The organism is Rhodoblastus sphagnicola, from assembly GCF_002937075.1.
Lineage (GTDB): Bacteria > Pseudomonadota > Alphaproteobacteria > Rhizobiales > Beijerinckiaceae > Rhodoblastus > Rhodoblastus sphagnicola.
In genome coordinates this window covers 1-40775 of record NZ_NHSJ01000114.1, presented here as the reverse complement: position 1 = coordinate 40775, position 40775 = coordinate 1, and the positions used below count along the sequence as shown (strand labels likewise).

At 63.4% G+C, this 40775-nt stretch carries 37 protein-coding genes and 4 pseudogenes; 22 read left to right on the top strand and 19 right to left on the bottom strand.

Annotation, left to right across the window (positions count from 1 at the left end; all coding sequences use genetic code 11):
* The 7 genes and pseudogenes from CCR94_RS18635 to CCR94_RS18610 form a co-directional block, all read left to right on the top strand.
* Positions 1-102, top strand: a pseudogene (locus tag CCR94_RS18635) (IS110 family transposase); the annotation flags it as partial.
* A 240-nt stretch (positions 103-342) separates the two neighbouring features.
* Positions 343-1311, top strand: a pseudogene (locus CCR94_RS18630) (IS630 family transposase).
* Positions 1312-1416: 105 nt separating this feature from the next.
* Complete coding sequence (locus tag CCR94_RS18625; protein WP_104509329.1) at positions 1417-2034, top strand: TetR/AcrR family transcriptional regulator; 618 nt, start codon at positions 1417-1419, stop codon at positions 2032-2034.
* A 103-nt stretch (positions 2035-2137) separates the two neighbouring features.
* Positions 2138-2782: a DUF3313 domain-containing protein gene (locus CCR94_RS18620; protein WP_244594133.1), complete on the top strand. Its 645-nt coding sequence runs from the start codon at positions 2138-2140 to the stop codon at positions 2780-2782.
* A 65-nt stretch (positions 2783-2847) separates the two neighbouring features.
* Positions 2848-3627, top strand: coding sequence for a hypothetical protein (locus CCR94_RS18615; RefSeq protein WP_104509328.1), 780 nt, complete (start codon positions 2848-2850; stop codon positions 3625-3627).
* Positions 3628-3815: 188 nt separating this feature from the next.
* A complete protein-coding gene (locus tag CCR94_RS25210) occupies positions 3816-3974 on the top strand; it encodes a hypothetical protein (RefSeq protein ID WP_158254828.1) in 159 nt (52 codons plus the stop codon).
* A 168-nt stretch (positions 3975-4142) separates the two neighbouring features.
* Positions 4143-4448 carry a WGR domain-containing protein gene (locus CCR94_RS18610; protein ID WP_338053008.1) on the top strand — a complete coding sequence of 102 codons (306 nt, stop codon included), beginning with the start codon at positions 4143-4145 and terminating at the stop codon, positions 4446-4448.
* 598 nt (positions 4449-5046) lie between these two features.
* Here the strand turns inward: CCR94_RS18610 and CCR94_RS18605 are convergent.
* From CCR94_RS18605 to CCR94_RS26480, 4 genes and pseudogenes are all read right to left on the bottom strand, one after another.
* On the bottom strand, positions 5047-6072 hold the full coding sequence (locus CCR94_RS18605) for a transposase (protein WP_206605862.1): 1026 nt from the start codon (positions 6070-6072) through the stop codon (positions 5047-5049).
* A gap of 88 nt (positions 6073-6160) precedes the next feature.
* Positions 6161-6307 (bottom strand): hypothetical protein, encoded by a 147-nt coding sequence (locus CCR94_RS25205; RefSeq protein WP_158254827.1) that lies wholly within the window; start codon positions 6305-6307, stop codon positions 6161-6163.
* A 224-nt stretch (positions 6308-6531) separates the two neighbouring features.
* A complete protein-coding gene (locus tag CCR94_RS18600; RefSeq protein WP_146090098.1) occupies positions 6532-7428 on the bottom strand; it encodes a transporter family protein in 897 nt (298 codons plus the stop codon).
* A gap of 464 nt (positions 7429-7892) precedes the next feature.
* Positions 7893-7985 (bottom strand): annotated as a pseudogene (locus CCR94_RS26480) (transposase); the annotation flags it as partial.
* Between the two features lie 297 nt (positions 7986-8282).
* Between CCR94_RS26480 and CCR94_RS26475 the strand changes: the two are divergent.
* The 3 genes and pseudogenes from CCR94_RS26475 to CCR94_RS18590 form a co-directional block, all read left to right on the top strand.
* Positions 8283-8417 (top strand): annotated as a pseudogene (locus tag CCR94_RS26475) (winged helix-turn-helix transcriptional regulator); the annotation flags it as partial.
* Between the two features lie 139 nt (positions 8418-8556).
* A complete protein-coding gene (locus tag CCR94_RS26145; protein ID WP_244594134.1) occupies positions 8557-8724 on the top strand; it encodes a hypothetical protein in 168 nt (55 codons plus the stop codon).
* A gap of 11 nt (positions 8725-8735) precedes the next feature.
* Positions 8736-9608 (top strand): DUF1638 domain-containing protein, encoded by an 873-nt coding sequence (locus tag CCR94_RS18590; RefSeq protein ID WP_104509325.1) that lies wholly within the window; start codon positions 8736-8738, stop codon positions 9606-9608.
* 293 nt (positions 9609-9901) lie between these two features.
* On the opposite strand, the gene CCR94_RS18585 is transcribed toward CCR94_RS18590, so the two are convergent.
* Both CCR94_RS18585 and CCR94_RS18580 read right to left on the bottom strand, forming a co-directional pair.
* Positions 9902-13027 carry an efflux RND transporter permease subunit gene (locus CCR94_RS18585; protein WP_104509324.1) on the bottom strand — a complete coding sequence of 1042 codons (3126 nt, stop codon included), beginning with the start codon at positions 13025-13027 and terminating at the stop codon, positions 9902-9904.
* Positions 13028-13029: 2 nt separating this feature from the next.
* Positions 13030-14133, bottom strand: coding sequence for an efflux RND transporter periplasmic adaptor subunit (locus CCR94_RS18580; protein WP_104509323.1), 1104 nt, complete (start codon positions 14131-14133; stop codon positions 13030-13032).
* Between the two features lie 111 nt (positions 14134-14244).
* On the opposite strand from CCR94_RS18580, the gene CCR94_RS18575 reads away from it, so the two are divergent.
* A complete protein-coding gene (locus CCR94_RS18575) occupies positions 14245-14820 on the top strand; it encodes a TetR/AcrR family transcriptional regulator (RefSeq protein ID WP_104509322.1) in 576 nt (191 codons plus the stop codon).
* Positions 14821-14841: 21 nt separating this feature from the next.
* Here CCR94_RS18575 and CCR94_RS18570 read toward each other — a convergent pair whose 3' ends face one another.
* Positions 14842-15798 (bottom strand): GlxA family transcriptional regulator, encoded by a 957-nt coding sequence (locus tag CCR94_RS18570; RefSeq protein WP_104509321.1) that lies wholly within the window; start codon positions 15796-15798, stop codon positions 14842-14844.
* 152 nt (positions 15799-15950) lie between these two features.
* Here CCR94_RS18570 and CCR94_RS18565 point away from each other — a divergent pair, with 152 nt between their 5' ends.
* Positions 15951-16226 carry a hypothetical protein gene (locus CCR94_RS18565; RefSeq protein ID WP_146090097.1) on the top strand — a complete coding sequence of 92 codons (276 nt, stop codon included), beginning with the start codon at positions 15951-15953 and terminating at the stop codon, positions 16224-16226.
* A gap of 139 nt (positions 16227-16365) precedes the next feature.
* Here the strand turns inward: CCR94_RS18565 and CCR94_RS18560 are convergent, their stop codons facing one another.
* The 10 genes from CCR94_RS18560 to CCR94_RS18515 form a co-directional block, all read right to left on the bottom strand.
* A complete protein-coding gene (locus CCR94_RS18560) occupies positions 16366-17355 on the bottom strand; it encodes an aldo/keto reductase (protein ID WP_104509319.1) in 990 nt (329 codons plus the stop codon).
* 24 nt (positions 17356-17379) lie between these two features.
* Entirely contained in the window at positions 17380-18207 is an 828-nt protein-coding gene (locus CCR94_RS18555; protein ID WP_104509318.1) for an SDR family oxidoreductase, read from the bottom strand.
* A 284-nt stretch (positions 18208-18491) separates the two neighbouring features.
* Positions 18492-19214, bottom strand: coding sequence for a RibD family protein (locus CCR94_RS18550; protein WP_104509331.1), 723 nt, complete (start codon positions 19212-19214; stop codon positions 18492-18494).
* 163 nt (positions 19215-19377) lie between these two features.
* Positions 19378-20043, bottom strand: a complete 666-nt coding sequence (locus tag CCR94_RS18545) for a carboxymuconolactone decarboxylase family protein (RefSeq protein WP_206605861.1) — start codon at positions 20041-20043, stop codon at positions 19378-19380.
* A 44-nt stretch (positions 20044-20087) separates the two neighbouring features.
* Positions 20088-20918, bottom strand: coding sequence for an oxidoreductase (locus tag CCR94_RS18540; RefSeq protein ID WP_104509317.1), 831 nt, complete (start codon positions 20916-20918; stop codon positions 20088-20090).
* A 95-nt stretch (positions 20919-21013) separates the two neighbouring features.
* On the bottom strand, positions 21014-22450 hold the full coding sequence (locus CCR94_RS18535) for an NAD-dependent succinate-semialdehyde dehydrogenase (protein WP_483414391.1): 1437 nt from the start codon (positions 22448-22450) through the stop codon (positions 21014-21016).
* 58 nt (positions 22451-22508) lie between these two features.
* The gene (locus CCR94_RS18530; protein WP_104509315.1) at positions 22509-23504 is read right to left on the bottom strand and encodes an aldo/keto reductase; all 996 of its coding nucleotides are present in this window, start codon (positions 23502-23504) and stop codon (positions 22509-22511) included.
* Between the two features lie 137 nt (positions 23505-23641).
* A complete protein-coding gene (locus tag CCR94_RS18525; RefSeq protein ID WP_206605860.1) occupies positions 23642-24751 on the bottom strand; it encodes an alcohol dehydrogenase catalytic domain-containing protein in 1110 nt (369 codons plus the stop codon).
* A 207-nt stretch (positions 24752-24958) separates the two neighbouring features.
* Positions 24959-26023 carry an SDR family oxidoreductase gene (locus CCR94_RS18520; protein WP_104509313.1) on the bottom strand — a complete coding sequence of 355 codons (1065 nt, stop codon included), beginning with the start codon at positions 26021-26023 and terminating at the stop codon, positions 24959-24961.
* Positions 26024-26153: 130 nt separating this feature from the next.
* Positions 26154-26549 carry a (R)-mandelonitrile lyase gene (locus CCR94_RS18515; RefSeq protein ID WP_104509330.1) on the bottom strand — a complete coding sequence of 132 codons (396 nt, stop codon included), beginning with the start codon at positions 26547-26549 and terminating at the stop codon, positions 26154-26156.
* A gap of 675 nt (positions 26550-27224) precedes the next feature.
* Between CCR94_RS18515 and CCR94_RS18510 the strand changes: the two genes are divergently transcribed.
* Together CCR94_RS18510 and CCR94_RS18505 are read left to right on the top strand one after the other, a co-directional pair.
* Entirely contained in the window at positions 27225-28037 is an 813-nt protein-coding gene (locus tag CCR94_RS18510) for an oxidoreductase (protein ID WP_104509312.1), read from the top strand.
* 55 nt (positions 28038-28092) lie between these two features.
* On the top strand, positions 28093-28851 hold the full coding sequence (locus CCR94_RS18505; protein ID WP_104509311.1) for an SDR family oxidoreductase: 759 nt from the start codon (positions 28093-28095) through the stop codon (positions 28849-28851).
* A 34-nt stretch (positions 28852-28885) separates the two neighbouring features.
* Here the strand turns inward: CCR94_RS18505 and CCR94_RS18500 are convergent, their stop codons facing one another.
* Positions 28886-30406, bottom strand: a complete 1521-nt coding sequence (locus CCR94_RS18500; RefSeq protein ID WP_104509310.1) for a cation:proton antiporter — start codon at positions 30404-30406, stop codon at positions 28886-28888.
* 139 nt (positions 30407-30545) lie between these two features.
* On the bottom strand, positions 30546-31439 hold the full coding sequence (locus tag CCR94_RS18495) for a LysR family transcriptional regulator (protein ID WP_104509309.1): 894 nt from the start codon (positions 31437-31439) through the stop codon (positions 30546-30548).
* Positions 31440-31574: 135 nt separating this feature from the next.
* Here CCR94_RS18495 and CCR94_RS18490 point away from each other — a divergent pair, with 135 nt between their 5' ends.
* The 8 genes from CCR94_RS18490 to CCR94_RS18455 all read left to right on the top strand — a co-directional run.
* On the top strand, positions 31575-32624 hold the full coding sequence (locus CCR94_RS18490; RefSeq protein ID WP_104509308.1) for an NAD(P)-dependent alcohol dehydrogenase: 1050 nt from the start codon (positions 31575-31577) through the stop codon (positions 32622-32624).
* A 45-nt stretch (positions 32625-32669) separates the two neighbouring features.
* A complete protein-coding gene (locus tag CCR94_RS18485) occupies positions 32670-33470 on the top strand; it encodes an SDR family oxidoreductase (protein ID WP_104509307.1) in 801 nt (266 codons plus the stop codon).
* A gap of 54 nt (positions 33471-33524) precedes the next feature.
* Positions 33525-34352, top strand: a complete 828-nt coding sequence (locus CCR94_RS18480; RefSeq protein WP_104509306.1) for an SDR family oxidoreductase — start codon at positions 33525-33527, stop codon at positions 34350-34352.
* A 244-nt stretch (positions 34353-34596) separates the two neighbouring features.
* Complete coding sequence (locus CCR94_RS18475) at positions 34597-35586, top strand: aldo/keto reductase (RefSeq protein ID WP_104509305.1); 990 nt, start codon at positions 34597-34599, stop codon at positions 35584-35586.
* Positions 35587-35611: 25 nt separating this feature from the next.
* The gene (locus CCR94_RS18470) at positions 35612-36352 is read left to right on the top strand and encodes an SDR family oxidoreductase (RefSeq protein WP_104509304.1); all 741 of its coding nucleotides are present in this window, start codon (positions 35612-35614) and stop codon (positions 36350-36352) included.
* Positions 36353-36354: 2 nt separating this feature from the next.
* The gene (locus CCR94_RS18465; RefSeq protein WP_244594132.1) at positions 36355-37194 is read left to right on the top strand and encodes an MFS transporter; all 840 of its coding nucleotides are present in this window, start codon (positions 36355-36357) and stop codon (positions 37192-37194) included.
* Complete coding sequence (locus CCR94_RS18460; protein WP_244594131.1) at positions 37142-37579, top strand: efflux RND transporter periplasmic adaptor subunit; 438 nt, start codon at positions 37142-37144, stop codon at positions 37577-37579. The genes CCR94_RS18465 and CCR94_RS18460 overlap by 53 nt, the downstream gene beginning before the upstream one ends.
* Positions 37580-37628: 49 nt before the next feature.
* The coding region (locus tag CCR94_RS18455) for an efflux RND transporter permease subunit (RefSeq protein WP_104509302.1) at positions 37629-40775 on the top strand (3147 nt) is incomplete at its 3' end.

Here is a 40775-nt window from a genome sequence, read left to right as displayed (position 1 = left end):
ACGCTGCATCGATCACGCGATAGGTTGGTCGCCGAACGGACCGCCTTGATCAATCAGGTGCGCGCGGTCCTGCTGGAGCGCGGCATCGTTGTGCCTCAGGGCAAGCGCGCGCTCGACCAGTATTTGAGGTCGCTGACAGATGAAAGCGGCGAGCCTCCCTCGCAATCACACGCGAAGATTCGCACAAGCCAAGCTATTTGGGAATCCTGACCGAATCCAAATGAACAGAAACCGCTCTAGAGCAATCCCCGCTTATGCTGACTCGGAATTTTTGCAGGGTCGGGATTCCCTTAAGCTGGGGAATGAGCGACTCTGCGCTTCGCATTGATTTGGAGGCGCAGCATGTCGCGAGGGCATTCCTTCGATTTGCGTGAGCGTGCGATTGCGTTGATTGAAGGGGGCATGTCGCGGCGGGCTGCGGCGCGTCAGCTGCTGGTGTCGGAATCGTCGTCGATAAAATGGTTCCGGCGTTACAAGGAAACGGGGAGCTTTGCCGAGAAGCCCGGCAAGAAGGCTCTGCCCTCGCCGTTGGACGCGCACGCGGAATGGCTTCTGGCTTTGGTTTCGGGCGAGTGTGACTTGACGCTGGCTGAGATCGAAGCTCGGCTTCTGGACGAGCGCCAGGTCAAAACCTCGGACAGTTCGATCGCGCGGTTCTTTCAACGCCACAACGTCAGCTATAAAAACAACGCTGCACGCCAGCGAGCAGCATCGCGAAGACGTAGCGTAAGCACGCGACGACTGGAAAAAGATGCAGCCGGCGCTTGATCCGGACCGGCTTGTATTCATTGATGAAACGAGCACAAACACGCAGATGACGCGGACACGCGGCCGCCGCTGCGCCAAGGGGAAGCGGCTTGTCGACTATGCGCCGCATGGCCATTGGAAAACGACGACCTTCGTCGCGGGATTGCGCAATGACGCCATCACCGCGCCCTGGTGGCTGACCGGCCAATGAACGGGGCGATCTTCCAGGTTTAGTTTGCCCAGCGCCTCGCGCCAACTCTGAGGGAAGGCGACATCGTCATCATGGACAACTTGCCCGCGCACAAGGTTGCCGGCGTCCAAGCGATCATCGAGAAGACGGGAGCAAGATTGCTGTACCTGCCGCCCTATTCTCCCGACCTCAACCCCATCGAGATGATGTTCGCCAGGCTCAAAGCCCTCCTGCGAAAAGCCAAGGAACGAACCGTCGACGAACTCTGGGACCGCATCGGCGCCATTCTCGCCGAGGTCAGATCCCTGGAATGCTCAAACTTCTTCAGACATGATGGATATGGATCATGTTGGCCGGGCATTGCTCGAGCTTGATCACGATTATCCATTGCATACAGACCGTCCGGACTGTTTTTTTTCATCGTGTCCGTTATACTCACTGGCTCTTAGCCACATCCAACATAGAGACCCGAGGTTCTTATGGAAAATAGCGCCCGGTCACAGCGCACCCGCGCCGCCGCGATCCAGGCCGCCCTGACCATCATCACGCGAGACGGCCCAGGGCGGCTCACGATCGACGCCATTGCGCGTGAATGCGGGAGCAGCAAAGGGGGCATACTCCACCATTTTCGCACCAAGGACGCGGTTCTGAAGGCGCTGCTGGAACATCAGATCGAACAGGGCGAATCCCTTTTCGACGGATATCTCGCTCAATCGCTCCCGGGACGCCATGAGCCTGCGTTGGAGGCCGAAATTGAGTCGTTGAGGACGGCGGCCGCCCATCCGAAATCAACGACCTTCGCAATCGCCAGCGCCCTCGCCGATAATCCAGAACTCATCGCCGCCGTCCGCGAGAGGGAAGCAAAGCACGTGGAAGCCATGAAGAAGGAGGCTGCCGATCCGAGTGTCGCGATGGTGCGATGGTCCGCGGCAAGGGGGCTGGCGCTGTCCTCGATCCTCGGCCTTTGTCCGCTGTCCGAGCAGGAGCGGATGAGTCTGTTCGACCTCCTGCGGGACGACGCCCTCTGGGATAGCGCGCAGTCCTGCATCCGACGGCGGAAGGAGGCGGCTCCGCAAAAAGAAAAACAACTTCTTTAATTACAAACCATCTGGACGGTTTGTAAAAAGCAGCATAGTCTCCTTCATATGCGTTACGGCGGGTGGGGAGAGTCCTGTGGGGAAAGATGTACCGAAATCGCCTTTGCTCGGGGCGCTTTCCGCGCTTTCGGTCTGCGCGTTGCTGACAGCGTGCGCCGAGGTCGAACCGATCGCCTACGCCGGTCTTCCGTCTTCGCGCTTGATGAAGCCAAACTCCGAGGACCCGGGTGGATCGACCCCGTTCATCTATTCCTCCGAAACCAAATGGGCGGCCTACTCCAAAGCGATCGTCGATCCGGTGTCGCTCTATCAAGGGCCGGACCATCAGTTCGGCGACATGGCGGAAAGCGATCGCGCCGAACTCGCGCGGTACATGCAGGAGAAATTCTCAGCGACGCTCGCCAAGCGCTTCACGATCATATCGAAACCCGGACCTGACACGCTGCGGATCACACTCAGCCTGACCGGCGCCGCCGCGACGCCGCTGCTCGGCGAACTTGCCCACGCTGACATGGCCGGCAATGTCTATAACGGCGTGGCGGCCGCTCGCGACAAGGAAGGGCTCATGAGCGGATGGGTGATGTACGTCGTTGAGATTCACGATTCAACGAAGGGTCGGCTCCTTCTTGCTTATACCACCAAACAATACCCTAACGCTCTTCACTTGGGCGCGGCGTTCGGATCGCTCGCCGCTGCAAGGATCGGCATCGACAATGGCGCGGACGAACTTGTCGCGCGGTTGCTGTAGGGGCGCGCGCGTGTTTCGCGCTCCCGGTTCTGTTTTCACCAAACGTTCAGTCTCAGAGGTGGTCAATGGAAACGCTTCCCGCCCTGCAGGCGCCGACGCAATATCCTTTCGTTGTCGAGGCAGGCGAACAACGCGTTTCCGGCGATTGGAAACAACGGTTCCGATTCGTGTTCAGCACCCCGAGCGTAACAAAGATGGCGCGTGAAGTCGCGCTGTCGGTCATCGCAGGCTTGATCGTCATGCAAGTCCAGCAAGCGTTACCGAAGTTCAGCCGCGCCGCGCCGCAGAGCGCTTCGTTGGCGAAGACTTCAATGTCGGTTACATTACCGCCCATGGGTTCGGCCGAAAATGATTTGTTTATTCGGGCCGCTCTCTCGATGGTTCCGGCGCAGGCGACCACCCAACGGATCGGTGCGCCGCCATGGCCTCCAATCAACATGAAGGCTGTCGATCTGGCGCCCCCGCGCCGCCATAAAGAGAGCGCTGGGTCGGCGCCGCAGCCCCCGCCAAGGTCGAGTTTTTTCGGACATGCGCCGAATTTGATGAAAGGAATGCCCATTGAGCAAGCGGCCCACCGCCTTGCATTGCTCCCGCCGCCGGCCGCGACAAGTCTGCCGGTGAATTCAATCACGCCGAGCGCGCAAGCGGAAACAGCCGTTCCTCTCGTGACCGACCGCACACCGGCAGAAGTCACCAAGCCTTCAGCTGCTCTCAAGCCTTTGAGCGATGGCATTGATTTGGCCATAGGCGCCGGAACATTCGCGGTGACGACAGACGAGTGGCTCATCTTCGGCGCTCCGGAGCGACTTTTCCAACATTCGCGGCATTCCTTCGTCGCCCAGTGATCAACCTGCGCCCGTGACAAACCGGGCGCCTCCCGCAAGGACATGAGGATGCTTTGTTTTGCCGCCTTCCTTTGCGCGCGCGTCAGCATTGGCGCCGCAGTCCAGATGCAGCCCGGCATGACGACATGGCTCGCCTTGCGGGTCTTGGGTCTACTCAACCCCGCCGCCAGGGCTCTTTCGAGGGGCGTATGAGCGTGATGCTGGAATACCTGTTATACGGTGCCTTGATCACCTTTTTTGCCGGACTGACGGCAGTCTTGTTCGGCGCTGGCTACATGCTCTATCAGTGCGGCGTCAGCGCGATGGAGGACAGGAACGACGATATCGCGCGCAGGAGGCTGTCATGACGGGCAGACCATGTGAGGTCTGGCGGTCAAGTGACGTTTCGCGCATCACCCAGTTTTGCCCGCAAGCTCTTTCCGGCGGCCCGGTGCGCCGGCTTAGCCGCTTCGCGGCATGCGCCGCGCGGGCGTCATCGACGGACTGAATCAATCGCGGGCTGATTGATTCAGTTTATGCGTTGGACAGCAGGCGGATTTGCCGCGACCTTCAAGCCTATGAATGGCCCCGCCGATCACCCGCTCCACCTCGAACGCATCGACGCCACGCGCAACATGTGGCGCTACTACGAACTCGAGGTGCATCCGACCTTGTTCGGCGAACACGCGCTGGTGCGAAGCTGGGTACGGATCGGCGCGCCGGGTCGCCGCATGATCATGACGTTTTCCGAACCGGACGCGGCCAAGCGCGCCTTCAAGCGACTGGAGACTGCGAAACGACGTCGCGGCTATCGCGATGTCCAACCCAACGGCGCGGCTTGACGAGGCCAGGACTTGGCCGCGCCGTTCGCCCCGACCCATTAGCGGAAGCTCCAGGCGGCGCGATAGGCGCGCGGATCGCGCTCCAAGGCTGCGGCGTAAGAAGGTTCAACGGGTCGGAACGGCTCGAGGCGACGTTCTCAGCTATTTCAACGACCGTCGGAGAAGGATCAGGGAGTTGGCTCGCCGGCCCACGCGGCTCCTCAAGCCCGTCCCGTGCAATGCGCGTAAGGGCCTTCCTTTCGACGTCGCTGAGGAAACCCGCTCGAATCATGTCGGATCATTCGGTGATTCTCCGACCCCCGTCAAAAACGGTTCATCCAGGAATCGGGGTATAGCAGGCCGTGGCTGAAGTCGTCTTCTTCGCTCAATTTGGTTCGGGCGTGATGATGGTGAGGCAACACGCCCATTGGCCCTCGACAGCGGCGAGTATGGCGAAGATGAAAGTCTCGTCGGCCTGATACGTGAATAGCAGGGCGTTTCTAGCATCGGACGCCTGCCTTGGCGCCCCGGCGCCGAACAGCGCCCGCATCAGCAGGCCGAGGTTGAACCCGGCGACATGGATCAGGTAGCGTTTGTGAACGTTTTCGCGTCCGCGCAGCTAGGCGCGGCGCGTGCCGCCGCGATCGAGCACATGGGCGAAGCTGCGTTCGACCAATTCGCCGCGCCGGCGCATGGCCTTGCGCCCGACACCCGATTTCAAACGCGCCCGGTTGGCGTAAACGGCGTAGCGCGCCGCCTCGTCGCCATGCCAACGCAAATAGCCCTTGGCTGGCTTGGGTTCGGAGATCCGTGTCTTCCAGACGCTGTCGTCCAGATCCTTCAGCCCGGCGCGCGAATGATACCCCTTGTCGGCGATCAACTCGCAGGGACTTTCGCGCGTCGGCGCAAGGTTGATATCCGCCAGATTTTCCGCCGCCGCCTTCAAGGTCGCCGGCAAGGTCGCCACATCGCCGTCGTCCGCCGCATGGATCGGCGCGGCGACAATCGCTCCCGTGTCCAGATCGACGGCATGTTCGGGCTTGTAGGCCAAATGCGTCGTCCCGTTTTTCATCCGCGCGATCCTGGCGTCCGGATCGGTCGGACTCCTCCAGTCGTCGTTGGAAAGCTTCTTGCCCTTGCGCTTGCGGTCAAGCCGCGCCAGCTCTTCGGCGCTCGGCGTTTCGATGCCGCTCTCCTTGGCCATGCGCGTCAGCATCGCGCGATAGGTCTCGCCATTGTCGCGCCGCAGAATGGTGCGCAGCGCCGCGTTGGCTTCCATGGTCGAACCGTCGACGCCGATCCGCTCGCCTTTCACCAGGCCGCGCTCGGCGATCAGCTTCAACACCCAGTCGAAAATCTTCTCATGCGCCTCGTGAGACAGACGCGCCCGCGGCTTCGACAGCCGCAGGAAATCGCGCAGCGAGAAAGAGTCGGCGCAGCGCCAGGCGATGCCGCGCTCAGAGTCGATGCCTTCGAAATATCCGACCATGTGCATGCGAAAATACCGCCTCGGCGGCAGCGAGGGTGCGCCCATCGTCGCCGCGTAAAATGGCTTGCACACCTCCTCGACAAAAGCGTCGAAGCCGGCGTCGCTCAAGAGCTTGTTCAACCGGTCGTAAAAGGCGTGGCCGGGAGAGCGCGGCATATCCGCCCATGTGGCGATGAGGTCATTCCGGCATCCCGCTTCATCGCCATCGCAATAATCCAGCCCTATTCCCAATCATGAGATGGAATCAGCCAACGGCGACTTCGTCAACGGGCTGATAGCGGGGGTGATCCTTCACCTTTTCCCACACCTCCGGCGCCATGTCCTCTGGCGCCGCGGGGGGAGCCGTAGGCGGAGGCGGAACAGCCGCAGCCATCTGAATATACGTGCTCATCATCTTCTCCTCACGACGCCTTGAAACCAGCCTGGGACTGGGCCAGAATGGAGCGCGCGCCGCAGTTGGGCGAAAAAGCAGCGCCCCGGCCGGAGGGCTAACCTGTCTTATGAACCGAACTGGCCGGATGAACTGGGGTGCTGTCGCGCCTTGTGTTGAAAATTGCCGGCGGAGCCTTCGAGCGATTTGCGTGTAATCGATCAGGCGGCGCCGCCAGGCTTTGCTCAGTATTTGGCGGCGATCGTCGTCGACGGCGCGGCGACCCAGAGCGGGATGATGATATTAGCCCATCCACGGGTTTCAAAGCCGCCATAATTGGTTTCAGCCAATGTGCGGGTCAATTTGAAGGCGACATTGACGGCGCCGAAATCATAACCGATGAGACCACCGAGCACGAACTGGCTCTGCTTGGCATAACCGACATAGGGCTGGTCGAGATCCCAAGAGCCATAGCCGACAGCGCCGACTTCGACCTTGCCGAACTTCTTGGTCGCGGTTAGGTCGAGGTTGATCCAGTTCGTGCCCCAGGAGCCGGGGTTCGCCGTCAGGCTACTGTGGACCGGGCTGCTGTAGCTGGCGTTTTGGCCCGTGCCGTAGATAAACGTGGCGGAGAGGTTGTAGCCGTCGGCAAGATAGCTGACCGCTGCAACCGTCTGAAAGGAGGCGAAATCGCGGGCAGCGCTGATCTGCGTCAAATCATTGTCCACCGGCAAATAGCCGCCGGCTTGCACACCGCCGAACCAGCCGCCACCAAGGTTCCATTTCAACTGCGCCTCGATGAGCGGATTGGATACGCCGGCCCAACTGCGCGCGCCATGGATGGCGGCGTTGGCGAGCGGCGAAGCGGCGTCGAACAAGAGATGACCGCCGAGAATATCCCACGGCGTCGACCAGATCACCCAGGCGGGGACGACGACGCCGAGGTTCACGGCGGGTTTCGAATTCGTGTAGCCGTAGCTCGGCAACTGCAACACATACACCCCCTGCGGCAGCGGCGCGCCGAGCGCGATGCCGGTGGTGATGCCGGGCAGGATTTCCGAACCCGCCTGCGCTTCAATATTTCCGCCGATCAACGAGGCTGCAGAGATCGCCGCCGTAACCAACGCTTTCTTGAAATTCATTTTATTCTCCATGACCGCCTTCGCGCGGGTTTTGATGTGACGGCTGGGCATTGCCGCCCAGCCGTTTTCGGCCGTGGGACGTCGTCCACACAGATTGCCGGGGGACGACGACAACCTGGTCGTGCGACGCCGCGACATGACCGTATCCTTGCTTGATCGCGGGAAAGCCGGTCGTATCGCCATGCCCACTTTTCGGAGGCGCGCGCCGCCTCAAATCGCCATGTTTCCAGGCTCCACCCTTACGTTCTAGCTGACTAACAGTCAATAAAGTCGACAGATTTTATCAACTAAAAGAGTCTGGAGCGAATTGCGTTGCCGCGCTTGGATGCGCTCAACGCGTGGTCGCGGCCGATGTCACTGGTTGTGAAACGGCCTGGGGTCCGGACGCCGATCGGCGTCGTAAGGCGTTGATCTATTTGGTATGGGAGGGGTCACGCTGCCGCGCCGATTAACACGCAGACCCACATCAGCCAGTACGCCCCGACATGCAAGACCAGCCGGAACTGGTTGGCGGGCGCCTTCGAGCATGAGGTGCGGTCGGCGGCCAGATGTGTCTGTACGTTCTCAAATTAAGCGGCAACGTATGTGTCTCAAATCATTGGTCTCTGATTCTCATAATCAAGTGGAAAGCAACAACTGATCGGAACCTCTCCGTTTGTCAGCGCTGGCCGAAATTGCCGGCGCCTAGCGCGAGGGAGGAGATCCTAACGCCGGTCTTGCCGAGAACGCGATAGCGCATGGCGGGGGTCCCTTTGGTGCAGCGACGCTAACGACCGCGTCGAAGAAAGCGCTTGCATGATGATTGTGACTTATTCTATTCACTTTCTTCATGCAAGTGACCATGGCCTGATCCTATGCAGCGCAAGAGCTTCGGCGACATGCAATGTTCGATCGCCCGCAGCCTGGAGCGGGTGGGCGAGTTCTCTAAAAGTCTTGGCATCGCCCCCAACATGCTGACCCGGCGGTTGAACGGCTTGGTCGAGGTCGGCCTGCTGGAGCGGCGCGCTTACGCCGAGCCTCCGCTGCGCATTGCCTATGTGCTTGACCCGAGCGCGGACGCGATTTTCGTCCGATGCTGCAAGCGCTGCTCACCTGGGGCAACAAACATTGCGCTCCCGAGGGGCGAGCGTGCTGATCGTCAACCGGGAAATCGGAGAGGTCGTCGAGCCGGCGATGATCGACCGCGTCAGCGGCCGGCCGTTGTCCGACCCGGTGTTCCGCTCCGCGCCGGGACCGGCCGCCGACGAGCACGCGCGGCTGCGCCATACGCGCCGAAACGAACCGTTAAAAGGCTGAGGGGAGGACGCATGGAGACGGCGGCGCAGGTCGACAAGATTGCGGCAACTCTTCCCAACGCGGCGACGCGGCCGTGGTCGCGCCGACAGCTGAGTTCGGCGGGCCTCGCGGCGCTGATCGCCTTGGCGGGCTCTTGGTATGGCCACCATTGGTGGTTCGGTCCGCGGCGGACGCGCATTGAAGGCTCGGGTTTCCCGGCGGAAACACCCAAGAACGAGGATGCTCAAACGATGTCGACGCTGCTGCTGGCCTGCGAAGTGATGCGCGAGGAACTGCTGCGAATCCCCACCCCGCCGACCACGCAGCTCGAATTCCTATCGATGGGGCTGCATACGTTCCCGTTGCGTCTACGCGACGCCATCGCCGAGGAATTGGCCAAGTCGCGCGGGTTCGAGCGCGTCATCCTCGGCTTCGGCTTGTGCGGCAACGCGCTCGACAGCCTCATCTCGCCACACGCCCCGTTGGTTGTTCCCCGCGTCCACGATTGCATCCCACTGCTGGCGGGCGGTCCGTTGACCGTGGACGGCCCGGCGCTGGAGAAGGGCGTCTTCTACTTGAGCGGCGGGTGGATGGAGGGCAAGCGGACGCTGGCTTCCGAACATCAGCGCGCGGTGCGCTCCTATGGCGAGACGCGGGCGCTTCGCGTGCTCAATACGATGCTCGACGGCTACCACGGCTTCGTCTTCCTTCGCACCGATCACCCGCGCCGGGAGCAGCGCCAACAGGAGGCGCAGGCGTTGGCGGATCGGGCGCGCTTGCCGCTGGAGATCTTCGAGGCGCGGCGCGGTCGATTGGAGCGGCTGATCAACGGCCCGTGGGACGGGTCGGAATTCCTCCATTTTCCCGCCGGCGCGCCGATCACCGCCGCGGCATTCGGCCCGTGAGCGTCCCGGCAGGCCGCCGACCAAAGGACTGTTGAACCCTGGCCGATCCGCCGCCTCGACGAACCCGACGCCAAAGCCCGCGCCGCCGGCGTCGCGCCGTAACCGTTGCTGAAATCCGACCGCGAGGCGGGGAGCCATCCACAACCAGCTGCAAGCCGCGCGCCGCGCAAGCTGGCGACATCAATCGATCCTAAGCAGGATTTCCGAAAAGTGGCCACCGATTTTCGAAAATCCTGCTTAGCCCATGTGGTGAAGATCTGTCGCGCCAGCCGGCTCGATACGACTGCTTTGTCTTATGGCATGCGCGCTAAGCGCGCGCATGCCGTCGCTTTGCCAAGCCCATCAGGCAGAGGCGCCGCCGAATGTGATTCACGCGCGCTGGAGACTTTGAACCAGACCGCATAGACCGCCGGCAGGAACAGCAGGATCAGCAGGGTCCCTCCGGCGGTCCCGCCGATCAATGTATAGGCCATCGATCCCCAAAACACCGAATGGGTCAGCGGGATGAAGGCCAGCACGGCGGCCAGCGCCGTCAGAACGACGGGGCGCGCGCGCTGCACCGTCGCCTCGATCACGGCCTGATAATCGCTCAGGCCCGCGTGCTTGTTTTCCTTGATCTGCTCGATCAGGATCAGCGTGTTGCGCATCAGTATGCCCGCAAGCCCGATCAGCCCCAAAATAGCGTTGAAACCGAAAGGCTGGTTGAACGCAATCAGGATCGGCACAACGCCGACCAGGCCGAGAGGCGCGGTCAGAATGACCATGGTCATCGCCGAGAAGGACCGGACCTGGAACATGATCACCAGGAGCGCCAGCGCGATCATGATGGGAAAGACCGCCGCCAGCGCGACATTCGCCTTGAGCGCCTCCTCGATCGAACCGCCCATCTCGATGCGATAGCCTTCCGGCAAGGAGGCGATCAGCGGTTGGAGCGCCGCCATGACTTGCGTGGACACTTCCGGCGGCTGGGTGGTTTCATTGATGTCGGAGCGAAGGGTGATCGTGGGCGTGCGGTCGCGACGTTTCATGATCGCCTCTTCCATGCGCACCTCGAAATGACCGATCTGGTCGAGCGGAACCGGACGCCCATCGCGGCTCGTCAGCGAGAAATCGGTCAGCCGCGCCGGATCGAGCCGTTCGCCGCCGGCGCTGCGCGCCACTATGTCCACGGTGCGAATATCCTCGCGAACCTGGGTGACGGGAATGCCCGTCAACAGGAACTGAAGCTGCTGCGCAGCTTCCGAAGGCGACAGACCGATCAGGCGCAGGCGGTCCTGATCCAGCACAAAATGCACGACCGCCGAGCGATTGCCCCAGTCGCGCGTCGGTTGCCGCACATCGGGGACGTCGCGCATGATCGTGAGGGCCGCGTCCGAGATTTTGCGCAATTCGACAGGGTCGGGGCCCATGAGGCGGAACTCGACCGGAAATGGCGTGTAGGGACCGAAAACCAATTGCGTGACCCGCACATCCGCCTCGGGCGCCAGCCCTTCCGCCAAGGCCGCGCGCATGCGCCGCTTCAACGCTTCGCGCGTCTCGGCGTTCCCGGTCAGCACGACCATTTTGGCGAAAGCCGGATCGGGCAATTCCGGAGCCATCGCCAGGAAGAAGCGCGGCGCGCCCTGTCCGACATAGCTGGACACGATCTCCGCCTCGGGCTGTCGCGCCAGCCAGCCTTCGAGCCTGGCGACCGTTTTCTCCGTCGCCTCTATGCTCGTTCCCTCGGCCATGCGGACTTCGACCAGAACTTCCGGACGATCCGAGGCGGGAAAGAACTGCTGCTTCACCGCGCCCATGCCGGCGATGGCGCCGACAAAAGCCAGCGCCACCGCGCCGCAAACGAGAAACTTGCGGTCTACGGCGAAGCGGATGACCCGCCTCAGGCGCCGATAGTTCGGCGTGTCATAGATCGCCAGATGCCCGCCTTCGACCGGTTTGATGTTCGGCAGCATTTTGACGCCCAGATAGGGCGTGAAGGCCACAGCCACAAACCAGGAGGCGATCAGGGCGAAGCCGACGATCCAGAAAATATTGCCGGCATATTCGCCCGCCGCCGAACGCGCGAAACCGACCGGCATCAGGCCGATGATCGTCACAAGCGTCCCGGAGAGCATGGGCGCCGCCGTATGGCTCCAAGCATAGGCGGCGGCCGCGATCCGGTCCATGCCCTCTTCCATTTTCACCACCATGACTTCAATGGCGATGATGGCGTCGTCGACCAGGAGACCCAGCGCCAGGATGAGGGCGCCGAGCGTGATGCGATCGAAAAACCGCCCGGTGTCCAGCATGATCACGAAGACGACCGCCAGGGTCAGGGGAACCGCCGCCGCGACCACGAGGCCCACCCGCCATCCCAGGCTGATCAGACTGACCATCAGCACGACGATGAGCGCGACGAAGAACTTGAGCATGAACTCATCGACGGACTCCTTGATGTTCACCGCCTGATCCGTCACCTTGCTGAAACTCATCCCAAGCGGCAGGGAAGCGGATATCGCCCCCTCCCTGGCTTCCAGCGCCTTGCCGAGGTCGAGGCCGTTCCAGCCGTCCTGCATGACGACGCCCAGCATGAGCGCGGGGTCGCCTTGATGGCGAATGATGAAGGTCGCGGGATCCTCGTAGCCGCGCCGGATGTCGGCGATGTCGGCGAGCTTCATGGTGTGGCCGGCCGCGACAATGGGCGTGTTGGCGATCTCTTGCAGATCGTCATAGGCGCCGTCGAGGCGAATGAAGACCTGGGGGCCGCTGGTGTCGATGGAGCCGGCGGGGGTCACCGCATTCTGCCTTTGCAGCGCGGTAAAAATATCCTGCGGCGAGACGCCGAGCGTCGTCAGCTTGGCGTAGGAGAATTCGACGAAAATGCGCTCCGGTCTTTCGCCGAGAATATTGATCTTCTTGACGCCGGGCACGTGCAGCAGCTCCTGGCGCAGGCGTTCGGCCTCGCGCGCCAGCAGACGCATCGGCATGCCCTTGGCCTTGAGAGCGTAAAGGGCGAAGCTGACGTCCGAATATTCGTCATTGATGAAGGGGCCCATCGCCCCGGCGGGCAGGTTTTTCGCCTCGTCGCCCAGTTTTTTTCGCGCCTGATAGAATTGCTCCTGCACATCGCCGGACGGCGTGTTGTCCTTCAGCGTCAGGATCATGAAAGCCAGACCCGGTCGCGCCATCGTGTCGACGCGGTCGTACCAGCGCAGCTCCTGCAATCGCTTTTCCAGCGGCTCGGCGACGAGATCCTGCATTTCCTGTGCGGTCGCGCCCGGCCAGGCCGTCGTCACCGTCAATGTCTTGACGGTAAAGGCGGGATCCTCGGCGCGGCCAAGTTTCAAGAAGGCGAAGGCGCCGGTGAGCGCGACGAGGACGATCAGGAACAGCGTGACCGCCCGCTCGCGCACGGCGAGCGCCGAAAGGTTGAGCGTCATGGCTATGCGCCCTTCGCAACGAGAGAACGGATCGCCGCGCCTTCATGGAGCAAGTGGGCGCCAAGGGCGACGACGGGCTCGCCGGCGTGAACGCCGGAAATGATCGCGGTCTCTCCCGCGAGCCGCAGGATGGTCACCGGCTTGAAGCTGACCGTGGATGCGGCGCGGTCGACAATCCAGACGCCGGTCTTGCGCCCGTCGTCGAAAATGGCGCCGATTGGCGCCTCGACCGCCGCGGGCGCGCGGGGATCGGCCACCCAGATCGTCACCGTGGCCCCGAGCGGCGCCGCCGCCGCCTCGCCATCGAGCACATAGCGGGCCTCATAGGTTCGCGTCTGCAAATCGGCGGAATCCGAAAGTTGCCTTAGCCGGGCGGGCCAGCGGCGCTGGCCCAGGCCATAGACGCTCGCCTGAGCCTGCGAGCCGATGGCGGGCTTGAGCGTTTCCGGAAGCGCGACAATGGCTTCGCGCTGGCCGGCATGGGCGAGCCGCGCCACGATCTGACCGGCGCTGACCACTTGGCCCGGCTCGCCCAAGGTCTCAACCACCGTGCCATCGGCATCGGCATTTAGCGTGGAATATCCCGCTTCATTTTCCGCGACGTTGGCGTCGGCTTCGGCGGCGGCGAGCTGGGCCTCGGCCCCGTCCATCGCGGCTTTCGCCTGCTCATAGCGTTGATGTGTCGCCCAGCCCTGCTTTTCGAGTGTCGCATAGCGCTTCTCGTCGGCCCTGGCCTGGACCGCGACGGCCCGCGCGGCGGAAGCGGCGTTCTTCTTGGCGGCGAGCGCCAGCCGAAGATCGGCGACATCGATGCGCATCAGGGGCTGCCCCACGCGCACCCGTTCGCCCGCGTCCACCAGACGCTCGACGATCTTGCCCGCGACGCGAAAGCCGAGATTGCTCTGGACGCGGGCTGACACCGAGCCGGTCAGGCCGCGATCGACCGCGCCGATCGCCTTGGCCTCGACCACGACGACGAGGGGGGCGGATGTGCGGGGATCGTCCGGCTTTTGCCGTTCCTTCGCCGAGCCGGAAACGAAGAAGGCCGCGCCGCCGGCGACCAGGAGCGGGGCGGCGACAAAGAGCAGACGACGCGAGGGTTTCATGTTGAAGTCCCCAGGAAAGGACGGGTCAAATCCCGCCACCGCATTTAGATTGCTATCGTCATATATGACTGATATAGATTTTGAACACAATCTAAATTACGGGAGTTCGCGATGAGGGTCACCCGCGCCCAGGCCGCCGAAAATCACCAAAGGGTCATTGATGTCGCGAGCGGCCTTTTCAAGGAGCATGGCTTCGATGGGATCGGCCTGACCGATGTGATGAAGGCCGCCGGCCTGACCCACGGGGGCTTCTACAAACAGTTCGCATCCAAGGACGATCTGGTGGCGAGCGCCTGCAAGCGGGCGGTCGAGAAGGCCCGGGAGAGATGGGTGGCCGCCGCGTCCGCGGGCGGCGAGGCGCCGCTCCAGGCGCTGGTAAAATTTTATCTTTCAGAGCAACACCGCGATGAGATCGCGGAGGGATGTCCGCTGGTCGCGCTTGCCTCCGACGCCAGCAGGCACAGCGACGCCGTGCGTGAGGAATTCGAAGCGGGGATCAAGGGCGTTCTGGAAATTCTGGATCAGTCGGTTGCGCCGGCGGAAGGCGAACCGACGCGCGACAAGTCCTTGGCGACGCTGTCGATGATGGCGGGCGCCCTTCTGCTTTCGCGCGTCGTCAATGATGAGGCCCTGTCGCGGCGTTTTCTCACCGCCGCCGCCAGCGAGCTGGTCGCGTCGGCTCCGTGAAACCCGGCATGCGCGATGGGTTCATTCTGCGGCCAGCACCTTGGCGAGGCGGGCGTTGCGGCGCAACACCTGCGGCGGCTGCCCGAGCGTGCGCAGGAAAGCGCGCCGCATCCGATCGCGGTCGCCAAAACCGGTCATTTGCGCGACTTCGTCAATGTTGTGCCGCCCGTCTTCAATCGCGAGCCTTGCCGCTTCAACGCGAAGGTTTTCAATCGCCTTGGCCGGCGGCTGGCCGGTCTCCAGGGAAAAGGCGCGGCTGAATTGGCGCGGGCTCAAACGCGCCACTTTCGCCAATTCCTCGACGGTCAAGGCCGAGGCGAGATGGCTTTTGGCATAGTTCAGAACCGACTGGATCCGATCCGATTTGGGCGCCAGTTCGAGGAGCGATGAAAATTGCGACTGGCCGCCGGCGCGACGGTGGTAAACAACCATTGCTTTCGCCACCGACCGCGCGATCTCGACGCCGAGATCGTCCTCGACCAAGGCAAGCGCCAGATCGATGGCGGCGGTCATGCCGGCCGATGTCCAGACCTTGCGGTCCTCAATGAAAATCCGGTCCTCGTCGACCATGATTTCAGGATAAAGCCGTTGCAAGTCTCGGGCGTGACGCCAATGCGTCGTGGCGCGGCGCCCGTTGAGAATGCCGGCCTCGGCGAGCACGAAGGCGCCCGTGCATCCCGTCACGACCCGCCGCGCCGCGCCGGCTTCGGCTTCGCGAATAAACTCCAGCAGGATTGGCGATGACGGCAGGATGTCGGACGCGGCGCCCACAATGATTGTATCGAATTCGGCCTCGCCAAATTGCGAGGTCTGCACGGGGACGCCGATCGAAGTGGCGACCAGGCCGCCATGCTCGGAAGCGACGACGATCTCATAGACAGGCTTCTCGGAAATCTGATTGGCCATTTCCAGCACCGCCGTGACCGACAGGCTCATGATCTGGAAGCCGGGATAAACCAGGAAACCGATGCGCCGCATGGGGAACCCCCTCTGATGTCCTAAAACGACGTATATATGACATTTGAGACAAAGTCCATTTGAGGCAAGGTTTCACCAAGGCCAAACGCATGAAACGGCGCTGCCGCGCGATCCTCCCTCTGGCCGACTTGTGCAACCGAAAGGAAGATCCAATGTCTCGTCCCCTCCCCACCAAGACGTCCCTCCGCTTTCGCGGCGCCATCCTGGCCTTGACGGCCTCAACCCTGCTTGCCGCGTTCGGCCTTCCGGCGACAGCGCGTTCGGACAAATCCACCCAGCTGTCCGACCAGGAACGCGATTACCGCGCCGCCTACGCCTATCGCAGCTCTGAACGCTGCGTGGCGGCCAATGGCGCGCAGATCATGGGGGGCTTCGCCGGCCCGGATGACAAGCTCGACACTGTCACCGGCGAAATCTGCTCGCGCTAAAGTTCGGCGGCTCACGCTCCCATTCCAGGCGCGCCGCCGATAGGGGCGTCCTCCCGCGCCCCATTGCGAGACCCGGCGCCGACCGCCGGGTCTCCTTTTGCCGCCTGATGCTTTGGAGAAGGGGCTTTGGAGCCCGCGCTCAACGGTAGGAAAATTTGAGAACGGCCTCGGGCAACCGGGCGCCGACGATGCTGATGCCGGCCGCAGTGGTTTCGATGTCGCGCATGTCGTCCGCCGTCAGGGTCACGTTCGCCGCGCCGAGGTTCTCGGTCACGCGTTCGAGACGCCGGGTGCCGAAGATCGGCGCGATGAAGGGCTTGCGCGCCAGCAGCCAGGCGAGCGCGATTTGCGCCGGGGTGGCGGACTTCTCATCGGCGATGCGCTTGACCAGATTGACGATGGCCTGGTTCGCGGCGATGGCTTCCGGCTGGAAGCGCGGCGACTTGGAGCGGAAGTCACCCTCGCCGAAGCGGGTGTTCGCGTCGATCTTGCCGGTCAGGAAGCCGGCGCCCAGCGGGCTCCACGGCACGAAACCGATACCTAGTTCCTCGCACAGCGGCAGGATCTCGGGTTCGGGGTCGCGCGTCCACAGAGAATATTCGCTCTGGATCGCCGTCACCGGCTGAACGGCGTGGGCGCGGCGGATTGTGCCGGCGGCCGCTTCCGACAGGCCGAAATGGCCGACCTTGCCCGCCGCGATCAAGTCCTTGACGACGCCAGCCACGTCCTCGATCGGCACTTCGGGATCGACGCGGTGCTGATAGATCAGGTCGATCTTGTCCATGTTCAGGCGCTTCAGCATTCCTTCGACCGCGCGGCGGATATGGTCCGGGCGGCTGTTGAGCCCCGCCTTGCGCTCGCCCGTTTCGGGATCGATGTTGAAGCCGAACTTGCTGGCGACAATCACCTTGTCGCGGATCGGGGCCAGCGCTTCGCCGACCAGCGCCTCATTGGTGAACGGGCCATAGGCTTCGGCGGTGTCGAACAGCGTCACGCCCTGTTCGTGCGCGCCGCGAATGACGCGGATCGCCGCCGCCTTGTCGGGAGCTGCGCCATAGGTCGAGGCAAAGCTCATCGTTCCAAGGCCGAGAGCGGAGACGGTCAGGCCGCCGAGACTGCGCGTTTGCATGGGATGCTCCTCGTTTGAAAGATTTTAAGCCGGGACAGGCAGCTTGCCCGCCCGCATCGCCGCGATCACGCCGCCGTCGATCAGCAGGTCGCTGCCGGTGATGAAGCCGGCGTCGGGGCCGAGCAGATAGGCCGCCGCGACCGCGATCTCCTCGGGCGGCGCCATCCGCCTGGATGGCGACGCGGCGATCATCGCGCGATAGCCGTCGCCGATCTCCGAGTTCAGTTCGTGCTGCGCGAGCGGCGTCGCGACGATGCCGGGGCTGATCGAATTGACCCGCGCGCCGCGCGCGCCCCAGGTCATCGCCGCCGCCTGGACGCGCAAATGGTTGGCGCGCTTGGCGACCATGTAGCCGACCAGCGAATTGGGGATTTCCTTCAGGAAAGGCAGGGCGAGCAACTCGTCCGCCGGCGCGAACGCCAGCGCATGTTCCCGATCGGCCGACAGAGGCGGCATCATGTGCCCGGCCATGCTGGAGATCACGAGGCCCGCGCCGCCCGGGGCGATCACGCGCTCGAATTCCTCGAACACCACGGCCGAGCCATAGAGATCGACTTCGAGCACCTTTTGGGGCGGCGCCATATTGGGCGACAGGCCGGCGGTGTTGACCACCTGCATGACATTGCCGAGCGCCGCCGCCCTGTCGGCCAGCGCGCGAACCGAGGCGCGCGAGGACACGTCGACGACCTGCGTCTCGACGGCGTAGCTGGCGGCCTTCATGCCATCAGCCGCAGCCCCCAGTGCTTTCTCGTTGAAGTCCGCGAGCAGCACCGTCTTGCCAAAACCTTGCCGCCGGGCGATCGCCACGCCAATGCCGCCCGATCCGATCACCACGATTACTTCGTTCGCCATCTCACATCTCCTTGAAAGGCGCGGCGCCCCGTTATTCGCGTCGGCCTGAACGACAGGCTCGACCAGGCCAACGCGACAAGCGCTATTTACGACGCCGGATCAGGTGATATTAGATACTGAATTGAGTATGCGCCTATCTCTGGGGTTCATGAATACGGCGGAAGAGCTGAGCGGTCTGGCCTTGTCTCTCGCCGGCGCGGAGGAACGGATTTTTTCGCGGGCGCAGCGGCGCTTCCTTCGGGCGGCCATCGCTGGTCGGGGCGGCGGCGGCGTAAATATGCCGATCACGCGCCGGGCGGGCTTTCTTCCATGCAATAGCGGAGCCAGACCATGCCGCCTTCCAGGGTTTCGGTCGCCATATGGCGCAGCGAGCGGCCCGCGGCGGGGCGCTCATCCCCTGTTCCGACATATTCGAAGATGCTCGACACGCCCGCCAGGCCATCGATGCCGGGGTAGATGAGCAGGCTGATCTCGTCGATCAGACCGGCTTTCAAAAAGGCGCCATTGATACGCCCGCCGCCTTCAAGCAGGATGGTCTGGATGTCGAAGGAGGCGCCGAGCACATCCATGGCCCCGCTCAGATCGGTTCCATCCGCGCCAGCGAACAGATAGGAAATACCCGCTTTCCGGAGCGTCGCCAGGTAATCATCGGACACGGTCTCGCTCAGAACGGCGACGATATGGTCGCCGCTGGCGTCGTCTTTCGCATAGTGAAGCTTGCCATGCGGATCGACGACAACAGCAATGGCTCGCCCCTTCCGGTCCGCGACATGAATTTTCCGTGGAGCGTCGCCGCCGGTTGTCGGCTCGTGGGCCGTAACGCAGGCGTATTCCTCCATCGTCTTGCGCCCGATCAGGAAGCCGTCGCCGCCGAGCCTGGCCGCGACCTGTTCGTAGTGACGCGGAACGATGTCATCGCCAATTCCCGACGCTGGCCGAGTCCATCGCTGCGTAAGCAAGCGACCGTCGATCGAACTCATCATGTGGCAGATGATTCTGGGGCGCATGGTCAGGCGCCTCCAACCCATAGGATCATGCGAAAATTCGTCATGCTCTTTCCTTCCTTTGGCGACCTGTGCGCTCAAGACGGGGCGACCTCATCGACGGCTCGCAGCCCATTCAGGGTGCGGGGATAGCCGATGAATGGCAAAAGCTGGGTCAAGACGTCGATCAGCTTCTTCCGGTCGTTGCCGACATGCAATTGGCGCCGACATGGCCCTTGACCTGCGGATCGCAGCCGCCCAGCGCGACGAGCATGCTGAAGGTGAGCAGTTCGCGCATCGCCAAGTCGAGGCCGTTGCGCGTGTAGGTGTCGCCGAAGCAATTGGCCGAGAGATAGCGTTGGACATGGAGCTGGTCGGCGGGAGCCGAGGCGTAGAGCTTTTCCACCAGCGTGCTCCCGATGATCTGTTTCTGGACGGCAAGCCCTTTTTCCGCGCGGGTCTCGGGCGTGGTGGTGGATTGGGACGGCAGCGGCAGTTCGATTCCTCGCTCGGCGAGAACTTCGTTTGTCGCATGGATGAAGTCGAAGACCTTGGCCATGCCGACATAAGGCACGGCCTGATAGACGATCTCCTTGATCTCGACAGGCTTGACGCCGACGGCAAGCGCCGCGCCGAGCATGACTTGATATTCGCGCAGGGCCTGGCAGGCGATGATCGCCGCGAGTTGAACCATCAGTCGGGTGCGGGCGTCCAGATCGCCGTGCGAGATCACTTCATCGAAGGCGAAATTGTCAAACGTCTCGATCAGTTCGGGGTCGGTCTTCGCCAAAGTGGAAACATGACCTGGAAACAACTCGTCGTGGTTTTTCCGCGCGCGTAAATTGGAAGCCATCTTCTATCTCCTGGTCGTCGATGAAGTTCCGGCCTGTGTTCGTCTCAAGCTGGAAAATCCGTCGTCAAACTGGTTGCTTTCCATGCCTCCAGCATGGCGCGATCGGCATCGAGCGCGGCTCCGACCACCTGAATGGCGTCGCTGCCAAGCAGCAAAAGGTGGGGCGGGTCGGCGGCCTCCACGGCGTCGACGATGGCTTGCGCGCCGCGCGCCGGGTCGCCGCGCTGATGGCCATCGGTCTTGTCATTTTCGATTTGGCGGCGCCCCGAGGTCTCCGCGTAGTCGGAAATGGCGGTCCGTGACTGCAACAGCGAGCGACCGGAGAAGTCGGTCCTGAATTCGCCGGGCTCCGCCGCGATCACCTTGACGCCGAGCGGCCCGACTTCCTTGCGGAGACTGCCGGACAGCGCTTCGAGAGCGCATTTCGTCGCCGCATAATAGCCCGACCCCGGACCTGGATTTCGCGCGGCGATCGAGGACAGGTTCACGATGGTCCCGCGCCGCCGCGCCCGCATTCCGGGCAGCGCCGCCTTGATCAGCGCCACGGGTCCGAAAAAATTGGCGGCGAAAAGCGCGGCCACTTCGGCCTCCTCGCCTTCCTCAACGGCGGCGCGGTATCCGTGGCCGGCATTGTTGACGAGCACATCCACCGCGCCGAATCTGGCTTCCGCCTGCCTTCCTGTGTCGTTGACTTGCTTGTGGTCGGTCACGTCCAGGGCAAGAGCGAGCACCGTATCGGGATAGCGAGCCACGATATCCTCGACTTTCGCCGGATTGCGCGCTGTGACGACCGCGTTCCACCCGCGTTTCAGCACCGCCTCGGCGAGATTGCGGCCAAGACCGCTTGAGCAGCCGGTAATCAGCCATGTGGTCATGTCGAAATTTCCTTCTCGCGCATTTCGCGCGGTCCGCGATGGCTTGAAGCGACGAAGCGCGATTTGAGGGCTTCGCCGCTTTCTTCAGAAAAACGTCAGAACCGGGCGTCGATATCGACGACGCCGATGAGCTTGTGATTGACGAATTCCTTGAGCCCAAGTCCGATCAATTCGCGGCCATAGCCGGAGCGGCGAATGCCGCCGAAGGGCAGATCGGCCTCGGCCTTGGTCGGATGATTGACGAAGACCATGCCGGTGGACACTTTCCTCGCGACCTCGACGCCATGCGCGGGGTTCGATGTGAACACGGAGCCGCCGAGGCCGAACGGCGAATCATTGGCGATCCGCACGGCGTCGTCCTCGTCCCTGGCGCGAAACAGCATCGAGACTGGGCCGAAAAACTCCCAATAGCGGGCGGGATTGTCCTCGCCGACATCCGTCAGGATCGTCGGCTGCACGAAAGCGCCCCGGTTCGGCACGGGCGGCCCGACCTCTTCGGCCTTCGCGCCATGCGCGACGGCCTGCCGGATCCTGTCCTTGACCTTGTCGGCAGCGTCCTGCGAGGAGAGCGGGGCGAGCGTGCTCTTCGGATCGAAAGGGTCGCCCGCCACAAGTCCCGCCACGCCAAGCTTGTAGCTGGCGAGAAACCGATCGTAGATCGGATCGACCACGATCATGCGCTTGGAGGAGGTGCAAACCTGCCCCGCGTTCGAATGGCGCCCAAACACCGCCCATTTGGAGGTCTTTTCCAGGTCGGCGTCGGCAAGCACCAGGAAGGCGTCCGAACCGCCAAGCTCCAGCGTCGATTTCTTCAGCGCCTTGCCAGCCTGGGCGGCGACCACGGAACCCGCGTCTTCCGAGCCGGTCAGGGCGACGCCTTGCACGCGCGGATCGTTCAGGATCAGATCGATCTGCGAACGGGTGGCGTAGAGATTCTGGAATCCGCCCTCGGGCAAGCCGGCTTCCCTCATCAAGAGTTCGAAAGCGGCGGCGCTTTGCGGCACGTTGGAAGCGTGTTTCAGCAGCACGGTGTTGCCGGCGGCGAGTTGCGGAGCGACGATGCGGGCGACCTGATAATAGGGGAAATTCCACGGCTCGATCGCCAGCAGCACGCCGAGCGGCTCACAGACAATGAAAGCCTCGCCTTCCGCCGGGTCCAGCACGGGCAATTTTTCCGGCTTGAGCAATTGTTCGGCGTTGCGAACGTAATACTCGAAAATACTGGCTGAAAGCTCAACTTCGGCCTTCGCCTCGTAAACCAGCTTGCCCATTTCAAGAGTCAGCAGTCTGGCGTAGCGGTCTGAATCCCGGCGCAGGAGATCGGCGGCCTTCTGCAAGATCTTCGCGCGTTCGGCGAACGGCGTTTCCTTCCAGTTCAGGAAGGCGCCGTGCGCTTTGGCAATCGCCTCCGCGACCTCGGAATCCGTGGCGTCCTTGTAGGTCGCGAGCGTTTCGCCGGTATAGGGATTGATCGTCGCATAGGCCATTATGGTTGTCCTGTTTTGCCAACATGCAAGCGCATGGCTTGTGATTTTTGGCCGCCGGAATTCGACGGGCCAAAGCGATTGTCGTTTTGTTCAACCGCCGCCTTCAGCGCCCGGTCAGATTTTCCATCGCTTCGGGATAGCGCTCGGCCGTCAGGTCGATTTTCGTCGCGGCATTCTCGATGTCGCGCAGGTCTTCGGGGGTCAGGACGACATTCGCCGCGCCGATATTTTCTTCGAGGCGATGAAGCTTGGTCGTGCCGGGGATCGGCACGATCCAGGGCTTTTGCGCCAGCAGCCAGGCCAGCGCGATCTGCGCCTGCGTCGCCGCTTTCCGCTTGGCGATCACTGCAAGCAGATCGACCAGCGCCTGATTGGCTTTCAGCGCCTCCGGGGTGAAACGCGGCAAGGCGCTGCGGGTGTCGTCCTTGCCGAACTTCGACTTGTCGTTGAGGGCGCCGGTCAAGAAACCCCGACCGAGCGGGCTGTAGGGAACGAGGCCGATTCCCAGCTCCTCCAGCGTGGCCAGCACGCCCTCTTCCGGGCGCCGCCACCACAGCGAATATTCGCTCTCCAATGCCGAGATGGGCTGGACCGCATGGGCGCGGCGGATGGTGTTTTCGCCGGCTTCCGACAAGCCGAAATGCTTGACCTTGCCTTGGGCGATAAGATCCTTGACCGCGCCGGCGACGTCCTCAATCGGCACATCGGGATCGACGCGGTGCTGGTAAAACAGGTCAATGGCGTCGACCCTGAGCCGTTTCAGCGAGGCCTCGGCGACCAGTTTTATATGTTCGGGCCGGCTGTTCAATCCTTTCCAGATATTCGCCCCGGTCGGATCTATGTCGAAGCCGAATTTGGTGGCGATCGTCACCTTTCCGCGAAACGATTCAAGCGCCTCGCCGACGAGTTCCTCATTGGCGAGGGGACCATAGATTTCAGCCGTGTCGAAAAAGGTGACGCCGCGTTCGACTGCCGCCCGCAGAAGCGCGATCATCGCACCCCTGTCGGGCGCGGGGCCATAGGCGAAGGTCATTCCCATGCAGCCCAGGCCGATGGCCGAAACTTCGAGACCGCTGCTCCCAAGTTTGCGCTTTTTCATGAAACTCCATCCTTCAAAGCGATCAACGCGTGACCGGCGGAAATAATGCGCAAATGCGCATCGGCGACGCGCTGCGTTGGATCGGCTCTCCGGGGCAGATCCGAACGAGATGAGCACATCGTGCGGCTAAGCGGACCTCAGGAGAATCGTGTGATCACCTCGAAGCCGACCGTATCGAAGCGCGTCATGCGCTCCAGCGTGTCGGTCACGTCATCGAGTGAGATCTGGCGTGTGACGAGCCTCGCGGGATGGAGCTTCTGACGTGCGACCAATTCAAGCAGTTCGGCATATTTTGGATGCGGATTGCCGAGCGAGCCTACGACCTGGAGTTTCATGACGGTCAGAAGGTCGAGCGGCAGCGAGACCTGGCCGCTTTCCTCTTGAGAGGTGATCCCGGCCTGCACATGCCGGCCACGCTTGCGCAATGAGTTGAACGACTGGTGGAAGGTGAAGCCGCGACCGAGCGCGTCGACCGAGACATGCGCCCCGCCGCCGGTCGCGTCCTTGACCACTTGTCCGACTTGCTCGGGCGTCAGGCCGCGCGCATTGATCGTGGCGACAGCGCCTTCCTCGCGCGCCTTGGCCAGCTTGCGCTCCTCGACATCGACAGCCACCACCAGGGAGTCCGCCGCCGCCGCGATCTGGACGGCCGACAGGCCGACGCCGCCACATCCATGCACGGCTGTCCACTCGCCGGGCTCTATGGCCCCCCGGTCGATGACCGCGTGGTAGGCCGTCATGAAGCGGCAGCCGAGCGCCGCCGCCGACAAAGTATCAACCGGTTCGGGCAATTTGATGCAGTTCAGGTCCGCGGCGGTGACGGTGACATATTGCGCCCATCCGCCCAGGCGCTGGACGCCCGGCGTGATGACATTGTCGCAAAGGTTCTGAAGCCCCGCCCGGCAATGCGGGCAAGTGCCGTCGGATTCGTGGAAGGGAACCGTCACGCGGTCGCCGACCTTGATCGAGCGGACATCGCGCCCCACCTCCTCGACCACACCGCCGACCTCATGCCCGGTATTGGCCGGAAGGGCGAGGTTCATCCCGAGCCACGCCAGATCGTGATTCCAGAAGTGCCAGTCGCTGCGGCAAACGCCAGAGGCTTCCACGCGGATGACGGCGCCATCGGCTCGCGGCGCCGCCACCGGAAGCTCGACCACCTGGAATGGTTTCCGGAACGCCGTCATTTGCGCCACGCGCATGGTTCGCTCGGTGGCGGCGGCTTGTGGCCTGTTCTCACTGATCATCGTCGTCTCTCCTTTTGCAAGGCCAACCATCAGCGGAGCAGCGGCCAGTCCGACTCCCGCCAGCAGAACTCGCCGGCGACCGTGTTCTGCCAGACCGTGGCTCGGATCATCGCATTCAGCACACCTGAACGGTCTCCATCTGTCTCTTGGAATTTGACGACCGCGCTTCGTGAGCAGCCGAAGTCAGTCAGGCTCCAATGAGAAGGCTCACGGGATGATCCGCTTTGCCCGCAATTGCGTGAACAGATCGAAGAAACTGTCATCGGTCGCCTGATAATCGAGGAAGCCAAGCTTGCGGCTCTTGCTCATGTCGGTGACGCATTCGATGGGCCGACCCAGATCGGCGTCGGTGTGCCAGGCGGACGCCAGCTTGCCGAGATCCGGCTCCGCCAGCCCATGGCGCGCCGCAATTTTCGCCCAGATGGGACCGGCGCCCGCAAGCTGCCGCTCCAGCGGTGTAGTCTGGTCCGGAAAGGCAGCGGGTTCGATGCCAAAACAGCCCGCCAGGCGCCGCCACATCCATTTCCAGCGGAAAACATCGCCATTGACCACGTTGAACGCCTGGTTTCGCGCGGCCTCCGTGGTGGCGGCCCATTCCAGGTGGCGCGCGAGAAGGCGCGCATCGGTCATGTCGGTCAGGCCGTTCCATTGCGTGGCTGAGCCCGGGAAAATGAACGACCGTCCCGTCTCGCGGCAGATGCTGGCATAGGCCGCCAGGGTGACGCCCATGTTCATGGCGTTGCCCACGGCGTAGCCCATGATCGTGTGCGGCCGGTGCACGCTCCAGCCGAAGCCGTCACGCAGCGCGGCGGCAAAGACCTCGTCCTCTTGAGCGTAGTAGAAATTTTCCACGTTCAGGCGCGGCTGGTCCTCGCGAAAGGGCGTTTCCGGCAGAACGCCCTTCCCGTAAGCTTCGAATGGGCCGAGATAGTGCTTGAGGCCGGTGACCAGCGCCACATGTCGCACCGAACCGGATCGCGACGTGACGTTCAGCAGGTTGCGCACCATGGCGGCGTTGACCTCGATGTTCTCGGCTTCCGTCGGCTGACGCATCCAGGTCGCGAAGAACACATGGGTCGGACTCACATTGTTCAGCGCGGCCCGCAAACCGGCGGGATCGAGCAGATCGGCCGCGATCGGATTGACGCCTTCGATGTCGCGTGACGGGCGCCGCGCCAACCCATCGACGCGCCAGCCTTGTTGAGCCAAACGGCGGCTCAACGCGTTTCCTATGATGCCGCTTACGCCCACAACCAATGCCGATCGAGTCATGTCAATGCTCTTCCAATATTGTCCGATGAACACGAAGGGGCCGTGGACTTAGGCGGCGGCCTCCGCCGGGTTGCTGCGTCCAGGTTCGTGCTTCTTCGTAAGCCTTCATCCGTCAATGCGATCCGCGCGATCAGCCGAAATATTGCGCGTCGGTGACGTGCTCCATCCAGTCGGCGCTCTTGCTGTCGAGGCTTTCCTGAACGGCGACATGGGTCATGGCCGTCGTCGGGCCGGCGCCGCGCCAGTGTTTTTCGCCCGGCGCGATCCACACCACGTCGCCGGGCCGGATGACCTCGATCGGCCCGCCTTCGCGCTGAACCCGGCCGCAACCGGCGGTGACGATCAACGTCTGGCCCAGCGGGTGGCTATGCCAGGCGGTGCGGGCGCCGGGCTCGAATGTGACCGTGCCGCTGGAGACGTGAGCGGGCTCCGGAGCCGCGAAGAGCGCGTCGATCCGCACCGCGCCGGTGAACCATTCCGCCGGCCCTTGTGCGGAGGGCTGCGAGCCATTGTGTTTGATGTCCATGTTTCCGCTCCTCATACGGTTTCCGCGAGATCGCCTCTCGATCCGCGGAAACGGATCACGCGTGGCCGGGGTCCATGGGATAGAGACCGCATTGCCCCAATCGTTGCGCGCCTTGTGAACGTCCGAGTGGCGGACGCCGCAAGACAGGATGTCGATCGCGACATCGTCGGGGCGCGGTTCGCGGCGCTCGAAACGCCACGGCGCGAGCCTGCCTTGCGCCGAATGGGCGGCATATCCTGAAACCTTGGCGACCATGACAAATCCTCGTGCCGGCGGGATTTTCGTTTGGGGCGGGCGAACGCGTGAAAGAAACAGCCGCGCGATTGCGGGCCCAGAGTCGGAAACTACTCAAGGAGTCGGGGGCAGCCGCCCCCTCGGCCGGTCGAACGATTTGCGGGCGCCGCGACTTTTCCCTTTGTGATGAGAGGTTAGCTCTTTCCCTGTGCTTCGATTAGGCAGCAAAATCCGCATGCGCCTATGAATGTCATTCATGAGTGTGGCGCGCGATGGCGATGGTCAAGGCGTCGTTCTTGCTTCTCTTGCACAAGCGCAAGCGTGTCCCTGCAAGCGCCCCAGAAGAAGCCGCGAGAAACTATCGTTTCGATATTGACTGACTATCGAAATGATACCATCGTTCTTCCAAGCCAGCCCCACCCTGTCTTGAAGGAAACCAAAATGAGTACGATCCATCGCGTCGCCCTGGTCACCGGGGCCTCCTCGGGCATTGGCCGCGCAACCGCGACGGCTTTGGCCAAGGCGGGTTATCGGGTTTTCGGCGCCAGCCGGAGGCCCTCGCCCGTCGGCCTCGCTGGCGTGACCATGCTGCCCTGCGACGTGACGGACGACGCCTCGGTGTCAAAGCTCGTGGCTGACGTCATTGGCGAGGCCAGCCGCATCGATCTCCTGGTCAATAATGCCGGGGTGGGACTGCTGGGCGGCGCGGAGGAATCCTCGATCGCCCAGGCTCAACGCCTGTTCGACATCAACGTGTTCGGCGTGATGCGCGTGACCAATGCGGTGCTGCCGATCATGCGGCGGCAAGGAAGCGGGCGCATCGTCAACATGAGCTCCGTTCTGGGCTTGATCCCCGCGCCCTTCAACGCCCTATATGCCGCGACCAAACACGCCATCGAAGGCTATTCGGAGTCGCTCGATCATGAATTGCGCACGCAGGGCATTCGCGTTGTCGTGGTCGAGCCGGCCTATACACGCACCTCGTTCGAGGACAATCTGGTCAAGCCGGATCAGGCGCTTGATGTCTATGATTCCGGCCGCGCCAGCCTGAGCGCCGTCATGCGCAAAGCCATGGAAACCGGCGACATGCCCAATGTCGTCGCCGGCGCCGTGCTGAAGGCCGCGACGGCCCTTCGTCCGAAGCATCGCTATCCCGCTGGAAAAATGGCCGGGCAGGTCAGCTTGCTGCGCCGTTTCGTCCCCGAATCCGCCTTCGACAAGAGCCTGAGAAAACAGAACGGCCTCCCGGCGTGAAGCGCCAGAGGCCATCGTTTCACACGACCAACCACGCAAACCAGGAAACACGACAATGCAGATCACCGGCAACACCATTTTCATCACCGGCGGCGCCTCCGGCATCGGGCGCGGCCTCGCCGAAGCCTTTTTTGCGCGCGGCAATACGGTCGTGATTGGCGGGCGCCGCAAGGCCCTGCTCGAAGAAGTCGCCGCCGCCAATCCCGGCATGGGCTTCATCGAGATGGACGTAGAAGATCCCGCCAGCATCGCCGCCGCCGCGACAGAACTGACGGCGCGCTATCCGGCGCTCAACGTGCTGATCAACAATGCCGGGATCATGCCGTTCGACAATGCCGGCGGGCAGATTGACGAGGCGGTCGCGCGCCGCATCGTCGACACCAATCTGCTCGGACCGATCTTGATGACCTCGGCGCTGATCGAGCACCTCAAGCGGCAGCCAAGGGCGACGATCATCCACAACACTTCCGTGCTCGCCTATCTGCCGCTGGCGCCCACAGCCGTCTATTCGGCGACCAAGGCGGCGCTGCATTCCTATGCTCTGTCACAGCGCTTCATGTTGCGCGACACCAGCGTCAAGGTGCAGGAAATCGCGCCGCCGTGGGTCGACACCGACCTGATCAAGCGGAGCGGCGATCCCCGCGCCATGCCGCTCGACGCCTTCATCGCCCAGACCATGGCGGGACTGGAAACCGAGGACGAGGAAGTGATCGTCGAGGCGGCGCGCCCGCTGCGCGCCAATCAGGGCCCCAACGAGCACGCGCTGATCAATGGTTTCAACGCGTCGGTGATCGCCAATCCGATCCCTGTCTGATCCGACCGCGCCGGCGCGAAAGTCTCGCGCCGGCTCAGACGCGCGTGGTCAGCTCCAGACGATCGAGTTCGTGCTCCACCTGCCGGTAAGCGTCATCCCCAATCTCGCCGCGACAGCGCAAGTCGTCGAGCGCATGGCGCGCATGGGGGATGATCTGTCGCCGTAAGATTTTGTCTGGCACGGCATAGGGGTCTTGCCCGGCCTTGGCCTGTTCCAGCATTGACGCATATTCCAGGCGAAGTCGTTCGGCGGCCGGGCCGTCTTCGCCGCCGAGCGCCTCCAGCGCGGCCGTCAGGGTCGCCGCGCGCGCCAGCGCGATCTCCTGTTCGATCAATCTGTCCGCCGGCAAGTCGAGCCAGGCGAGCAGCGGGCGCAGCGTGGCGCCCTGAATCACCAGCGTGCCCAGCACCACGGTGAAAGCGGTCAGCAGAATGAAGGGGCGATAGGGAAAGGCCTCGGGCAGGGCAAGCGCCGCGGCGAGTGTCACGATGCCGCGCATGCCGGACCAGCCGACAATGAGCGCGGCTTTCATGCTTTCGGGTCGGGTCATCTCTCCCGGTTCGTTCGCGGTGGCGTGGCGCAGGCCTCGGTAAATGAACGCCCAAGCCAGCCGAACCGCGATCACGACGGCGAGAATCACAAGGGACAGCAGCAGCCAGTCGATGTGCCGGCCATCTTCCAGCGCGGCCAGAATCGGGCGAAGCTGCAGGCCGATCAGCGTGAAAGCCAGCACATTGAGCACGAAGGTCACGGTCTCCCAGTTGGCGTAGGACTTCAGCCGGACATCGGCGCGCGCGGCGAGCGTCGAACCGCGCCCGGCCGTGAGCCCGAACGTCACCAGCGTCACCACTTCGGACAGACCGAGGCGCTCTGCGAGCAGCCAGACGCCGAAAGTGGTGATGAACTGAAGGACTGTCGACGTTGGCGCATCCGCGATGCGATTGATCAGGACGAGGGCGAGCCGCGCCAGACTCCAGCCCACGATGACGCTGCCGAAAGCGACCAGAAGAAATTGCGGCGCCGCCTCTTGGAACGTCAGTTCTCCCGTGACGACCGCGCCCACCGCGAGCCGGTAAATCAGCAGGGACGTAGCGTCGTTGAGCAGGCTTTCGCCTTCGAGCACGGAGCGGATGCGGTGGGGCGGCTTGGCTTGGCGCATCACCGCGATGGCCGATACGGCGTCGGGCGGCGCCAGCAGCGCCCCCAGCGCAATGGCTGCGCCCCAGGGCATGTCCGGCAAGAACCAGCGCGCGACCATGGCGACGGCGAGGGTCGTCAGCCCGACGGCGACGACCACCAGCGAAAACACCGGCCGCCAGTTGCGCTTGAGATCCCGGAACGACATGTCATGCGCGGCGTCCAGCAGCACGGGGGCGACGAACAGCGCCAGGATCAGATCGGGCGGCAGATCGAGGCTCGGCAGCCCCGGCGCGAAAGCCAGTACGGCGCCGCCGAGCGCCAGCAGGACCGGATAGGGCGCGCCGATCGCCCGCGCCAGCATCGACAGCAGCGCCGCGCCGAGCAGCAGGGCCAGGATGGTCTCGAAGATCAGCATGGGTGAAACATCCTTCCCTGACAGATTTGAATTCGCCCAAACCTGTCGGCGAGTCCGCCGATCCTGTTCGCAAGACCGGCGTCCAGTTTCGCGGATTTGCTTGGCGCGCGCTGTAGACGCCTTCGTCGCCGGTTTTCAATCAGTCGCGCGTGCGCAAGGCTTCGACGAACAGTTCGAAGGCTGGCGAAGCCTGGCGCCGGCTTGGGTAATAAAGGTGATAGCCCGGAAACGGCGGACACCAGTCTTCGAGAACGCGGACGAGGCGACCCTGCGCGATCAGGTCGTCGAATTGATCGTCGGGAAGACATGCCAGCCCAAGGCCGTTGACCGCCGCGCGAACGATCATCGGCGCGTCATTGCAGGTGAACTGGCCGTCGACGCGGACATTGAGGGGGCGGCCGTTGTTTTCGAACTCCCAGGCGTAAAGCCCGCCCAGCGTCGGCAGGCGCAGATTGATGCAGGCATGCTGCGTCAGCTCGTGCGGCGTCACGGGTTTCGGACGCCGTGCAAAATAATCTGGCGACCCCACGACGGCCATCCGCAACTCCGGGCCGATCTTGATGGCGACCATGTCTTTTTCAACGCGCTCGCCCAGGCGCACGCCGGCGTCGTAACGCTCGGCCACGAGATCGGTCAGCCGCCCATCGATCGAGATCTCCACCATAATGTCGGGGTAATCGGCCATGAGGCGCATCGCCGCCGGCATCAGGATTGTTTCTGCGGGGCGGCGGCTCGAGGTGATGCGAATGACGCCGGCCGGCTTGTGGCGCAGGGCGGTGAGCGAATCGAGCCGCGCCTGGATCTCGCCGAAGGCGGGACGAAGCGTCTGGACGAGCTGCTCGCCGGCCTCGGTCGGCGCGACATTGCGGGTCGTGCGCGTCAACAGCCGAACGCCCATGCGCTCCTCCAGCCGCCGGATCGTATGGCTCAGCGAGGATTGCGATGTGCCGATGCGCGCGGCGGCGCGGGTAAAACTGCGCTCCTCGGCCACCGCCAGGAATCCGATCAAATCGCCAAGTTCGTCGCGTTGCATTCATGAATCCAAAACATAGGCTCATGCAGAATATCTGATCTAATTCCCATAATCCACTGGTGCTATGTTGCGTCCCTGAAGCCCTCGATCCCGGTCCTTGGCTTGTCACGATCCGCAACAGGAAATGTTTGAACCATGAAGACTCGTGGCTTTGCCTGCACATCGGCCCGCGCGCCGCTGGCGCCCTTTTCCTTCGAGCGTCGCGCGCCCCGCGCCGATGATGTGGTGATGGAAATTCTTTATTGCGGCGTCTGCCACTCGGACTTGCACTGGGCCCGCAACGATTGGGGCTGGACGGTCTTTCCCGCCATTCCCGGTCACGAAATCGTCGGCCGCGTCATCGAAATCGGCGCAAAGGTCAAGAAATACCGCATCGGCGACCATGTCGCGGTCGGCTGCATGGTGGACAGTTGCCAGCATTGTGACCAATGCCTGAAGGGCGAGGAGCAGCTTTGCCGCGAGGGCAATACGGGAACTTATGGCGGGTTCGACCGCTTCACCAAGGAGCATACGCTCGGCGGCTATTCCAAGCATATCGTCGTTCGTGAAGAATTCGTGCTGCGGGTTCCCGACAGCCTTGACCTCGCCAGGGCCGCGCCGCTGCTGTGCGCCGGCATCACCACCTGGTCGCCGCTGAAGACCTGGAAGGTCGGTCCCGGCAGCCGGGTCGGCGTCATCGGCCTGGGCGGTCTCGGCCATATGGCGGTCAAACTCGCCGCCGGCTTGGGCGCTCATGTCACCGTGCTCAGCCGCACGCCCGACAAGGCCGCCGACGCCCATGCGCTGGGCGCGCACGCCCTGCTGGTTTCAAGCGACGCCGACGCCATGGCGAAAGCCGCCAATGGGTTCGATCTGATCATCGATACCGTGCCGGTCAAGCACGACCTCAACCCCTATATGCCGCTGCTCGATGTCGATGGCACGCTGGTGATCGTCGGGCAGATCGGCCCTCTCGCGGAGCCGAGCACGGTGCCGCTGGTTCTCGGCCGGCGCCGGATCGCGGGCTCGCCGATCGGCGGCATTCGTGAGACGCAGGAAATGCTCGATTTCTGCGCCGAGAAGAACATCCTGCCGGACTGCGAGATGATCCGCATGGACGAGATCAACCACGCCTTCGAGCGGATGGAAAAATCGGACGTCCGCTATCGCTTCGTCATCGACATGGCCTCGCTGAAACTCGACTGATCGGCCTCGTCCCTACGGATGCGCCCACAGACAGTTGGAGTGGTTATGAGTTCTGTCCCGTTGACCATTCTCGTCGTCGGCGCGACCGGAAGTATCGGACGCCTTGTCATTGAAGAGGCGCTGGCGCAAGGCCATGTGGCGCGCGCGCTTGTCCGCGACGCCGCCAAGGCGCGCCAGCTGCCCCCGGCGGCGCAGGTGATCGTTGGTGACGTGACCCGGCCGGAGACGCTCGCCGCCGCCGTGGATGGCGTCGACGCCATCGTGCTGACCCTGGGCGCGGACGGCCAGGGCAAACGCGGCGCCGAACAGGTGAGCTATGGCGGCGTACGCAATGTGCTGGCGGCGCTGGGAACGCGCCGCGCGCGGATTGCGCTGATGACCGCCATCGGCGTCACCGAACGCCTCGGTCCGTATAATCGCGCCACCGAGGCCCATGACTGGAAACGCCGCTCCGAACGCCTCCTGCGCGCCAGTGGCCTCCCCTATACGATCGTGCGTCCCGGCTGGTTCGATTATAATGCGCCCGACCAGCATCGTATCGTTTTGTTGCAAGGCGACACGCGGCGCGCCGGCGACCCCAGCGATGGCGTGATCGCGCGCCGCCAGATCGCCCAGGTGCTGGTGGGCAGCCTGTCCTGTGATCAGGCGCTGGGCAAGACATTCGAACTGGTCGCGGAAAAAGGCCCGGCGCCGGACCGTCTCGATGCATTGTTCGCTTCTCTTGAGTCAGATCCCCCAGGCGCTCTCGATGGCGTTCAGGATCTGCCCAATATGCCGCTCGACGCGGAGCCGCGCTATGTCCGCGAAGAGCTGGAAAAATTCGCGTCGCACGCCAAAGCGATCTGAAAAGTCGATCTGAGCCGGTCCTCGCCGTTCACCGATGTCACGAAAGGAAAAGCCATGACCGATGTCATTGTCGTCATTGGAGCCGGATCGATTGGTCAGGCCATCGCGCGCCGGGTCAGCGCCGGAAAACAGGTTTTGTTGGCGGATCTGCGTCGGGAGAATGCCGAAGCGGCGGCCAAGGTGCTGAGCGAGGCCGGGTTCGAGGTCAGCGTGGCGACAGTCGATGTTTCCGCGCGTGCGTCGGTTCATGATCTTGTCGGGGTGGCGACGGCGCTCGGCGAGGTCAGGGGCGTGATTCACGCCGCCGGCGTCTCGCCCTCGCAGGCTCCGCCGGAGGTCATCCTGAAAGTCGATCTCTATGGAACGGCGGTCGTTCTCGAAGAATTCGGCGCGGTCATCGCGCCCGGCGGCTCCGGCGTGGTGATCGGCTCGATGTCCGGCCACCGCCTTCCGGCGCTGACGCCCGACCAGGACAAGGCGCTGGCGACGACGCCCTCCGACGATCTGTTGGCGCTTCCGATGCTGCAACCCGATAAGGTTGCCGACCCGCTGCGCGCCTATCAGGTCTCCAAACGCTGCAATTCGTTGCGGGTCATGGCCGAGGCCGTGAAATGGGGTAAGCGTGGCGCGCGGGTCAATGCGATCAGCCCGGGAATAGTGATCACGCCGCTCGCCAAGGACGAATTGACCGGTTCGCGCGGCGCCGGCTACCGCCGCATGATCGACCTGTGCCCGGCCGGCCGCGCCGGAACGCCCGACGAAATCGGCAAGCTTGGCGCCATGCTCATGAGCGAGGCTGGCGCTTTCATCACCGGAGCCGACTTTCTGATCGATGGCGGCGTGACGGCTTCCTATTGGTATGGGGACCTCGCGCAAAAGTAACAGGCGCGCGCGCCCCAGTCCGGCCGCGCCCCCGCGCAAGGACGGCAATTCATGAAACTGCCGCATAAGGTCATACGGAATATATGATCTAATCAAGCCAACGGTTTGAGACTATTTCACGATCAGGAATGAGTGTTCGGCGATGTCACCCCGCCGACCGCCTCCTTGCGCGCCAGCTTCCAGCAAATGACCGCTGTTTCAGACTGGGGCGAGGCGCGCGCAAACCGGCGACAGGACATTGACGATGCAAAGACGCAAGCTTGGCAAAAGCGGCCTTGAGGTTTCAGCCATAGGTTTTGGCTGCATGGGGCTGAATTTCAGCTATGGGCACGCGCTGACCAACCAGGACAGCATTGCGCTGATCCGCAACGCCGTCGAGCGCGGCGTCACCTTGTTCGACACCGCTGAAATCTACGGCCCCTACACCAACGAAGCGATTGTCGGCGAGGCCTTGAGACCCGTCCGTGAACAGGTCGTGATCGCCACCAAATTCGGTTTCAACATCGAGAACGGCAAGATGGCTGGCGTGAACAGCAGGCCCGAACGCATCCGCGCCGCTGCGGAAGGGTCGTTGCAACGCCTTGGCGTCGAGCAGATCGACCTGCTTTATCAGCACCGCGTCGATCCCAGCGTGCCGATCGAGGAGGTCGCGGGCGCGGTCAAGGACTTGATCGCCGAGGGCAAGGTCAAGCACTTCGGCCTGTCCGAGCCGAGCGCGCAGACCTTGCGCCGCGCCCACAAGGTGCAGCCGGTCGCCACATTGCAGAACGAATATTCGCTGTGGACGCGAGGCCCGGAGACCAATGGCGTCCTCGAAACCTGCGAGGAGCTCGGCGTCGGCCTCGTGCCCTACAGCCCGCTCGGCAAGGGGTTTCTGACCGGGGCGATGAGCAAGGACACCAAACTCGGCGAGGGGGATTTTCGCAAGATCCTGCCGCGCTTCACGCCGGAGGCGATGGAAAAGAACCAGGCTCTGGTCGATCTGTTGCAGCGCATCGCCAAGGAGAAGGCCGCGACGCCCGCCCAGATCGCGCTGGCCTGGTTGCTGGCGCAAAAGCCCTGGATCGTTCCGATCCCCGGCACCACCAAGCTTCATCGCCTGGAGGAAAACCTCGGCTCGGTCGATGTCGCGCTGACGCAGGGCGATCTCGCCGAGATCGAAAGCGCCGCCGCCGCGATCAAGGTCGAGGGCGAGCGTTATCCCGAACAGCTCTTGAAGACGACCGGCCTGTGAGCCCGATGACGCCCCGGAGGACAGCATGACGGAAAACATCAAGGACAAGGTCGTCGTCATCGCCGGCGCCAGCAGCGGGCTCGGCGCGGAAACCGCCCGCCAGCTGGTGAAAAACGGCGCCAGGGTTGTGCTCGGCGCCCGGCGTGTCGACCGGCTTGAGGCGCTGGCCGAGGAGCTTGGCCTCGGCAAGGACGCGATCCTCGGCGCCGATGTCGCCGACGCCGCGCAGGTGCAGGCCCTGGTCGACAAGGCGATCGCCAACCACGGCCGGATCGACGTGATGATCAACAATGCCGGCGTCATGCCGCTGGCGCCGCTCGAACTGCTGCAAATCAAGGAGTGGCATCAGGTCATCGACATCAACATCAAGGGCGTGCTCCATGGCGTCGCCGCCGCGCTTCCTTACATGAAGACCCAGAAGAGCGGACATTTCATCAATGTCTCCTCGGTCGCCGGTCACAAGGTCCGGCCGGGCAATGTCGTCTATGCGGCGACCAAACATGCGGTGCGCGCCATCTCGGAAGGCTTGCGCCAGGAGGTCAAGCCTTACAACATCCGCACCACCATCCTCTCGCCCGGCGCGATCGACACCGAGCTGCCCGGGAGCATCACGGCGACCGAAGTGGCGAAGGCCACGCAGGGTTATTACGCGCAGAACGCCATTCCCGCCTTGAGTTTCGCGCGCTGCGCGCTCTTCGCGATCAGTCAGCCAGACGATGTTGACATCAATGAAATCCTGTTCCGCCCGACTAGGCAGGAGCTCTGATCTTGGCCGAGCGGGGAGCTGGAGCCGAGACGCTCGACAACCAGGCGGCCATGCCGGGCCGCGCGATGGCTACGCCCGACCATGCGCCGAGCCAATGGCGCGTACTCGCCATCCTCAGCGCGTTGATGGGGTTCGCCTCCCTCTCCACGGACACCTACCTGCCCGCCATGCCGGCCATGGCGCGCGCGCTCAAGGCCGACGCCGGCGATGTGGACTTCACCATCTCGGCCTATCTGATCGGTTTCAGCTTCGGGCAGTTGTTCTGGGGCGCCGTCAGCGATCGTCACGGCCGCCGCCTTCCCGTGGCGGCGGGGCTTGTTCTCTTCATCATCGGATCCGCCGGCTGCGCGCTGTCGGCGGGCGTCTGGACGATCATATTCTGGCGCGTCGTGCAAGCGCTGGGCGCCTGCGCCAGCGTCGTGCTGTCCCGGGCGATGGTGCGCGACCTTTACGAGGGGCCGCGCGCGGCCCAGATGCTTTCAACCCTGATCGCCATCATGGCGATCGCGCCGCTGCTGGGTCCGATCCTTGGCGGCGAGATCGAGGTTTTCGCTGGCTGGCGCGCCATTTTCTGGGGGCTGGTCGGCGTCGGCCTCGTGACGCTCGCGGCGCTGTTCACGTTGCCCGAAACCTTGCCCGCGTCACGGCGTCAGACAGCCTCCCTCGGTGGCGCCTTCGGTCGATATGGCCAGCTGCTCAAGAACCGCAAAATCCTCGGCTACGCCGGAGCGGACGCCTCTGCGCGCCGCGCCCGGAGACCAGGCGCCCGATCGTGGCCTCAGCCTTCCCGTGCGACTGAAGCTTCTCGACGAGAAAACATTCAGCCGCGACGGCCGCATTGATTTTATCGACAATGCCGTCAGCACGGAGTCCGGCACGATCCGCGCGCGCGCCGAATTTTCCAATGCCGATGGCAAGCTGACTCCGGGCATGTTCGCGCGCATTCAACTTTCATCCTCGGCCGCCGTGGATGCCTTGCTTGTTCCCGACGCAGCCGTCGGCTCCGAGCAGGTGCGCAAGTTCGTCTATGTCGTTGACGCCAACAATGTGGTCGCGCCGAAATATGTCACCCTCGGGCCGCTGGTCGATGGACTGCGCGTGATCGAAACCGGCCTCGACGCCGACGACACGATTGTCACCGTCGGTTTGATGCGGGTGCGGCCCGGCGCGAAGGTCTCGCCGCAGCAGGCGACCGCCCAAGCCGAAACGAAAACGAAGGCGAACTGATCGCGCGTCCTCACGCGATCAGGCAAAGGCAAAAAGCAGGCGCCAGCACATGAATTTCTCAAAATTCTTCATCGACCGGCCGATCTTCGCCGCCGTGATTTCGATCGTCATCGTCATCTTCGGCGCGGTCTCGCTGGTTCGCCTGCCGATCGCGCAATATCCGGAGATCGCGCCGCCGGTCATCAACGTCACCGGGCAATATCCCGGCGCAAGCGCGGAGGTCGTCGCCGCAACCGTCGCGTCGCCGCTGGAGCAGCAGATCAACGGTGTCGAGCACATGCTCTACATCTCGTCGAATTCAACCGGCGACGGTCGGTTTTCCATCTCGGTGACCTTCGAGCTTGGCGCCAATCTCGATACGGCGCAGGTGCAGGTGCAGAACCGCGTCTCGATCGCGCAGCCGCGCCTGCCGGCCGATGTGCGCAACATCGGCGTCACCGTGGCCAAGGCCTCGCCCGATCTGATGATCGTGGTGCATCTGCTGTCGCCGGACAATTCGCGCGATTCCCTGTTCATTTCCAATTACGCCAACGTCAATGTGGTCGATGTGCTCAGCCGCGTCGAGGGCGTCGGCTCGATCACCGTGTTTGGCGGGCGCGATTATTCGATGCGCGTCTGGCTCGATCCGGATCGGCTGCAAGCGGTCGGCATGACGTCGGGCGATGTCGTCAGCGCGCTGCAACGGCAGAATGTGCAGGTCGCCGCCGGCATTCTCAACCAGCCGCCGACGACGACGCCCGGCGCTTTCCAGATCTCGGTGCAGACGCTCGGGCGTCTGGTCGAGCCCGGCCAGTTCGGTCAGATCGTCGTCAAGCAGACCAATGACGCCGTCGTGCGCCTGAAGGATGTCGCGCGGGTTGACCTGGCCGCGCTGGACTATGGCGTGAATTCCTATCTCGACAAGACCTCCGCCGTGGGTCTTGGCGTGTTCCAATTGCCCGGCTCCAACGCCATCGACACCGCCGAGCGGATCAAGAAGACGATGACGGTCCTGTCAAAGGACTTCCCGCCCGGTCTGGAATATAAAATCGTTTACAATCCGACCGAGTTCATCCAGCAATCGGTCGAGGCGGTCGTCCACACCATCTTTGAAGCCATCGTGCTGGTGGTGCTGGTGGTCGTGCTGTTCCTGCAGACATGGCGCGCCGCGATCATCCCGATCGTCGCCATTCCCGTTTCGCTGGTCGGCACGTTTTTCCTGATGAGCGTCTTTGGCTTTTCGCTGAACAACCTGTCCATGTTCGGCCTGGTGCTCGCCATCGGCATCGTGGTGGACGACGCCATCGTCGTCGTCGAGAATGTCGAACGCAATATCGGGCTCGGCCTCAACCCGCGCGACGCCGCGCGCAAGACGATGGAGGAGGTCGGCTCCGCGCTGGTCGCCATTTCGCTGGTGCTCTCGGCGGTCTTCATCCCGACGGGCTTCATTCCCGGCATATCCGGCCAATTCTACCGCCAATTCGCGCTCACCATCGCCGGCGCGACCGTCATCTCGCTGATCGTCTCGCTGACGCTATCGCCCGCGCTGTGCGCCCTGCTGCTGAAACCGCATGAAGCCCAGCGCCACACCAGCCGCCTGTTGCGGCCGATCACCGGTTTCTTCGCTGGCTTCAACTGGCTGTTCGACCGCATTTCCTTCGGCTATGGCAAGATCGTCGGCAGGGTGGTGCGCTTCGCCTCCGTCGCGCTGGTCGCCTATGTCGCGATCATTGGCTTCGGCCTCAACGAGTTTCGTCGCACGCCCGTGGGCTTCATCCCGCAAATGGACGCCGGCTATCTCATCGCCGTGACGCAATTGCCGCCGGCGGCGGCGATTGACCGCACCGACGCCGTCAATCGCCGCGTGGTCGAACTGGCGCTCGACGTTCCCGGCGTCGCCCACGCCGTCAATATTGTCGGCTTCTCCGGCGCCACGCGCACCAACGCCCCCAATGCCGGCGCCATTTTCGTCAACCTCAAGCCGTTCGAGGAGCGCGCCAAGGATCCGGCGCAGACGGCGGCGGCGATCCGCATGGCGCTGATCAAGAAATTTTCCGTCATCGAGGACGGCGCCGTCTTTGTCGTGGCGCCGCCGGCGGTGCGCGGCATCGGCAGCGCGGGCGGGTTCCGCATGATGGTCGAGGACCATGCCGGCGCCGGTCCGGCGGCGCTGCAACAGGCGGTCGGAGAGATGATGGCCAAGGCGGCGCGGACGCCGGGGGTGAACCAGGTGTTCTCGCTGTTCGAAAACGCCACGCCGCAGATCTATCTCGATATCGACCGCGACAAGGCGCAATTGCTTGGCGTCAATGTCACCGATGTCTTCAGCGCCTTGCAGACCTATCTTGGCTCGGCTTATGTCAACGACTTCAATCTGCTTGGGCGCACGTTCCGCGTGACCGCGCAGGCGGACGCCGCCTTCCGCATGGACCGGACCGACGTTCTCAAGATCCGTGTCCGCAACGCGCAAGGCGCCACGGTCCCCTTGGGGTCATTCACGGTGGTCAGGGACATAGCCGGACCCTCGCGCGTGCCGCGCTACAATCTGTTCCCGGCGGCGGAACTCGATGGCGCGGCGGCGCCGGGCTATTCGCAGGGACAGGCCCTGGCGATCATGCAAAAGCTCGCCGATGAAACCCTGCCGCCGGGGTTCAGCACGGAATGGACGGAGATCGCCTTTCAGCAAATCCGCGCGGGCGACGCCGCCATGTTCGCCTTCGCGCTCGGCGTGGTGTTCGTGTTTCTGGTGCTGGCCGCGCAATTCGAGAGCCTGACCTTGCCGCTGGCCGTCATCATGATCGTGCCCATGAGTCTGGTCGCGGCCATCTCGGGCGTCATCCTGCGCGGGCAGGACAACAACATCCTCACCCAGGTCGGCTTTGTCGTGCTGATCGGTCTGGCGGCAAAGAACGCCATCCTGATTGTCGAGTTCGCCAGCCAGCTCGAAGAACAGGGACAGGATCGCTTTGCGGCGGCGGCCGAAGCCGCGCGCCTGAGAATGCGCCCGATCGTGATGACCTCGCTCGCCTTCATCCTCGGCACGGCCCCGCTGGTCTGGGCGACGGGCGCGGGCGCGGAACTGCGTCAGGCCCTGGGCACGGCGGTGTTCTCGGGCATGATCGGCGTCACCCTGTTCGGCCTCGTCTTCACCCCGGCCTTCTATGTGCTTTGCCGGAAATGGGCGGGAAAGCGCCGCAACGCGCCGGCCGGTGAAAGT

Bases quoted from the DNA above. Each gene is read 5' to 3' on its own strand.
- CCR94_RS18625 (WP_104509329.1), top strand. From the start codon at position 1,417: ATGGAAAATAGCGCCCGGTCACAGCGCACCCGCGCCGCCGCGATCCAG.
- CCR94_RS18615 (WP_104509328.1), top strand. From the start codon at position 2,848: ATGGAAACGCTTCCCGCCCTGCAGGCGCCGACGCAATATCCTTTCGTT.
- CCR94_RS25210 (WP_158254828.1), top strand. From the start codon at position 3,816: ATGAGCGTGATGCTGGAATACCTGTTATACGGTGCCTTGATCACCTTT.
- CCR94_RS18610 (WP_338053008.1), top strand. From the start codon at position 4,143: ATGCGTTGGACAGCAGGCGGATTTGCCGCGACCTTCAAGCCTATGAAT.
- CCR94_RS18605 (WP_206605862.1), bottom strand. From the start codon at position 6,072: ATGCCGCGCTCTCCCGGCCACGCCTTTTACGACCGGTTGAACAAGCTC.
- CCR94_RS25205 (WP_158254827.1), bottom strand. From the start codon at position 6,307: ATGAGCACGTATATTCAGATGGCTGCGGCTGTTCCGCCTCCGCCTACG.
- CCR94_RS18600 (WP_146090098.1), bottom strand. From the start codon at position 7,428: ATGAATTTCAAGAAAGCGTTGGTTACGGCGGCGATCTCTGCAGCCTCG.
- CCR94_RS18590 (WP_104509325.1), top strand. From the start codon at position 8,736: ATGGAGACGGCGGCGCAGGTCGACAAGATTGCGGCAACTCTTCCCAAC.
- CCR94_RS18585 (WP_104509324.1), bottom strand. From the start codon at position 13,027: ATGACGCTCAACCTTTCGGCGCTCGCCGTGCGCGAGCGGGCGGTCACG.
- CCR94_RS18580 (WP_104509323.1), bottom strand. From the start codon at position 14,133: ATGAAACCCTCGCGTCGTCTGCTCTTTGTCGCCGCCCCGCTCCTGGTC.
- CCR94_RS18575 (WP_104509322.1), top strand. From the start codon at position 14,245: ATGAGGGTCACCCGCGCCCAGGCCGCCGAAAATCACCAAAGGGTCATT.
- CCR94_RS18570 (WP_104509321.1), bottom strand. From the start codon at position 15,798: ATGCGGCGCATCGGTTTCCTGGTTTATCCCGGCTTCCAGATCATGAGC.
- CCR94_RS18565 (WP_146090097.1), top strand. From the start codon at position 15,951: ATGTCTCGTCCCCTCCCCACCAAGACGTCCCTCCGCTTTCGCGGCGCC.
- CCR94_RS18560 (WP_104509319.1), bottom strand. From the start codon at position 17,355: ATGCAAACGCGCAGTCTCGGCGGCCTGACCGTCTCCGCTCTCGGCCTT.
- CCR94_RS18555 (WP_104509318.1), bottom strand. From the start codon at position 18,207: ATGGCGAACGAAGTAATCGTGGTGATCGGATCGGGCGGCATTGGCGTG.
- CCR94_RS18550 (WP_104509331.1), bottom strand. From the start codon at position 19,214: ATGCGCCCCAGAATCATCTGCCACATGATGAGTTCGATCGACGGTCGC.
- CCR94_RS18545 (WP_206605861.1), bottom strand. From the start codon at position 20,043: ATGGCTTCCAATTTACGCGCGCGGAAAAACCACGACGAGTTGTTTCCA.
- CCR94_RS18540 (WP_104509317.1), bottom strand. From the start codon at position 20,918: ATGACCACATGGCTGATTACCGGCTGCTCAAGCGGTCTTGGCCGCAAT.
- CCR94_RS18530 (WP_104509315.1), bottom strand. From the start codon at position 23,504: ATGAAAAAGCGCAAACTTGGGAGCAGCGGTCTCGAAGTTTCGGCCATC.
- CCR94_RS18525 (WP_206605860.1), bottom strand. From the start codon at position 24,751: ATGATCAGTGAGAACAGGCCACAAGCCGCCGCCACCGAGCGAACCATG.
- CCR94_RS18520 (WP_104509313.1), bottom strand. From the start codon at position 26,023: ATGACTCGATCGGCATTGGTTGTGGGCGTAAGCGGCATCATAGGAAAC.
- CCR94_RS18515 (WP_104509330.1), bottom strand. From the start codon at position 26,549: ATGGACATCAAACACAATGGCTCGCAGCCCTCCGCACAAGGGCCGGCG.
- CCR94_RS18510 (WP_104509312.1), top strand. From the start codon at position 27,225: ATGAGTACGATCCATCGCGTCGCCCTGGTCACCGGGGCCTCCTCGGGC.
- CCR94_RS18505 (WP_104509311.1), top strand. From the start codon at position 28,093: ATGCAGATCACCGGCAACACCATTTTCATCACCGGCGGCGCCTCCGGC.
- CCR94_RS18500 (WP_104509310.1), bottom strand. From the start codon at position 30,406: ATGCTGATCTTCGAGACCATCCTGGCCCTGCTGCTCGGCGCGGCGCTG.
- CCR94_RS18495 (WP_104509309.1), bottom strand. From the start codon at position 31,439: ATGCAACGCGACGAACTTGGCGATTTGATCGGATTCCTGGCGGTGGCC.
- CCR94_RS18490 (WP_104509308.1), top strand. From the start codon at position 31,575: ATGAAGACTCGTGGCTTTGCCTGCACATCGGCCCGCGCGCCGCTGGCG.
- CCR94_RS18485 (WP_104509307.1), top strand. From the start codon at position 32,670: ATGAGTTCTGTCCCGTTGACCATTCTCGTCGTCGGCGCGACCGGAAGT.
- CCR94_RS18480 (WP_104509306.1), top strand. From the start codon at position 33,525: ATGACCGATGTCATTGTCGTCATTGGAGCCGGATCGATTGGTCAGGCC.
- CCR94_RS18475 (WP_104509305.1), top strand. From the start codon at position 34,597: ATGCAAAGACGCAAGCTTGGCAAAAGCGGCCTTGAGGTTTCAGCCATA.
- CCR94_RS18470 (WP_104509304.1), top strand. From the start codon at position 35,612: ATGACGGAAAACATCAAGGACAAGGTCGTCGTCATCGCCGGCGCCAGC.